The sequence below is a fragment of the Nostoc sp. UIC 10890 genome, assembly GCF_054786515.1.
In genome coordinates this window covers 1-57671 of the sequence record NZ_JBSGKF010000007.1, presented here as the reverse complement: position 1 = coordinate 57671, position 57671 = coordinate 1, and the positions used below count along the sequence as shown (strand labels likewise).

General features: G+C 42.1%; 62 protein-coding genes (1 of these 62 running past the window's edge). 15 read left to right on the top strand and 47 right to left on the bottom strand.

Annotated features, from left to right (window positions below):
• Positions 1-1840, top strand: partial view of a heavy metal translocating P-type ATPase gene (locus tag ACWATR_RS35430; RefSeq protein ID WP_460343568.1) — the 3' portion only. 371 nt of this gene lie to the left of the window's left edge; the window shows 1840 of its 2211 coding nt (coding positions 372-2211); its start codon lies beyond the left edge, outside the window; the stop codon is at positions 1838-1840.
• 306 nt (positions 1841-2146) lie between these two features.
• Here ACWATR_RS35430 and ACWATR_RS35425 read toward each other — a convergent pair whose 3' ends face one another.
• The 3 genes from ACWATR_RS35425 to ACWATR_RS35415 all read right to left on the bottom strand — a co-directional run bounded on the left by ACWATR_RS35425 (position 2147) and on the right by ACWATR_RS35415 (position 4562).
• Positions 2147-2554, bottom strand: coding sequence for a hypothetical protein (locus ACWATR_RS35425; RefSeq protein WP_460343565.1), 408 nt, complete (start codon positions 2552-2554; stop codon positions 2147-2149).
• A gap of 83 nt (positions 2555-2637) precedes the next feature.
• Positions 2638-3795, bottom strand: a complete 1158-nt coding sequence (locus ACWATR_RS35420; RefSeq protein ID WP_460343657.1) for a ParB/RepB/Spo0J family partition protein — start codon at positions 3793-3795, stop codon at positions 2638-2640.
• Positions 3792-4562, bottom strand: a complete 771-nt coding sequence (locus tag ACWATR_RS35415) for a ParA family protein (RefSeq protein ID WP_460343654.1) — start codon at positions 4560-4562, stop codon at positions 3792-3794. The genes ACWATR_RS35420 and ACWATR_RS35415 overlap by 4 nt, the downstream gene beginning before the upstream one ends.
• A gap of 323 nt (positions 4563-4885) precedes the next feature.
• On the opposite strand from ACWATR_RS35415, the gene ACWATR_RS35410 reads away from it, so the two are divergent.
• Complete coding sequence (locus ACWATR_RS35410) at positions 4886-5155, top strand: hypothetical protein (protein ID WP_460343651.1); 270 nt, start codon at positions 4886-4888, stop codon at positions 5153-5155.
• A 158-nt stretch (positions 5156-5313) separates the two neighbouring features.
• A complete protein-coding gene (locus ACWATR_RS35405) occupies positions 5314-5982 on the top strand; it encodes a hypothetical protein (RefSeq protein ID WP_460343648.1) in 669 nt (222 codons plus the stop codon).
• Positions 5983-6140: 158 nt separating this feature from the next.
• Here ACWATR_RS35405 and ACWATR_RS35400 read toward each other — a convergent pair whose 3' ends face one another.
• The 4 genes from ACWATR_RS35400 to ACWATR_RS35385 form a co-directional block, all read right to left on the bottom strand.
• On the bottom strand, positions 6141-7151 hold the full coding sequence (locus ACWATR_RS35400) for a ComEC/Rec2 family competence protein (RefSeq protein WP_460343645.1): 1011 nt from the start codon (positions 7149-7151) through the stop codon (positions 6141-6143).
• Entirely contained in the window at positions 7135-7836 is a 702-nt protein-coding gene (locus ACWATR_RS35395) for a hypothetical protein (protein WP_460343642.1), read from the bottom strand. The genes ACWATR_RS35400 and ACWATR_RS35395 overlap by 17 nt, the downstream gene beginning before the upstream one ends.
• Before the next feature lie 5 nt (positions 7837-7841).
• Positions 7842-9893 carry an ATP-binding protein gene (locus tag ACWATR_RS35390; protein WP_460343639.1) on the bottom strand — a complete coding sequence of 684 codons (2052 nt, stop codon included), beginning with the start codon at positions 9891-9893 and terminating at the stop codon, positions 7842-7844.
• Positions 9894-10168: 275 nt separating this feature from the next.
• Positions 10169-10738, bottom strand: coding sequence for a tyrosine-type recombinase/integrase (locus tag ACWATR_RS35385; protein ID WP_190900135.1), 570 nt, complete (start codon positions 10736-10738; stop codon positions 10169-10171).
• Between the two features lie 334 nt (positions 10739-11072).
• Here ACWATR_RS35385 and ACWATR_RS35380 point away from each other — a divergent pair, with 334 nt between their 5' ends.
• A complete protein-coding gene (locus tag ACWATR_RS35380; protein WP_460343635.1) occupies positions 11073-11261 on the top strand; it encodes a hypothetical protein in 189 nt (62 codons plus the stop codon).
• 56 nt (positions 11262-11317) lie between these two features.
• Here the strand turns inward: ACWATR_RS35380 and ACWATR_RS35375 are convergent, their stop codons facing one another.
• The 12 genes from ACWATR_RS35375 to ACWATR_RS35320 form a co-directional block, all read right to left on the bottom strand.
• Positions 11318-11503, bottom strand: a complete 186-nt coding sequence (locus tag ACWATR_RS35375; RefSeq protein ID WP_460343632.1) for a hypothetical protein — start codon at positions 11501-11503, stop codon at positions 11318-11320.
• 1 nt (position 11504) lies between these two features.
• Positions 11505-12083 carry a hypothetical protein gene (locus ACWATR_RS35370; protein ID WP_460343629.1) on the bottom strand — a complete coding sequence of 193 codons (579 nt, stop codon included), beginning with the start codon at positions 12081-12083 and terminating at the stop codon, positions 11505-11507.
• Positions 12084-12472: 389 nt separating this feature from the next.
• Complete coding sequence (locus ACWATR_RS35365) at positions 12473-12694, bottom strand: hypothetical protein (RefSeq protein ID WP_460343626.1); 222 nt, start codon at positions 12692-12694, stop codon at positions 12473-12475.
• Between the two features lie 648 nt (positions 12695-13342).
• Positions 13343-15235 (bottom strand): COX20 family protein, encoded by a 1893-nt coding sequence (locus ACWATR_RS35360; RefSeq protein WP_460343623.1) that lies wholly within the window; start codon positions 15233-15235, stop codon positions 13343-13345.
• On the bottom strand, positions 15232-15780 hold the full coding sequence (locus ACWATR_RS35355) for a hypothetical protein (RefSeq protein WP_460343620.1): 549 nt from the start codon (positions 15778-15780) through the stop codon (positions 15232-15234). Before ACWATR_RS35355 ends, ACWATR_RS35360 begins: the two co-directional genes overlap by 4 nt.
• A 21-nt stretch (positions 15781-15801) precedes the next feature.
• Positions 15802-16518 (bottom strand): hypothetical protein, encoded by a 717-nt coding sequence (locus ACWATR_RS35350; protein ID WP_460343617.1) that lies wholly within the window; start codon positions 16516-16518, stop codon positions 15802-15804.
• 11 nt (positions 16519-16529) lie between these two features.
• Positions 16530-17072, bottom strand: coding sequence for a hypothetical protein (locus tag ACWATR_RS35345; protein WP_460343614.1), 543 nt, complete (start codon positions 17070-17072; stop codon positions 16530-16532).
• Positions 17072-17266: a hypothetical protein gene (locus ACWATR_RS35340; protein ID WP_460343611.1), complete on the bottom strand. Its 195-nt coding sequence runs from the start codon at positions 17264-17266 to the stop codon at positions 17072-17074. The genes ACWATR_RS35345 and ACWATR_RS35340 overlap by 1 nt, the downstream gene beginning before the upstream one ends.
• An 8-nt stretch (positions 17267-17274) precedes the next feature.
• Positions 17275-17511 (bottom strand): hypothetical protein, encoded by a 237-nt coding sequence (locus tag ACWATR_RS35335; RefSeq protein ID WP_460343608.1) that lies wholly within the window; start codon positions 17509-17511, stop codon positions 17275-17277.
• Positions 17508-17753, bottom strand: coding sequence for a hypothetical protein (locus ACWATR_RS35330; protein WP_460343605.1), 246 nt, complete (start codon positions 17751-17753; stop codon positions 17508-17510). Before ACWATR_RS35330 ends, ACWATR_RS35335 begins: the two co-directional genes overlap by 4 nt.
• Entirely contained in the window at positions 17750-17983 is a 234-nt protein-coding gene (locus ACWATR_RS35325) for a hypothetical protein (RefSeq protein ID WP_190898990.1), read from the bottom strand. Before ACWATR_RS35325 ends, ACWATR_RS35330 begins: the two co-directional genes overlap by 4 nt.
• A gap of 3 nt (positions 17984-17986) precedes the next feature.
• Positions 17987-19102, bottom strand: coding sequence for a ParM/StbA family protein (locus ACWATR_RS35320; RefSeq protein ID WP_460343601.1), 1116 nt, complete (start codon positions 19100-19102; stop codon positions 17987-17989).
• Between the two features lie 305 nt (positions 19103-19407).
• On the opposite strand from ACWATR_RS35320, the gene ACWATR_RS35315 reads away from it, so the two are divergent.
• The 3 genes from ACWATR_RS35315 (at position 19408) to ACWATR_RS35305 (ending at position 23995) form a co-directional block, all read left to right on the top strand.
• On the top strand, positions 19408-19578 hold the full coding sequence (locus ACWATR_RS35315; RefSeq protein ID WP_100903772.1) for a ribbon-helix-helix domain-containing protein: 171 nt from the start codon (positions 19408-19410) through the stop codon (positions 19576-19578).
• A gap of 532 nt (positions 19579-20110) precedes the next feature.
• On the top strand, positions 20111-23047 hold the full coding sequence (locus tag ACWATR_RS35310) for a plasmid replication protein, CyRepA1 family (RefSeq protein WP_460343598.1): 2937 nt from the start codon (positions 20111-20113) through the stop codon (positions 23045-23047).
• Positions 23048-23683: 636 nt separating this feature from the next.
• Positions 23684-23995 (top strand): hypothetical protein, encoded by a 312-nt coding sequence (locus ACWATR_RS35305; RefSeq protein WP_460343595.1) that lies wholly within the window; start codon positions 23684-23686, stop codon positions 23993-23995.
• Positions 23996-24001: 6 nt separating this feature from the next.
• Here ACWATR_RS35305 and ACWATR_RS35300 read toward each other — a convergent pair whose 3' ends face one another.
• Together ACWATR_RS35300 and ACWATR_RS35295 are read right to left on the bottom strand one after the other, a co-directional pair.
• Complete coding sequence (locus tag ACWATR_RS35300) at positions 24002-24991, bottom strand: protein rep (protein ID WP_460343592.1); 990 nt, start codon at positions 24989-24991, stop codon at positions 24002-24004.
• 199 nt (positions 24992-25190) lie between these two features.
• Entirely contained in the window at positions 25191-25655 is a 465-nt protein-coding gene (locus tag ACWATR_RS35295; RefSeq protein ID WP_460343589.1) for a hypothetical protein, read from the bottom strand.
• A 1159-nt stretch (positions 25656-26814) separates the two neighbouring features.
• Here ACWATR_RS35295 and bchD point away from each other — a divergent pair.
• Positions 26815-28839, top strand: coding sequence for a magnesium chelatase ATPase subunit D (gene bchD, locus ACWATR_RS35290; RefSeq protein WP_460343586.1), 2025 nt, complete (start codon positions 26815-26817; stop codon positions 28837-28839).
• Positions 28840-29155: 316 nt separating this feature from the next.
• Here bchD and ACWATR_RS35285 read toward each other — a convergent pair whose 3' ends face one another.
• The 3 genes from ACWATR_RS35285 to ACWATR_RS35275 all read right to left on the bottom strand — a co-directional run bounded on the left by ACWATR_RS35285 (position 29156) and on the right by ACWATR_RS35275 (position 30447).
• Positions 29156-29524 (bottom strand): DsrE family protein, encoded by a 369-nt coding sequence (locus tag ACWATR_RS35285; protein ID WP_460343583.1) that lies wholly within the window; start codon positions 29522-29524, stop codon positions 29156-29158.
• Positions 29525-29780: 256 nt separating this feature from the next.
• Positions 29781-30035: a hypothetical protein gene (locus tag ACWATR_RS35280; RefSeq protein ID WP_460343580.1), complete on the bottom strand. Its 255-nt coding sequence runs from the start codon at positions 30033-30035 to the stop codon at positions 29781-29783.
• Between the two features lie 283 nt (positions 30036-30318).
• Positions 30319-30447, bottom strand: coding sequence for a hypothetical protein (locus ACWATR_RS35275; RefSeq protein WP_460343660.1), 129 nt, complete (start codon positions 30445-30447; stop codon positions 30319-30321).
• Between ACWATR_RS35275 and ACWATR_RS35270 the strand changes: the two genes are divergently transcribed.
• A complete protein-coding gene (locus tag ACWATR_RS35270) occupies positions 30447-30569 on the top strand; it encodes a nucleotide-binding protein (protein ID WP_460343577.1) in 123 nt (40 codons plus the stop codon). The genes ACWATR_RS35275 and ACWATR_RS35270 overlap by 1 nt on opposite strands.
• A 262-nt stretch (positions 30570-30831) precedes the next feature.
• Here the strand turns inward: ACWATR_RS35270 and ACWATR_RS35265 are convergent, their stop codons facing one another.
• Positions 30832-31431, bottom strand: a complete 600-nt coding sequence (locus ACWATR_RS35265; RefSeq protein ID WP_460343574.1) for a hypothetical protein — start codon at positions 31429-31431, stop codon at positions 30832-30834.
• A 45-nt stretch (positions 31432-31476) separates the two neighbouring features.
• Positions 31477-31743, bottom strand: a complete 267-nt coding sequence (locus ACWATR_RS35260; RefSeq protein ID WP_460343571.1) for a hypothetical protein — start codon at positions 31741-31743, stop codon at positions 31477-31479.
• Positions 31744-32274: 531 nt separating this feature from the next.
• On the opposite strand from ACWATR_RS35260, the gene ACWATR_RS35255 reads away from it, so the two are divergent.
• Positions 32275-34485: a heavy metal translocating P-type ATPase gene (locus ACWATR_RS35255; protein ID WP_460343568.1), complete on the top strand. Its 2211-nt coding sequence runs from the start codon at positions 32275-32277 to the stop codon at positions 34483-34485.
• Positions 34486-34791: 306 nt separating this feature from the next.
• Here ACWATR_RS35255 and ACWATR_RS35250 read toward each other — a convergent pair whose 3' ends face one another.
• The 7 genes from ACWATR_RS35250 to ACWATR_RS35225 form a co-directional block, all read right to left on the bottom strand.
• Entirely contained in the window at positions 34792-35199 is a 408-nt protein-coding gene (locus tag ACWATR_RS35250) for a hypothetical protein (protein WP_460343565.1), read from the bottom strand.
• Positions 35200-35282: 83 nt separating this feature from the next.
• Positions 35283-36440, bottom strand: coding sequence for a ParB/RepB/Spo0J family partition protein (locus ACWATR_RS35245; RefSeq protein WP_460343562.1), 1158 nt, complete (start codon positions 36438-36440; stop codon positions 35283-35285).
• On the bottom strand, positions 36437-37207 hold the full coding sequence (locus ACWATR_RS35240; protein ID WP_460343559.1) for a ParA family protein: 771 nt from the start codon (positions 37205-37207) through the stop codon (positions 36437-36439). The genes ACWATR_RS35245 and ACWATR_RS35240 overlap by 4 nt, the downstream gene beginning before the upstream one ends.
• 270 nt (positions 37208-37477) lie before the next feature.
• On the bottom strand, positions 37478-40819 hold the full coding sequence (locus ACWATR_RS35235) for a PAS domain S-box protein (RefSeq protein WP_460343556.1): 3342 nt from the start codon (positions 40817-40819) through the stop codon (positions 37478-37480).
• An 804-nt stretch (positions 40820-41623) separates the two neighbouring features.
• On the bottom strand, positions 41624-42193 hold the full coding sequence (locus ACWATR_RS35230; RefSeq protein ID WP_460343553.1) for a tyrosine-type recombinase/integrase: 570 nt from the start codon (positions 42191-42193) through the stop codon (positions 41624-41626).
• Positions 42190-42312, bottom strand: coding sequence for a PIN domain-containing protein (locus tag ACWATR_RS40430; protein WP_465249746.1), 123 nt, complete (start codon positions 42310-42312; stop codon positions 42190-42192). The genes ACWATR_RS35230 and ACWATR_RS40430 overlap by 4 nt, the downstream gene beginning before the upstream one ends.
• Before the next feature lie 162 nt (positions 42313-42474).
• A complete protein-coding gene (locus ACWATR_RS35225) occupies positions 42475-42747 on the bottom strand; it encodes a site-specific integrase (protein ID WP_460343550.1) in 273 nt (90 codons plus the stop codon).
• A gap of 424 nt (positions 42748-43171) precedes the next feature.
• Between ACWATR_RS35225 and ACWATR_RS35220 the strand changes: the two genes are divergently transcribed.
• From ACWATR_RS35220 to ACWATR_RS35210, 3 genes are all read left to right on the top strand, one after another.
• Entirely contained in the window at positions 43172-43546 is a 375-nt protein-coding gene (locus tag ACWATR_RS35220; RefSeq protein WP_460343547.1) for a type II toxin-antitoxin system RelE/ParE family toxin, read from the top strand.
• Positions 43543-43869 carry a helix-turn-helix domain-containing protein gene (locus ACWATR_RS35215; RefSeq protein WP_460343544.1) on the top strand — a complete coding sequence of 109 codons (327 nt, stop codon included), beginning with the start codon at positions 43543-43545 and terminating at the stop codon, positions 43867-43869. Before ACWATR_RS35220 ends, ACWATR_RS35215 begins: the two co-directional genes overlap by 4 nt.
• Before the next feature lie 813 nt (positions 43870-44682).
• Complete coding sequence (locus tag ACWATR_RS35210; RefSeq protein WP_460343541.1) at positions 44683-44817, top strand: hypothetical protein; 135 nt, start codon at positions 44683-44685, stop codon at positions 44815-44817.
• A gap of 54 nt (positions 44818-44871) precedes the next feature.
• Here ACWATR_RS35210 and ACWATR_RS35205 read toward each other — a convergent pair whose 3' ends face one another.
• The gene (locus ACWATR_RS35205; RefSeq protein ID WP_104902469.1) at positions 44872-45123 is read right to left on the bottom strand and encodes a UPF0175 family protein; all 252 of its coding nucleotides are present in this window, start codon (positions 45121-45123) and stop codon (positions 44872-44874) included.
• 163 nt (positions 45124-45286) lie between these two features.
• Here ACWATR_RS35205 and ACWATR_RS35200 point away from each other — a divergent pair, with 163 nt between their 5' ends.
• The gene (locus tag ACWATR_RS35200; RefSeq protein WP_460343537.1) at positions 45287-46609 is read left to right on the top strand and encodes a DUF4236 domain-containing protein; all 1323 of its coding nucleotides are present in this window, start codon (positions 45287-45289) and stop codon (positions 46607-46609) included.
• 13 nt (positions 46610-46622) lie between these two features.
• Here ACWATR_RS35200 and ACWATR_RS35195 read toward each other — a convergent pair whose 3' ends face one another.
• The 13 genes from ACWATR_RS35195 to ACWATR_RS35135 all read right to left on the bottom strand — a co-directional run bounded on the left by ACWATR_RS35195 (position 46623) and on the right by ACWATR_RS35135 (position 57099).
• On the bottom strand, positions 46623-47309 hold the full coding sequence (locus ACWATR_RS35195; RefSeq protein ID WP_460343534.1) for a tetratricopeptide repeat protein: 687 nt from the start codon (positions 47307-47309) through the stop codon (positions 46623-46625).
• A 313-nt stretch (positions 47310-47622) separates the two neighbouring features.
• Positions 47623-48000, bottom strand: coding sequence for a DUF6009 family protein (locus ACWATR_RS35190; protein ID WP_229557267.1), 378 nt, complete (start codon positions 47998-48000; stop codon positions 47623-47625).
• 247 nt (positions 48001-48247) lie between these two features.
• On the bottom strand, positions 48248-48919 hold the full coding sequence (locus ACWATR_RS35185; protein WP_460343530.1) for a response regulator transcription factor: 672 nt from the start codon (positions 48917-48919) through the stop codon (positions 48248-48250).
• A 208-nt stretch (positions 48920-49127) separates the two neighbouring features.
• Positions 49128-51026, bottom strand: coding sequence for a type IV secretory system conjugative DNA transfer family protein (locus ACWATR_RS35180; RefSeq protein ID WP_460343527.1), 1899 nt, complete (start codon positions 51024-51026; stop codon positions 49128-49130).
• The gene (locus ACWATR_RS35175) at positions 51023-51568 is read right to left on the bottom strand and encodes a hypothetical protein (protein WP_460343524.1); all 546 of its coding nucleotides are present in this window, start codon (positions 51566-51568) and stop codon (positions 51023-51025) included. The genes ACWATR_RS35180 and ACWATR_RS35175 overlap by 4 nt, the downstream gene beginning before the upstream one ends.
• 22 nt (positions 51569-51590) lie before the next feature.
• Positions 51591-51761, bottom strand: a complete 171-nt coding sequence (locus tag ACWATR_RS35170; protein ID WP_460343521.1) for a hypothetical protein — start codon at positions 51759-51761, stop codon at positions 51591-51593.
• Positions 51762-51776: 15 nt separating this feature from the next.
• Entirely contained in the window at positions 51777-53357 is a 1581-nt protein-coding gene (locus ACWATR_RS35165) for a group II intron reverse transcriptase/maturase (protein WP_460343518.1), read from the bottom strand.
• 535 nt (positions 53358-53892) lie between these two features.
• On the bottom strand, positions 53893-54528 hold the full coding sequence (locus tag ACWATR_RS35160) for a hypothetical protein (protein ID WP_460343515.1): 636 nt from the start codon (positions 54526-54528) through the stop codon (positions 53893-53895).
• A gap of 12 nt (positions 54529-54540) precedes the next feature.
• The gene (locus ACWATR_RS35155) at positions 54541-54984 is read right to left on the bottom strand and encodes a hypothetical protein (RefSeq protein WP_460343512.1); all 444 of its coding nucleotides are present in this window, start codon (positions 54982-54984) and stop codon (positions 54541-54543) included.
• Between the two features lie 248 nt (positions 54985-55232).
• Positions 55233-55508 carry a hypothetical protein gene (locus tag ACWATR_RS35150; RefSeq protein ID WP_460343509.1) on the bottom strand — a complete coding sequence of 92 codons (276 nt, stop codon included), beginning with the start codon at positions 55506-55508 and terminating at the stop codon, positions 55233-55235.
• Positions 55505-55750 carry a hypothetical protein gene (locus ACWATR_RS35145; protein ID WP_460343506.1) on the bottom strand — a complete coding sequence of 82 codons (246 nt, stop codon included), beginning with the start codon at positions 55748-55750 and terminating at the stop codon, positions 55505-55507. Before ACWATR_RS35145 ends, ACWATR_RS35150 begins: the two co-directional genes overlap by 4 nt.
• Positions 55747-55980: a hypothetical protein gene (locus ACWATR_RS35140; protein WP_392477120.1), complete on the bottom strand. Its 234-nt coding sequence runs from the start codon at positions 55978-55980 to the stop codon at positions 55747-55749. Before ACWATR_RS35140 ends, ACWATR_RS35145 begins: the two co-directional genes overlap by 4 nt.
• A 3-nt stretch (positions 55981-55983) precedes the next feature.
• Complete coding sequence (locus ACWATR_RS35135; RefSeq protein WP_460343501.1) at positions 55984-57099, bottom strand: ParM/StbA family protein; 1116 nt, start codon at positions 57097-57099, stop codon at positions 55984-55986.
• A 257-nt stretch (positions 57100-57356) separates the two neighbouring features.
• Between ACWATR_RS35135 and ACWATR_RS35130 the strand changes: the two genes are divergently transcribed.
• A complete protein-coding gene (locus ACWATR_RS35130; protein WP_190900111.1) occupies positions 57357-57521 on the top strand; it encodes a plasmid partition protein ParG in 165 nt (54 codons plus the stop codon).
• The last annotated feature ends 150 nt before the right edge of the window (positions 57522-57671 follow it).

The following is a 57671-nucleotide window of genomic DNA, read 5'->3' as shown; positions in this document are numbered from 1 at the left end:
TGCTACAGTTTTAGCTTTACTTGGGTTAGGGTTTCCCATTCCGAGGGCAATGATTGCGGCAACTGTGGCAATAGCCGCTTTACCTATTGCTCAACGTGCTTATGCCAGCATTACTCAAAAACGAAAATTCAATATAGATTGCCTAGATTTTATAGCGATCACCTTAACTTTTGCCCAAGGAAATCTGTTAACACCAGCTTTGATGATGACACTGCATGAAATTGGCGATATGATCCGTGATCGTACCGCACGAGTTACCGAAAATCACGCCGCTGATTTACTTGATTCTTTGGGACATTTCGCCTGGGTGGAACAACCAGATGGACAGAAAAAACGCATTCTTGCCACCCAAGTGCAGCCAAAGGACACAGTAATAGTCTATCCAGGTGAGCAAATCCCTGTGGATGGGCAAATTCTGCGCGGCAAAGCTTTAATTGACCAGCAAAAACTAACTGGCGAATCAATGCCAGTTTTGCGTCATGTAGGGCAAGCAGTTTATGCTTCTACCCTAGTACGAGAAGGAGAAATTTACATTCAAGCTGAACGTGTAGGTGCTTCCACTCGCGCTGGTGCAAGTATCGAGTTAGTGCAACAAGCCCCGGTTCACGATACACGCATGGGTAACTATGCCGCCAACATTGCCGACAAAGCCGTATTACCAGCCTTGATTTTTGCTGGCTTGGTGTTAGCAGCAACCCGCAACCCAGCTAGGGCAGCATCTATCCTTACCCTTGATTTTGTTACCGGGATTCGTGTTTCCCTACCGACAACTTTCTTAGCAGCCTTGCACCACGCTACTAGACACGGTGTTCTCATCCGCAGTGGTCATGCTTTGGAAAAATTGGCAGAGGTGGACATCTTGGTATTTGATAAAACAGGCACTTTGACCAAAGGTGAAATCGAAGTTGTAGAAGTGGAAACCGTAGCTGGGAGAATGTCTAGTCAAAGGCTGGTAACTCTAGCCGCCGCCGCCGAACAACGCCTAACTCACCCAGTCGCCGAAGCCGTAGTCCACTACGCTGAGAAACAAGGTATTGAGATTCTCCCCCGCCAAGAATTTCTCTATGAAATTGGTCTAGGAGTACGAGCGGAAATTGACGGTGAACAAGTTATTGTGGGGAGTGATCGCTTTTTACGTCAGTGTGGTGTTCCCCTCGATTGTCTTTATGAACAACATCGCTGCAACGATGCAGATTGCCCTTCTCATCTAAATTGCCGCATTTCTGCCCATGATTCTTTGTTGTATGTGGCAGTTAATCAAGAATTTCAAGGAGTAATTTATTATACAGACCCCCTACGTCTAGAAAGTGCAGTGGTAATTGAAAAACTGCAAACTGAATACGGTATGGAAATACATCTGTTAACAGGTGATAATCAGTACAGAGCTATAGCTGTTGCCCAAGAACTGCATCTTCCCCTGTCGCAAGTCCATGCTGAGGCATTTCCTGAACAAAAAGCCGAAATTATCCAAAAATTACACAAATCTGGGAAAACTGTAGCGTTTACTGGCGACGGCTTAAATGATTCCATTGCCCTAGCTTATGCTGATGTGGCGATTTCTTTTAGTGGTGGTTCCGAGGTAGCCAGAGAAACAGCTGATGTTGTCTTGATGGATGATAACCTTAGCAGTTTTTTAGAAGCAATTGCGATCGCCCGCCAAACCCAAGCAGTAATAAAACAAAATATCGCTTTAGCTGTCGTTCCCAACCTCGCAGCTTTAGGACTAGCCACAACGACAGGGCTGCATCCCTTAGCAGCCACAGTTATCCACAATGGTTCCGCAATTGCAGCTGGGTTAAATGGGTTGCGTCCCCTCATGCACCGAGATTCACCGATGTAGGGGATGAAGGAAAAGACATCTCGGCTTTATGCAAGCAAATTGGGGTTTTTTGCATTAACCCCCGAAAAGGGGGATTCTAGAATTTGTTGTTGAATGGTACTTCACTCTTTTGATTAGTACGCGATCGGTGAAAGCTAGTCAGGGTGAAGAGTATCACTATTTCTTAGACGATCTAAGAATGGTATTTTGAGACATGTAAAGAGACATAATTCAGACAAGTCTCAAATTGTACACTTTCTGATACGGGGTTTAGCCAAGAATCTTATCTGGCAAGAGTTATAGGGTGATAGCGTCAAAACTCACTTTTCATAATCCCCCTTTTCGAGGGTTTATCCCAAAAACCCCAAACTCATATTCAGTTAAATTCCATCCGCTACTGCGATAATTGCCCTCGAATATTGGAGAAATGTTGATAGTGAACAACGGGCGAAATTGACGGCGATTCGATTCAACTACATAAAGCTGCGGAAAAGCTACAGCGATTGATGGTAATTTTGTTTGCTCAAAGTTCTTTGCACTTTTAAACGGTTGCTTTATGTTTTTAAATAAAGACTCGTCTATTAATAATTTATCGCCTACCAGATTTACGAGAGAGTCCCAGATGTTCGGTTGAGCAGAGTCGTCAGGTTCTACTTTGGCATTACTCAAATTTTCAACATGGATGTAATCTAACCAAGCTTTGAGTAATGCTCGAATCTGTGAATCTGATGCCATCTCTGTTTCTCCCCTCGCACCCAATAATGAATCAAAGGTAAAAAGACTCTAAAAGTAGAGATTACCTGACAATTCACCCCAAGTCACTCATCCCCTAGTAAGGCTTCGAGCTTGTTCAAAAGGTTTACTAGCTGCTTTTGCTTTCTAGGTTCTTTCCAAAGCTGACGCTTTTTAATGCGCTGGGTGATATTTTGGAGGCGGTCTGGTATTTGGTTAGTTGCTTTAGATGAGGATGCTTGTTCATCATCCGTCCAAGCTGTGATTTTTTCTTTGATTTGACTTAAAGACCAATCCGAGGCTATCGCTTCGGACAAAAGTTTTTTTCGGATTTCATTATTTCTTACCCGCGCCAAGACTTGTGCTTTGGTGTATTCCAGTTGACCAGAACGCAGTGCTATTAAAATTTCTTCGGGCAGATTGAGCAAAGGTAAGCGTGTGGTAATGAACGATAGCCAATTCATGAGTCCCAGGCTCTCAAACACCTGTTGTACCGTGTTTGATTGTTCTTCATCTAGGTTAGGAGAAACGTTTTTACTAGATTCAGTTTCATCGGCTAAATGGTCAGAAACGTTGTCCTCAGTTTGTGGATTATCGGGGTTAGGAAAAACGTTTTTACTAGATTCATTTTTATCGGCTAAATGCTCAGAAATGTTGTCCTCAGTTTGTGGATTATCTGAGTTAGGAAAAACGTTTTTACTAGATTCATTTAATGAGGATTTTGACGGCTGTTCCCCCTTACTGTGAGCGTTTTTCATTCGATACAGCAAGGATTTCACGGCTTCTACATCGCAATGCAGCCGGATTGCCAACAGGTGCAAGATCCCTTCAGTTTCTTCAACAGGGTTCAGGTCTTCTCGTTGCAGGTTTTCAATCAAAGCCAACTGAAACGCTTGGTCATCAGATAGCTCACGCACAACCACAGGCGCGACTTCAAGTTTTGCTTCTTGTCCTGCCCGATAACGTCTTTCTCCTGCTACTAGTTCGTATTTTCCCCCACCTAGTGGACGCACCAACAAAGGTTGGAGGATGCCATACTGTTTGACTGATTCAGTTAATTCTTTTAATGCTTGTGGGTCGAAGTATCGTCGGGGCTGGTGTTGGGGCAGAACTATATCTGAAAGTTTGATAGTAGTTTCAGTTGCGGCTGGCGACTCGGCATCTGGGGAAGATAACCAAGGTGCAGGTGGTGGAGTTGTAATTTGACCCCCAAAGGGTTTGTCTGTTTGTTTGCGTCGGATCATAAAGCCTCCAAAGCCTTAGCGATTTCTTCAAGAATAGCGACTACAGGATGTTTAGGGTCAAATACTGCTAGAGGCGCACGTTCTTCTGACGCATCGACAAAAGCGGTGGCTCTGGGTATGGGTGGGAAGATCCGACCCCAAGCTGAAAGTTGAGATTGGATAGCTGCCAATGCGCGTTTATCGGCTGAGTTCTGGTTGGCATACCGTGTAGGAACAAACCCGGCTATAGTGATTTTGCGGTTGGCTTTATTTTTTACGTGGGTAATAGTTTGTAAAAGTTCGTCTGTTCCCTCAAAGGCTTTGAGATGGGTTTCAACGGGAACGAGGACGTGTGTGGCTGCGACTAAGGCGATATAGGAAAGCAATCCTAAGCTGGGGGGACAATCTATAAGAATGAAGTCGTATTCCTCTAAAACGAATTCAACGGCTTCCTTAAGGCGCAACTCGCGCATCGCAGCACTGACTAACTGCATTTCGGCTCCACTCAGCACTCGGCTTGCTGGAACCAAGTCCATGCCGTGAATGCCCTCATGAATCGGTAAGGGCTGCTCGTCGATAATGGCATCAGCAACGGTTTTTTGTAACTGAGATGGCACTAACCCCATGAATTTAGTCAAGCTTGCTTGGGGGTCTATGTCGATGAGGAGAACACGATGTTTTCGTCGCGCTAGGTGGTATCCCAGGTTTTGGGTTAGTGTCGATTTGGCGACACCACCCGCCTGGTTAAACAGGGCAATAATGCGGCATGGCTGGTCAGAAGCTGACACGGGCTTTGGTTCCTAGAAGATACGTTGAGGTTTGGTCAACCGACTTGGTTTTAGTTTCCAGTTTACGTGTATCAGATGAAAAAAGTTTTATTTTAGATAGAAATTGCCGTTCTAGTTTATATAACTTTGCCTTTATTTGAGCAACATGTTTGTAAGAAATTGTCGTGGTTGCTTCCCCGAACTTTCTATTTTCGCCGGCTCACAAGTTCTTCATATTCTTTAGCTACAAGTTAAATGAAGCTTATGGGGATTATGATTGCACTCTTTTCTCACAGTCCCTTGAGTGATCCTGACATATAAATAATAGTTTGGAGAAAGAAGTAATGAGTAATACCGACGTTTTTATCAAATGTCCAAAATGCGGTTTCAGTTCCGATTATGATGTTCCATCAAATGAAACTATTGTTTCCCATAAAATATTAAATGCTGAGAAGCGGTTGATACAGTGTAAGAATCCAAAAGGATGTTCAGAAGCATTAGTTATTTGGGTAGAGCGTGAACCTGACGACTATTATTACGATCCTCCTCAAGCTCCTTGGGTAGAGCGTGAACCTGGCGACTATGATTACGATCCTCCTCAAGCTCCTAGGTAGCAGTTAGGTCGAGGGGGAGTATTATCTCCCGCTCGACCTGACTGATACCCTCCTTCACATAATAGTTTAAGGTAAAAAAATCTCGCAAAAAAGTGTGCGAAGCATTGCAAGTGTAATGTGTTACGACAGCGGGAGGTTGGTTTTTAAACACCATAAGTTTGGTACTGACTAAATTTTTTCTCATACTACAATGCATTCAATCTTCCGCTTTTTCAGTAATATTTTCTGTTGCAGGCGAGGGTACAGACAAAAATAGAATTATAGATTTATTGCAAGAAAAAGGAAGCGATACAGAGATGGCAACTGATAATGAACCTTCTGATTCACATCAAAAAAAGGAAATAAAAGCACTATTGGCAAGCAAAGCTGATTTGAATTGGAGTAATCTATTTTGGGAACAAATCAAAACAACAATTACTCGAATTGAAGAGGGTGCCAAACAAATTATTTCGATTGCAACATTTTCTCAAACTATTTATTTTGCTGCAATTTCATTTACTACAGTCAAACAAGGTCTCCATTTATTGCCTCCTTTCCAACAAAGGCTGTTTATACTTTTATTTTTATTGCCTTTGATATGTTGGTGTGCGAGTTTATTAGGAGCAACCCTTGTTTTAATCCCCCGGCATTTTCCCAAATATAAAGCTCATCCAGATTATCCTGATCAAGTAGAAAGAAGATTTTGGGTTATTGTGAATTACAAATTTTACTGGTTAAAAATTGCTCAAATTATTTTGTGGGTTGGCTTCTTTCTGTTAATTGTTAGCGCATTCATCTACTTTGCGTTTATTCCACTACCCCCAACACCTGCTACAAACTCCCTATAGCTGTAGCGAACTGCAAACATAAACGCTTCAAACCGCAAACAAGGCGATTTTGAAACCACATTAAGGTTCTTGGCCACTTTTGGTGATGATGAAAGGTTACGCGCTTTAAGGCAGAAGGCAGTAGGGTTCTTATTCAAAGACTAATTAAAATAGAATAACTATACTGGTAAAACTGTAGATAAAAACTTTCGGCACATTGGGCTAGTTACTTGATTCATAATAAAATCTTTATGTAAAGCCATCTCAGCATAAGTTGCCCTGTTACCATCTATTTTGATAGTAATAGTTCCTCCACAACAGCTATTACTATTAAGCCCCCTGGCAGGAAGTGTATTTAAATGTGTAGGCTTTGAACTAGGAAGACTAGTAGTACATTGTTGGGATAATTGAGTGCATAAAATATGAGCATCTGGAACTGAAGAAATAATACCCTCTACTATTTCTGTGCGGGGATTATTAAAACGATTCCTATCAATTGAGAATATTATTAACTTTGGTTGGATAAAAGTACAAAATTGCTGGGCAAATATTTTAGGATCTGCACTCCCTGGTTTTCCACCATGATGAGGAAAAACAAGTATGTCAGCACTCAAACTCTTTTGATCTTGAATCAAATTGTCAAAGCCTACATTATCAATATCTGCTGCTAGTATAGCGACTCTGTGAGAATCGTGAACTATACCGATAACGGCTGATATTGAGTTAGAAGTTAATCGCCTTCCTTGTAAATCTGTTCCTCCAGCACCACCTAAATTTAATTCAGGTGTTGGTGCCAGAATTTCTATATTAACTGAACCAATGTTCAAACTTCCTGTTTTTGTTGTTGTCAATTCTGATGAAACGTTAGTTCCAAAACGTTGGCGTGCGTCTTTTAAAGCAATACGGAAATCTAACCAAATTGCACTTTTCTTAATTGCATCAGGGTTTATATGTACGTTGTGAATTTTGATATATTCATTTGAGAGTAAGTCAATCATACCTCCAATATGATCTGCATCAGAATGGGAAATGAGGATATGTAAAATCTCTTTAATAGATAGATACTCAAGAGTTTCTGCCAACGTACCCCCAGGTGGACAGTCAATAACGATTACATCATTTGCATCTCTGATTAACGCACAATTTCCATGTCCAACATCTAAAATAATCAGTTCAGGCGAGTCCATCATCTTCATCTGGTTCAGGTGCTAATTCAAATTTTTCAAAATACAGGTCATCAGATTTTTCTGCTCCTGTGTTTACGTGAGCAAATAAACGGATATTTGGTTTTAATACAACTCTAATATTTTCTGGAATCAGAGAAGCTGGAAAACGAACAGCCTTATGGGGATTCCAACCTGGAACAAATGCATCTACAACAGGTTCATGAGATTCTTCATCAATATTAGTAATCCTAACTATCGTTCTACGAGGTTTTCTAGTACTCGGTATTTTACCAGAAAGTTCTAAGGTACAATCTTCTATTCCCTTAGCAATGCTTGAAGCGTCGGCTTCTTCTCGACTTAGTAGTACAGGTATTTTATGTCTCCATTTTCTAATCGAAAAAGATGTATCCATTTCTGTATACTGAGTTATTAACAATGATGGAAATTTCAAATCGTATAGATTTGCAACTAATTCTGCTCCATAAAAGTTAGCAAATCCAGAATTCATCAATCGATGATCGCACACAGCACCTTGAGTATTTTCTCTAATCAAAGATACTAAATCATTGACTTTAAGAAAGTGTCTATTGTCTAATAAAAATGGTTCATATCCTGCTTCTTCTACTTCCCAAGCTGTTAATTCTGCTAAGTTTTTATCATCATCAATAATAGCTATTTTTCTATCATTAAAAACTGGTGTCATGATCATAAAAATTATTCTCTAATAAGTGTTAGTTCTACAATAAATTCTGCTCCACCTAATTCCCCTTTTGGAATCGCATCTACCGAGCCTCCCAGATCAGTTACAGAATCTCTCACAATCGTCAATCCTAAACCTGTACCACCTTCCCTAGTGGTTTTACCAGGTAGCCAAATTTCGTCTATTTTGATATTATTAATTCCTAAAGCGTTATCTAAAAATTTAATTTTTAAATTACTTTCTTCAATTTCAGTTCTAATAACTACTTTACGTTCTTCTATGCGTCCACCTTCAACATTAAAAGCATTTATAGTATTTGTTAAAAGATTTGTAATAATTGCTTCTAGCAAAGCATTGCTTCCATAAATACAAGGGGTACCATCAACTTTTTCTTTGATAACTTGAATTTTACCTTCATCAAAAAAACTTTCAAAAAGTGCAACAATATCATCAATAACACTATGGACATTTACAACACCTGCACGACGTTTTTCTCGTTTCAACAGATGCAGGGGAAAATTAGAAAAGCGTAGCAATGACTTACTTACTTGATAAAGCTTTGTAACTGGTTCTCCTAAATAGTGTTCATATTTTTCTCCCAGAATTTTTTTACCCATTTTTTCTATTCTGTTAGCTATTTTTTCAATCGAAGTCACTGGTTTGCCAGATTCATGAGCGAAAACTGCTGCGGTTGTTCCGGCTGTAGCCAGACTACGATAAAGCTGAAGGTCTTCACGTAATACCTTGGCTTCACGTTCTGTTACAGTTTCGTATTGCTGAACAGCTTCTAGGACTTTAGGACGAGATTCTTGAGGAACTTCTTCTTCAATAACTTCTTCAATCCTGGCTTTAGCTTGTGTAATATCACGAGGAACTTGTTTCTTAACCCTTTGTCTTTGCGTTTCAGTGACTTTAAGCCTTTCTTTCGCCATCCATTCCAACACATCAATTGCGAAGCGTTTTAACTCTAAAAAAGCTTCATTTTCAATAAAACCAAGCCGATCAGTTTTCTGAAGTAACATATCGTCTGGGTCATTAACAATTACTCTACCAATAACTGTTTTTGTTGAAGGACGAACCTCTGGATTTCTTGCTCGTGCATAATTTAAATTCAACCAATCATCGTCCGGATCTCCATAGGGTTTTACCCGCAAACCTCGATGGTAGAGACGAACATTTCCTACTTGAGCAAGCCATTCTCTAACTTGTGTGACAGAAATAGAAGTTTTTCTAGCTGAGAAACTTTGAGGATTTAGCAGGAATACCCACAGTTCAAATTTTGTTGGAGGTGTTTTGTAAAGCTCTTGAGAAATATCACTATGTTTTGCCTGAAAAATTACGTTATTCTGCCAATCCAGCAAATTTGCTTCAGCAATTCCAAGTTCATTTATACTAGCTTCCAAATGATATTCAGCATCATCAAAGTAAGCATTGTTTACTTGCTTTTCAACTTCCGAAAATTCTGGAGCAATAAGTTTCAGGCGAAAACCTGCATGATTATCAAATGGATCTGCTAGGAGTAAAAGTTCCCTAGCTAGTCTTTGAATATCACGTTTATTAAATATATTTTTAAGATTGCTGACGATAATATCAGTTCCATGCCGTTGATTAGTACTACTTTTTTGGACATCAAAAGGAACATCTTCTACTACATCAGCTTCCTGAAAATCATCCCAAGTAATCGTTAAAGAATATTCAAAACCTGGTTCATCTTTAGGTCTAGTTTTCAAAAGTACTTGAGAACCCATCTGTAAAGCGGCTAACCTACCTAATCCTTTATTACCTACAGGTAAGCGACCTAATTGAGTAACTTCACGGATAGCTTTTTTCGAGCGGCCTAGCACTAGCCATCCCTCGCTAATGGCATCTTTATCCATACCAACACCGTTATCTGAAATAATAATCAAGCCACCTATGGCGCTAGTTTTGATAAGTTCTACTGTGCATTCAGTAGCATCAGCATCATAAGAGTTCTTAACCAATTCGATGATTCCTTGGTCTGGATTCGGAACGAGTTCTTCTCCCAGCCTTTGCAGAATTTTTGGTGAAAACTTAAAATGCATCATTATTTAGCTATAATCTCAATAATTTGTACTTGATTAATTTAATTCGCTGTTATTTACCGATAAACTCTAGTCCTATCTAAGTCCATTAGTCAGCAAGGATAAAGAGTTGACATAGTGGAGTAAGGCATAAAGACTATTTAGCCTTGATTATCTACCTAAATTTTAAATCTTCCGCTTTAGCCTAGCAAACAAGACCCTATCTTTAAGCGATCGCTAATATTCGGCTGCTTCCTTCTTAACAAAAATGTCGAGATAAATCCATTTCCCTACATTATTCAAAAATCCAAAGCAGAGATAGCGTTCTGCTTCTGCTTCTCAGTTACCCCCAGGTAACGCTCCAAAGCTGCCAAAGTCCGATGCCCCGATATCTCCTGAATGTGGCGCAACGGTATCCCGGCATCGCTCATCCGGGTTAACGCAGTTCTCCGAAAGCTGTGGGTACTAACGCCCTCAATGCCCAGCCGCACACAGGTATCTCTAAGGATTTTGTCAGCGCTGACCTTGTGAATATGTAAGAGTCCATGCCTGCCGGGGAACAAGAACTCCTTGCGGCGATTGGGGTTGTACTCTTCCAAATACTGCTTAAGCTTGGGATGCACTTGGATTTCCCTGGTGTCCCGCTTGCCTTTGGTGTTGACGCTGCGTAGTACTAACACGCCCCTGACACCGTTGCTGCCAAACACATCTTTCACCGCTAAAGTACAAGCTTCGTTGATTCGGCAAGCAGCATAAAGGCACACGCCGAACAATGCCCGATCGCGTGGGTTGACAAAGCCCTCGGTAAATAGGACATTAATTTGGTCAGGGGTAAGGATTTCTGCCCTGCCGAACCGGTTGATTTTCATAGGGTCTAGCTTACATGGTCTAAGTGCAAATTAACAATGTAAGCGACCAAAAAGCCTATTCTATCGTGAGCGATGACACCCGATTAACCCAGACTTATCAATCAGCCCGAAAGCATGAACGCTACAACCCGCATTCCGTCGTTGGCTGATTAAATTTGCTTATGCTTATAGCGCGATTACCACTTGCAGGTATAATATTCTCCAATGAATGCGGTTATCAAGCGCTCATTCCAGTCCACAATAAAAGCCCCGGATTCATAGATATCTTTAGGGGGCATTGATATCAATCCTGATATCATCAGTTCTGATCCGAATATAGCGATCGCTGCTAACAGTGGCGTGGTGGCGAGGTCAGTTTGGGGCGTGTGGTACGGGTCTAGCCATTAGCAAGAGAATTGAACGTTTAGCGAGTTTGACGACATTTCTCCAAAAGGCACTAAGAGAAAGCAACCATCTACAGATTAGCTATCAAGCCCAAGCCTTAGATCAGGGGTCATTGGAACGAGTCATAAAACGCCGCTAAACAAAACCCTTCCAAGGATTAGTAGGAAGGGTTTTGCTCTTTCTATACGGTAAAGATTATCCTTGATTGTTTTCTGAAAACAAGTGAGATACCCCTAGTTTTCCACCAACTTCGGGATTTTTGAAAAGATTTTCCCAGTCTTTGTAAGTCCTCACCTTACCAGTACCAGCTTTTACTTGCTCTGGAGTTAATGAGTGTCGGATTATTGTCGGAGTAATCCGACGATTAGCGTAAGTAATCAATCTAGCTTGTCGTGGTGTCGATAACTGTCGGGCTACCCCAAATTTTCTCATGGAGTTGGGAATATTCAATTGCGGCAATGCGTGTAAACTCAAACGCATGAACTTTTTCTCCCGCTCCTAAGTCTACTGTACTAGTGTACTTCATTCTAATCTTTTTGTCGTAATAATCAAAAGCTCCAGCCTTTGAAAATAGAAAGACAAGTTTTTCAACTCCTGAACAATGCTGTAAACCTACATTGACACAATACCAGATTAGCCACTTTCCTACAGGCTCTATCAATCTATTAGCATTTTTACCACGACTGATTGGATTAGCTTCTAGACTGTCAATTGCTACAAACTGGTGATTATTTTTAGGGTAAAGTCCATATTGAACTAATCCCCAGACTTGGTTTTCAACAGAAATCTTGATGATAGCTTGACCTTCTGTCCTACTAGACCTCCATATATCCACCCAAGGAAAAGTCCAGTCTTTAGGCATATCAGAAGCTTGAGCAGGTGCTAAAATAGCTTTTTGATTTATTGTTTTTTGAGTTCTAACTGAAACACAGTATGTCCCAATATTAGGTATTAAGTTCATAATATAAAATATCCTGCCAAAGTGCGATCACACCCTCAACAAAAATTAAGTAACTTAAAAAAATGCTTGTGGAATCAAAGCTTTGTACCACAAGCATTGCAGATCACTAGTCCTGTTAAGCCTAGTAGTACGCCAAGAAAACTTTGCATGGTGGCTAGCTCCAAGGGCAGAGGGGCAGAGGGGAAAGAACTTGATATTTGAACTCTCCTCTGCACCCTTGCACCCCTGCTCCTCTGCCTGCCCCCACCTAACATTTTTGGGTTGGCAGACTACTAGTTGTTCGGTCATACTCACCAATTTCTGGATGTCCAGAAATTTTAGTTAGGCATCGACCGACAACCATCGATCACTCAAAAAGTCACTTTTTAGGGCGACCCAGTATCAAGCAGTTATTGATGATCTATTAGCTTCTTTACCATTTCGATCACTGAAGTTGATGCTGGCTTCGACTTGAACTGAAACACTGGGGTTGTGACTTCAATATTCAGGCTTCCCCAACAGTTCAGCAGCAAGCTGATCGCAATCAATTGCGCTTTATGGTTAGGTTGCAGCAGCTTATTTTTTGGTTTTAATAAGCTAGAATAGAGTTGTAGATTAATTTGATTTTTCATGTAATATCCTCTTTGGACGTAAAAGAAGGGTTTTGCAGGAAAAACATTCACAAAATACTGTATGCACCAGGTGGCACTGGTACATCGCATATTTTGATAACAGCGCGAGTACTTGAGTCCTCGCGCTTGTTTGTTGTAAAATTTATTTCTCTTTCACAAGATAACACAAAATTTTAAATTTGAGGATGGATATGGTACAAAAAACTGAGCCACTTTTCAAAAAATTGTTAGATGATTCATTTTTATTTTAATTTCTCCAAATCCTTATCCAATAACCACTTGACAGTTATTTATTAATATTAAAAAATAACCACTTGACAGTTATTTTTAATTCAGTCTAGGTAAGGGTTTGGAGTTTTATTAATAATAATCAACCTACTAGAGTGATAATAATAAACTTAATATTATTAACTTAAAGATTTTACTTTTTACCCTTTGGAGTCAAAGATTAATACTTTTTCGATATCAAAATTGATTTATTGATACTAAGCAAGTATTAATCTAGCTATGGAACTGGTTTTCGATTCCTGAGAGGGCTATTCGCGGTAGACTTTCGGTAAAAAGAATAATTAGCGGCAAGTCTGTCTACTGTCTTAACTCTGTCTAGATGTCTGTCTGCCTCTGCCTCCTGCTGTATAAGGATTCTGTCTACTTCTGTCTGTCCTGTCCGTCTGTCCGATTTTCAGTGATTTCGATGGTCGTAGCATCCAGCCAGACGGCCAGACTGTTCTCAACCAGTTCGTTAAACAGTCGCTTCAATTCCTCCGAACTGAACCGTTGACCCTTGACTTTAAAGTTGGGCTGTATCTCCTGTATGACTGCCGATGTTCTCCCGGTGCGTTGGAGGTATTGCAGCAGGGATTGGGCAACAGGTGTTAGGGATGGGGTAGGGCTAGAGCCAGATGAAGGCTTATCTAAATTAAATTCCAGTTGCCAGATGCGCTCGGCTGTTTCTCTTTCGCTTGAAAGTTTTGGGTCTACCTTTTTGGTATTGCTTTGAGCATCGCTTATCACAGATTCATCAAGCCTAAAATCAATTCGCTTGTGGTCAAGTTTAGGCAGTTCAATATCAATCCATTGACCATGCCCAGGTAGCTTAATCTTGCCCTGACCGCTAGCTTTTGCCTCTGTCGTGATTGGGTCAATAGTTGCAATTAGTTCTACTTCTAACAGTGCTGCATCTCGAAGTTTTGATAATCCTTTGGCTTTGGCTAAAATCTCCATTGTGCGGTCATGGGCGACAAACAAAGGAATCATTAATTGTTTGCGAGATTCAGTCATGGCACAGCGAAACCACCTGCCAACAAAATCAGGGTCGGGCTTCCATTTTTCATCCTCACAATCGTCTGGCATTGGCTCAATTATGTTATCCGTCCAAGTGGTAAATTCTTCACAGATAACTGATAGCATCTTGCCGCTATTTCTTAACTGTTCTGTCCACTGTTCTTCTGTCAATCCACTCTTGCGGTAATCTTCATAGCGCTGGCGCATTTCATCCATGTACCATTGCATGAATTCGGCTATTTCTTTGTAGCCGGTAATCAGCCGCACACCTCGCCATTCGACCTGTGTGCCGTGCGGGTCAAGCGCTACGATATTCCACCCAGCTTGTACTTTTTTCCAAATAATTTCTCTGGTAGTCCAGGACTTACCTGCACCCATGCCACCAAATATCAAAGTGGGGTAGCCGATGGTGTTGTTAATCCAGCGATATTTGTCAGTGGGAGCGATCACCGGCTGTTCTCCCCCAGTAACCTTGTCGTTCGGGTCAATCGTCCCTTGCAATGTCTGACTACCTTGTAGATAAGGCGTTTTCATCTCACGAAGCTGCTTAATGTACTCTGCCTTCTGTTGCTCGGTCATCCCAGCCGTTTGCGCCTCAAAAATAGCGTCAGTTGCCTCCATCTGGGTCACTTCAATTTCCGTGTGGGCGTAAATCTCGGCTTTTTGGATATCAACGGTGCGATCATTGGCCACTAGATCCAGGTCAGCTTGCAGTTGAACTTCTGCGATCGCAACATCTCGGTAACTGTCTAACAACTCGGAACGTGCAGCCATCTCTGCTTTTGCAGCATCCCGTTTTTGGGCGATGTCTTCAAATACTGCCCTCTGCTTCTCCTCATTTTGACAATGGCGAAGCATCCACCCAGCTAGCGCAAACCCCAGGAATCCACCAAACGCCCAAAACGCTTTATATGGGTTAGTTGCTTTGACTAAGCCGTTTACCCCCATAGCTGGGTTACGCACTATTTGGCGCGGCATTCCATCACTCTTCCACTGTGACCAATAAAATGGGGTCATCCTGAAAGGTCGTCCATTTTTATCCTCACAGGTCAATGTTTTTGAAGGGGTTTTGACACAAAAGTAGATCCGATCACTGCTGGTTCCTTTCCAAGCCATCGCAGCCGAGCTAATACCCACAGTTAAACTCAGCCCAATGGCAACAGCTTTCTTGTCCATTGGTAGGCGACCAAACCACAACATTAAACCCGATTGTTGCGACTCAGATAACTGTTTATGTTTGTCTGTTAAATAATTCATTTACTCTTACCACCACGAAATAGAAAAATCATTAGTATCGCTAGAAATATGCCCACTCCTGCACCATCCATCCAACTTGAAGATTCAGCAGTTTTTGGCTTATAAACCGACTCAATAGAAGTCTTAACTGTACTAGTAGAAATTCTCGATTCGTTCCACTCGCTTAACGGTTCATTGAGCGCACACAATAACGCTAATGACGCACTGCAACCAGTCATTAGATTAGTGACGAAATTATTAAACCCCTCACCTGTTGCAGTGGCAGTAAAGTACAGGTGTGCAGTACCAACAGCAAGGAACATTCCAACTGGGTGAACTTGCAACAGATGAAAGGTGAAAATAACTGCACTATTTAGACAACTGCCAGCGACAATCTCACAGGCATTACCAGCACGTCTAAATGTCCGACCTCGGTTATTTTCTGGTAATGGTTGTGGCTGTTCTGGTTGTTGATGCTGATGTTGTTGTTGTGATTTCTGTGCCAGCCCTTCATGCAAAAAAGGGCTGACGCTATGAGGATCTTCATTTCGTTTCCTTACTAGCATCAGCCTGACCTAATTAATTGATTATCTGTCGCCTAGTTTCTGCCACAAGTTACCTAACATCGCACCCCAACCGCGAACTGTTCCTGTTGCAGAAACACTAGACGCAGGTGCATGATTTTGGCTAGTAACTGGTATTACTTCTTGGGGTGTTTGGTTCGGCTCCAGCGCCCTTGAGCCGTACCGCGCACGGGCTAAAAGTTGTTGGCGTTTCTCTCTCAAACCCGTAGTAATTGCTTGCCTTTCGGCTTGTACAATCTGCCTATTTTCTATGCCGCTAATCTTGTTTTCATGCCGCCAAAGTTCAGCTTGTAAATCTTGATGTAATTGGGCTGCAACTTCGGTTAAGGCGTGTTTGCGCTTTTGGTCAATCCGCAACAAGTCGGCTCTATCTTGGGCATCAATTTTACTCATTTCTGAATCAAATTCCGAATTGAGTTTGCGAATCTTGGCAATAGCACCTGCAACATGAGAGCCATATTGTTTACGAAGTTCTGTCCAGGTCACTTGCCCTTTTGTTAACTTCTCCATCGCCTCAAAGACGACCTTGGCATTGTCCAGAAAAGGTTCTAATCGGTCACTCAACTCTTGGGCATTATTCGCATAATCCGCAAACTGTTCGAGCTTATTTATATCAGAGAGATACCCCAAAATATCAGACTCAAACCCTCCCCATGCTTGTGCTTTTTCATCAATGTGGCTTGCATGACCAACTACCGGATTACGTATTGCAAAGTCCATTACTGAACCTCCTAATAAGGGATGTAGTCATAGTCGATATTCCTGGATGATTGGGGCAGCTTATCCCAATACCCCATGTCTTCAAATCGGCTATAAATTCTCGCTGCTAGTTGCCTTACGGGGTCGTCAAAATCTTCAGAAATTAAATCAAATCTCTTCTCACCAAATGCCAGAATATTTGCAATATCCGGGTCAATCCCGTTGCCCAAGAATTGACCAAATGCAGCAGAGTATGGATGGTCATCAATGGTTTCATGAGTTGCTAGAAATTCCGTCCCGGTGAAGGGTGGGTAATCTTCACTCTCGAATATTGGTGTGGAAAGTGCCTCAATATCTGCCTCAATCCTTGCTGCCCATTGTTCAGGACTCTCGGCTTTGAACTGCTCTAATCTCAGGGCGCAGTCAGTCAGAGGTGAACGTCCCCAATCGTTGGGATTTTTGTAATCAAGTGCCATGCTGTTAAAATCCTTTTGTACTTTCGTTTTTGCGGCGAGAGATACATACCAGAGTGAGGCGATTGCAATGATTGGTCGTCGGTGCAATCGCTTCATCATCAGTTTTCACAAAACTCAACAAGTTCAAAAACCTCCCTCTGCACTTGGTAAAGACTTAATTCTTTGCGCCTGCCTTTCGAGTCATTGAAAACGAAAGGTGCATTGACTCGACAATTAGACCGATGGCTGTAGCGCAATTGTTGACCGCGAAATTGGTAGAGGTGGTTACGCTGTAAGGCTGTCGTTTCTAACATTTGCTCCCTCAAACCTGGGAATAGAACTCGATATTTAGAATCGCTTCGTGAATCTCCATTAAGGCTTGCACTGCATCGCCTATTTTTAGGTCATTCGATGTACTGAACCTTTCGGACGCTTCGATTTGTTGATAATTTGGGGATGCTTGGACGAACCTTAAAATCTGTTCGCAACCGAGGATAATGGTCATGATTTCGGTTGTTGTTAGGCTTGGTTGTGTCTTTTGGGTGTCGTGGTCGCTCATGACTTTTTCCCTTTTCTTTGAGCTTTTATCGGTGTGGGTTGGGGTTCTGGCTGATTACTTGGGGATTGTGGCTGGTTCGGCTTTTGAAGTACATAGCTGATTACCCCTCCACCTCCGACAGCTGCGGCAATGGTGAACATATTGTTTCTGCCAAGCTGCTGCACTCCAAAGTAGCCAACGGCTAACGCTGCTGCTGTTGCTCCAATGCCTAAAACCGTGTTTCTAAATGTGGTTCTGTTCATGCTGCCCCTTTGAAATTAGTGACCATTGCGCTAAGTGCCGATTTATTGGGCTGTGTAGATGTTGCTGTTTCAACTTTGGGTGATGTTTGGACATTACCGTGTTGAAAAATCAGCTTCTCTACACCTGCTGATAATGCTTGTGTTGGCGCATCTTGGGGTAAATCAAACATCTTGCACAATTCAATTACTGCTAAGTAGGAGATGGTTATACGCCGAGATTCGTAATTCATTAATTAAGCTCCCAAAGAGATTTGAGTTAATAGTTTCAACCCCAAAGCATTGATGAATTGGGGATTGTTCAAAATCACAAAGCCAAAACCGGCTAGGTTCTGATCCACCACTGGCAGAGAAACACCCCCACCCCAGGCGACAAGGTATTTAGCACGGTCTAGATAATTGCCAGCAGTTACGAAATTGGCGAATTTCTCAATTCTGGTACTCCACCATTCATCTAGACATTGGCTGTACTCGGTTTCAAACTTTTTACCTGTGAGGTGGTTGCCGCCGTATGTGAAAGTCCCTTCTACAATTCCCTGGTTAACGAGACTGGGCGAGTGTTTCACATCCTTGGACAGCAGACTTACTCGGTCGTTCCGCTTGTCTAGTGCCTCTGCAATCATGCTGTGCAGTTCACCGGCTCCACCTTCAATCAGGTGTCTGTCGATCACTGCACCACTGCCGTTAAAGACAGTTACTAGCCAAGTTGATGAACCGATATCGAGTGCGATCGCTAATTCTGAGGGGTCAAGTATTAGGGATGCTTCACCGAATAAGCAGTGAGCAATGCTTCCAAATCCTTCAGGGTAAATGCCTGTAACAACAATTTCAACTGTCTTGGTGACAATGGAACGAGTTACAGGGTGCAGATGTTCAAAGGTGTGAGTCCCTTCAACCCTGCGTTTAATCTCAGTTGCCCAGCGTTCTGGGTTATGGTTGCTCAAACTAATTGAAAGCTTGACTACATCGGGAATATTCAGAACTGCTAAGTCAGCAAGGATGCTTTCTAATGCCAGTTCTGCTTTTTTCGCCTTATCTTCGTGTAGCAGGGTGTGGTCACTTTGCGCTAGAGCCGCACTGCCCCAGAAAAATTGAACATCTTTTAAGTCCAAGCGCGTTCCTTCTACATACCGCACCCAGCAGCCATCTTTTGAGATGGTTTCGTGGTGCATGATGTTTCGGTTGCGAACAAGTGAGTATGCGGCAGGCATCATGATCGAAAAATCACCGATGATTGCTTTGCCATACCCTGCACCTGAGTCTTTTCCGGCAATGAGGTCAGTTAGCCCTGATTTGGCTAACAAGTCTGCTTGAACTAGCCAGTTTTTGGCATTGGAATATAAGGTTGTCATGGTTCAGATGATTGTTAAAGTCTTGATTTTTCTGGCTTTGGAGAATTTAGAGGCTGAATCGCCTTAAATCCACACATCCAGTTAGGGGTTAGCCATAGCATCACTTTCTGGCTTCTATTGCCTTTGTTTTGTGTCGTTTTTTGGCTGACAAAACTATTATAGCATCTATTTCGATGCACTATGATGGTATTTACCTGCACATAAAGTTTAAAATAGATGTAGTTAACAGCAATACCGCAGCAGTTTAAACTTAAATAGGAATCACAGCGTATGATTTAGGAGGCAATTTGAAGCGAAAATGATGCATGAGCAAGCGTTTTAGTGTAACGCTACCTGATACTGTATTTGATCAGCTTGAAGCACTAGCTGAGAACCAAGGGCGAACTACTGCCAATCTAGCGGCATACCTGATAGAAGTAGGAGTACGCAATATCAAGGTAGAACCGTTGCCAACTGAAAGAGAGAAGAACAAATAACCGACTCAGCACAAGTGCAGTGCAAAGCCTCATTTCTTGAATAATCATCAACTCTTGTTGAGTAATTTCAAGTAAAAAATCCCAGTCTTGTTAGATATAAGACAGCCAAAAGTTCTGTACAATCAGCAAGTACTCAAATGAAGCGTAAAACGGAGGTGAATATACAAAAGACACAAAAATTAAAAGGACAAAGAGCCACTCAGTAGTGAACGCTTTGCCCGACAGAGAAAATTAAATATTTCAAATATTGGGAAGCGGGGTTTATCTCTAGAGAACCAAAAAAGTGGATTGTAGTTGGAAGCTCGAACCACAGATTGGCGAAAGAGATTAGTCCGCGCTGCTTACTCATATTATATGAGTTACTGTGGAAATTTCTATATTTTCACTGCGAAATTTTGCATATAAATTTATCAAATTTTTTGATAAGTAAAAATTTTCAACAAGCAAAACAGTAAATCTCGTAGATATAAGGTGTAGCAGCGCAATAACCCCCTCCAGATACTAAAAACCAATGTATTTGAGGGAAAAAGCTGTGAAAAATAGTAATTGTGGACTTCAAAAAATTGAAGTTACACAGAGGTACGAGATCATATCCCGTCCCTCTGACATAGAAGCGCACCATTGGAATGAATGGTTAGCCAGTGCTGTTGACCCTGGAATTATTGCGCTAAACGTGATTTCCGTATCGGGTACTGCCGCCTACGATTACCTGTTTTATGGTCAAAACGTCCCCCGCCGTAACGATGGACGACTCAGAGACGGGGTACTCAAGAATTATCGCCACATCGAAGGACTGAACTGGTGGTGCAGTGGCGTTGACCCGCTTAACGATTATAGCCCCATGATGTGGGGCGGCATGAAACCCGACCACCCCAGGCGCGACCTGAACAAAGTTCTTAAATTCATCAAGTATGAACATCCCCTAAGAGTGCCAACACGGGCATTCTTCCTGGCAGTACCAGATTACATTTGGGAGAGTGTAGCCGCCCGATATGACTTGCCCATCAGCGATGAAGATAGGGCATTAGGCTTCTGGCATTGGGTATGGAAGTACAACATCTCAGTTGTGATTTGTGAGGGTGCTAAAAAAGCAGGGGCATTACTCACTATGGGCTATGCAGCGATCGCCCTTCCTGGGATAAACAGTGGCTACCGCAATCCCAAAGATGAATTTAGACAGCCCACAGGTAATTTACACCTAATTCCAGAGTTGCAACACTTCGCCACCCTTGGACGTAAATTCATCATTTGTTTTGACCACGACACCAAGCCAGAAACAGTTCAACGGGTGAATATTGCCATTAGCCAAACCGCGAAACTGTTAACGAAGTGTGGCTGTCAAGTCTTAGTAACACAGTGGAGTTACCCTGAAAAAGGCATTGATGACTTAATTGCCGCTAGGGGGCCAGCTGTTACTGATGAAATCATAAAACTAGCACTGACAAAAGAAAAATGGCAGGTCAAAGAGTACAGCCGACTCTCAATTGAGGCGGCACTCGTCCTCAATCAGCGTTACCTGGGAGCATTGACCATCCCGGAAACCGCTAAACTGATTTTACTCAAATCCGTTAAAGGTTCTGGTAAAACCGAGTCATTTGCCGCGATCGTTGCTGAGGCGATCGCTAACGGTCAACCCGTTATCCTCTTATCGCACAGAGTACAGTTAGCCCAAGCGATCGCTGACAGGGTAGGCATCCCCTACATCACCGAAGTCAGAAACAGCGAAACAGGAGTTTTACTCGGTTTTGCGCTGTGTGTAGACAGTTTACACCCCAACGGTCAAGCCAGATTTAACGCTGCCCACTGGAAAGAACCCTTAGTAATCATTGACGAATCTGAACAGGTAATCTGGCACTTGCTCTCTGCCAACACTGAAGTTAAGAAGCATCGAGTGGAAGTCCTCAACCAACTTTCCCAGTTATTCAAAAATGCCTTCGCCCCTGGACGGGGTAAAGTTATCCTGGCTGATGCTGACTTATCTGATTTATCACCAGAAATGGTTATGGGTCTAGCAGAAACCAACGTTACCCCTTGGGTGGTGGTCAACAACTGGAAGGGTCAACCCTGGAACATCTACCACTACAAACAAACTACCCCGGTTAATTGGTTAGCTGCTCTGGAAGCCCACATCAAAACCGGGGGTAAGCCCTTTATTGCCGTTGATTGCCAAAAAGCTAAATCCAAATGGGGAACCAAAGTCTTAGAAGCGAGGTTCAAGAAACAATTTCCCCATCGCAAAATACTTCGTATTGACTCCGAAACGATTGCCGATCCGCAACACGAAGCTTACAACTGCATCTCAAGATTAAACAAAGTGCTGCTGGAATATGACATTGTGCTGGCCTCCCCATCCATCGGCACGGGAGTCAGCATTGACATTTGGGGGCATTTTACCAGCGTTTGGGGGTGCTTCCGGGGAGTAGCACCAGAAAATGCCACTCGCCAAGCCTTAGCCCGTGTCCGAGAGGCGATACCGCGTCATCTCTGGGTAGCCCCTCATGGACTTGGGAAAATCGGCAACGGAGCAATTAACCTCAAATCCCTGTTAGCCTGTGAGCATAAACGCTTTCAAGCTAACTTGAAGCTGCTACAAAATGCTTCATTGATCATTGACGGCGATGAAATCAACATTAACCGTACTGCCTTAAACGTTTTTGGCAAAATGGCTTGTCGCATCAATGCGGGTATGGTTCATTACCGCGACACAGTGCTAGAGGAATTAGGCAACGAAGGCCATAACATTGTCGATGTCCATGACAACAAAATTCGCAAAAAGTTAAACAACGAAATCACTGCCCAAACAAATGAAGTTTACAACGGCGAATGTCAGGATATAACTGCTGCCGATACAACTGCGATGACTGCTGCCAAATATTCGGCGCTACAACAACAACGGGCTAAAACCACTACTGAACGCCACATTGAGCGCAAATATAAGCTAGAGCAACGTTACGGTGTGGATGTTACCTCAGAACTCGTCAAAAAAGACGATCAAGGTTATTACCCACAACTGAGATTGCATTTTTACCTGGGCTTAGGCAGAGCCAAAGTTGCTGACCGCGATCGCAAACTGGGTGAAAAGATGCTTGCCTGCAAGAGTGCTTGGCTACCAGACTTTAACGGCGGTCAACTTGGGCTAGTGATTCATGCCTTGGAACTGTTCAACATCCCCCAATTCATCGCCGGCGATCGCGAATTCCGGGGAACTGATGCCGACCTCGTGCAGATGGCTAACAATGCCTTAAGTGTGAAGTGGCAGGTGAAAACCGTTCTGGATATTACCCTCAATGATAATGACAGCCCCATCGTTATTTTAAGGCGATTGCTCAAGAAGATAGGGCTAAAACTCAAATACATCTGTCGTGATGGCACGGGCGATCGCCAGCGAGTTTATCGTGTGGTTGACGCTGACGATGGACGTGATGAAATCTTCCAAAACTGGCTGTCTAGGGATGCAGCCCAGGCTTAACAACAATTCGCAACTCTAAACCTAACTAAATAGCTGTGCCAGTTGTAGCTTATAGACTACAGCCTAGTTTTCTCATGGCTTGGTTACGTCTTTTGCACGTTTTTAGAACACTGGTGAACTTAACAACGTAGCAGTTGACCAACTATAGCCTCTTTCATGCCAGTTTTTCGTCACGTCCACTAACGGTAATTAAATAGATATACAGGTTTACTGGACAAGTAAAGTAATACAGTCCAATGGTCATAAACCCTCAAACCCCCAATCTTTTATATACACTGTTGCGGCGACTTCCTGGCACGGCTGACCTTTGCGCTGTTAGCGGAAAGTGCTAGCAACCCTTTACCAGAGTAAAAGTAACTCAAAGATGAAAGTTAGCTTTTAAAAGTAAACCTATGAGTCTTGCTCTTTTTATTAATTGAATATCGAAGCTATTTTTCAGTTTCAAGAGAAGGTAATTAATATCCTCGCAATCCCAGTCATCCACTCGTTGTTTGTCTGGGATTTCCCGTTTTGCTCCCTAGACCGGCTAACGCCTAGGGAATGTGAAGAATAAATCTTTTTGCCTTCCCCTGAAGGTTATTTTTTTGTTCTTTTCGGGTTGATTAAAAGTGATTTATCAATTAAATGAGGTTAAAAATGCCTGAGTTCTTAATTAATATTCGTGTAATTCCTGGTGTTCCTGTTGGACGTATCTTTGTTCCAAATTCTTTCTTAACTAAACCAGAATTTCTACGTTGGTATGATTCTATAGTGATTTATCATATTACTCACTATGCTAGTGGGAAAGTGATTTGGTTTTTTGCTCCTATTTCTGAGTATTGTCGTCTTGCTTCTTCTTATCCACATCACCAATATTCTGCTTATACTCAATATCTGCTAGATTCGGCATCTACATTCTTTAGATGCCTGAAACCGCCATATATTACTGATGATGAGTATTTTAACTAACCTTAGTTATCCCTCATAATTGTACTTATGTAATTTGTGATCCCATCTGAAAGACACTGTTCTCTGATTCGCCTTATCCATCTCTTCACCGCAGTTAATGAGGTCTTGGTTCTTCTCCTCTAACTCCCGCATATAATGTCTGAGTACACCCCCTGTAGCAATCGCTCTGGTTTTATGCAACTGGCGGGTTAACTCTAAAAACCATTCCCTATCAGCTATTAAGTCTGATTCCTTTACCTGATACTTGAGAATTTCGGGAATTAGTATTGTAGGGTCATGTTGTTTTGCGATCGCGCTAATATGAACAACTGGCTCGTAATCAATATGCAAGCACTGCTGCCATAATGTTACCCATTTGGCTTGAGACAAGTAGCCATGACTAAAATACGAAGGCTGTACTATTGCTAAAATATGTAAATGTGGATGTGCAGATATTCCATCCCTACCCTTAGTTACTTCTATCGATTTAACCCAACCCTTTGCTGGCCATGCTTTCAATTCAGTTAATCCTTTAAAAGCCTTGTTCATTGCATCCAAGGTTGTTCTTAGTTCCGAAATCTGGCAATTCTTTACTGTCAATGTCAGAAACAACCAACGGTACTTGGGGTAATCTGTAACAACCTGTGGCAAGATTTTGTAAGCTTTGGCTTTCCACATGAGTGATCGCCGCCATTGACAAACAGGACAGTGACGAACCCTGCAAAATCTAGTATGTAATAACTTGAGTTTTAAAATTCCACCCGCTTCTTCTGGTGATAGTTGAAACTCTAAACACTTGGAACAGATTTTTATTCGCCAAGCGTAATTATTTAACTCATGATCATCTGCTGTAGCGTAATAATTAGAAACCAGTTCAGCATTAGCTCTATGTTTATCCCAAGTTTTCCCTATATTAGTAATGTCGCTTAATTTCAGTGAATTTTGATGTTTTATAAACTGGTTTAGCGATAATAAGTTAAAGTCAACAATATTTCTATCTGAAGCTTGACCAGACACAAAGATTCTGTGATTTGTTTGGTTAATAAATTCCAAACTAACATCAATTAAAACATCGAGCCTCAGTGGTAATACACGACAATTCCATCCCGTCAAGTACAATTAGCCAATCCCTCTCCCAATATTGCCAGAGGTTGTCCGTCAGGACAGGGTGAGGGTATACCTCATATACTTAAAATTCGATGTAATTTAATTCGCCTTATGTGTTTGATTCAGCCTGTTGCTGCTGCGCTACTGGCTCTTTACTTTGTCTCTTGCCCTTTGCACTATTTACTGTTGATTTATCCGGCTCACTACTAGCTTGAACTGACGCAGTATTTACCACTAATGGCTCAGTTTCAGTAGCCGGATTTGATGACCGATTTTTGTCGTCGCTTAAAGATGTGTTTTTCTGGCGACGGTTGCTTTTCTTCAACTCACCTACTAAATATTTGATTCTGCTGCCAGCTAAATTAATCCCCAGACCCTTCAGCATTTCTGAAACTTCGTCGTAAGTGTAGCCGTACTTGTCAGAAGTCAGTTTCTCGATGTATCTCCTCATCTTACGAACAGCTTCCCTGTCCGATACATCTTCTCGCTCTTTCGGCTTCTGCTCCTTCAGTAGCTTAATGGCCTTATCAATCTTGCCCTTCGTAATTACTTCTGAATTCTGATGTTCACTCATGGTTACTCATGAATCTTGATTAACTGATAATTATCGGCTATTTGATATAATTTGCACCAATTGGTTTTCAAAATCCTACAAAAATCGGCTATCGCGGCTACGCCGAATTACCTTTTCATATTGTGGCTACGCCCAACTAGTTTTTAGTATGGCAGCTTCGCTGGTCTTCTTATTCAAGCTAATGCTAAAAATCTGACTATTACAGCTACGCTGAATCTAGACTTTTACTTAAAACAGCTACGCTGAATTATTTTTTAGTATTGTGGCTACGCCGGACTATTATATTGTGTGACAGCTACGCTGAATCAGAGAATTTTCATATAGCGGCTACGCCGTTTTTATCTCCTCTATGGTGGCTACGCCGAACCAGAATTTACCGACTGCTTGATTTGATTCAAATTCCGGCTACGCCGTTGCTATCCTCCCTTGTAAGTTGTAGGATGATCAGCAGCACGGCTACGCCGTTGTACTCCCGCCTTCAGCCCCCTGCTGTCCCCTCCGTACACAGGTAGCCGACGACACTTCCCTACCCCGAAAATGGGCTAGGAGCCAGCCATGCCTTAAAGCTTACGCTTTACCTCGCTCCGCTCGGACGGCAAAGCTGGTTTAGTGGGGTTTCACCCCCCTAAAAACCCCCCTCGCGTGATGTCCTCATTCCCCCTAAGTTATGGCGAATCGCAAGCAGTCAAAAGCTCTAGTCCAAAAGCATATTTTCCTAGTTCGCTTAAGCGACATCGAACTGGACTTACTGCGAATAAAATCACTTGATACGGGGATGTCAGCGAGTGAACTAATGAGGCGCAATGCGTTGATGCGTCCATTGCCAATCAAAAATTGATAAACGCTTGTGATTTTATAACCATTCTAAGTAATTCCACAGTTACATCTTTGTTACTTCCACGCTAAGAAGAAGCGAGATAATTAAACTCAAATAATAAAGTGCTGTCTAAAGAGTGAGTTTTATCTGTTCCTGTGAGAGCTAAAGTATAGCTATCAAAATAGACAACACAAAAATGTTTTGATTTGGACTAACCTAGCAATATTAGCTGTAGAAAATAGCTGGTTCAATCATCCAGAACAGATAAATGTTTATGTCTGATCAAACAAGAATACCATCTAAAATTGCCAATTTACAGCAAATATTCAATGCTATCACCCCATGAATTTATCGAGTTACTCATCTGTAATTCCCACCTTTCCCTTGATAGCTATAGTTGGTCATCAGGCGATTAAATTAGCGTTATTAATCGTAGCAGTAGACCCTGATTTGGGAGGGGTGGTTATTTCCGGTCGTCGTGGTACAGCTAAATCAGTTATGGCTCGCGCTCTCCATGCGTTGCTTCCCCCTATCGAAGTAGTCCAGGGTTCTTGCTGCAACTGTGACCCCGATAAACCAGATGAGTGGGATGATGAAACAGTTAGAAGAAGCAGGAAGCAGAAGGATGGACAAACTAATTTCTCCCTACTGCCAACAGAAGTAATTCCCGTTCCTTTTGTGCAAGTTCCCCTGGGTGTGACTGAAGATAGATTGTTGGGGTCGGTGGATGTGAGTCAGTCAATCAAGCAGGGAGAGACGGTATTTCAACCAGGATTGCTAGCACAGGCACACCGGGGAATTTTGTATGTGGATGAGATTAATTTGCTGGAGGAACATATTGCTAATCCGCTCTTGGCTATTTTAGCTGAGGGGCGTAACCAAATTGAGCGGGAGGGCATTAGTTTTCAACATCCCTGCAAACCGTTATTTATTGCCACCTATAACCCAGAAGAAGGTAAACTGCGAGAACATTTATTAGATAGAATTGCGATCGCGCTTTCTGCTGATGAGGTGTTAAGTATAGATGAACGTGTCAAAGCTGTGGAGCAAGTTGTCAGTTACGCAGAATCTCCGCCAAAATTTCTCCAGCAATATGCCGAAGACATCATAGACCTAAAAACCCAAATTATTCTAGCGCGAGCATTACTAAAAGATGTGCAAATTAAACGCGAACAAATTGCCTATTTAGTCAACGAAGCTATTCGCGGTCAGGTGCAGGGACATCGCGCCGAATTGTTTGCAATGCGAGTTGCGAAAGCTAGCGCGGCTTTGAATGGGCGGTTAGAAGTGAATGCTGAAGATTTGCGCCATGCAGTGGAGTTAGTGATTGTACCAAGAGCAACAGTAATTGAGGTGACAAGAGAACAGCCACCACCGCCAGCACCACCCCAACCGCAACCAGAACAACCGGAGCAAACAGACACCGAAACTCAAGAGGAAACCGAACAGGAAACACGGAGTATCCCTGAAGAATTTGTCTTTACCCCAGAAGGAGTTATCCTTGACCCGGCGGTACTTTACTTTGCTAAAATCGCCCACGGCAGACGGGGTAAAGCAGGGGGACGTGGGCTGATTTTTTCCCAAGACCGAGGACGCTATGTCAAGCCGATGTTTCCCAAAGGAAAAATTCAACGGATTGCTATAGATGCCACCTTGCGAGCTGCTGCTCCCCACCAAAAGATACGTCACCAACGTCAGCCAGGTCGTCGGGTGATTATTGAAGATGACGATATCCGGGTGAAGCGATTAGCCCGCAAAGCCGGAGCATTGGTTATTTTTGTCGTTGATGCTTCTGGCTCAATGGCCTTGAATCGAATGCAATCAGCCAAAGGTGCAGCTTTACAATTACTAGCGCAAGCATACCGCAGCCGCGACCAAATTGCCTTAATTCCCGTCCGGGGTGAGCGTGCAGAGGTGTTATTGCCTCCTACGCGCTCAATTACCACATCTCATAAACGTCTAGACCGCCTACCCTGTGGTGGAGGTACACCCCTGGCTCACGGTCTGGCTCAGGCAGTGCGAGTCGGTTTAAATGCCATGCAATCCAAAGATATTGGTCAAGTTGTCATTGTACTGATTACCGATGGTGGGGCGAATATTCCCCTGTCGCGCTCCCTTGGTCAACCGTTTTTGGACGAAGAGAAACCAGATATTAAAGGGGAAGTGCTAGATATTGCTGTCAAAATTCGGACATTAGGAATACAGATATTGGTAATTGATACAGGAAATAAGTTTATTTCTAGTGGGTTGCCCAAGGAGATAGCACAACGGGCAGGAGGTAAATATTATCACTTACCTAAAACAACAGAGCGAATAATTGCAGCGATGACACAGAACGCAATAGCAGATATCAAAGCTGGTTTTTAGCGGTATGCAAAATATATGATTTGCTAACAAGTTGCTCAAATTTTTAGTCACACCAAAAATCCAATCAATACCTTTAATTATTGGTGCAGTTGAACGCCCTACAATGATGATAATATTTAATTTGACATAGGTTTTTCTAGTATTTATTAACTTTTAGGGTGACGCTCAAAAGCGTCGCTAATGGCAGTGCGGTCATGATTATCCATGACCGCACTGCCTCACCAACTCAATCACGATACGCTTGCGTAAAATAATTTTATCGATGAAAGTTACATCATTTTTTATCTTTTTGAGATGAATCAAACAGGCACTTTAATTAATAGTCTAAAGACAAAATGCGTCCTTGAGTGAAATTAAAGAAAGCTTCTTTTTCAGCTAGTTGTACACCCTCAATCAAATCTTCTGGTTGGTGGTTAGCGGCTTTTAAACACATGGGACAAACGCATATCGATACACCTTTTTTAATCAGTTTGGGTAAGAGGGTTTGTGCTGATTCAAACTCCCTAAATTCAATCGTTTTCCCTTTCTTAAGAGGAACTTCTACACTTTGGATATCAAAGAATACTAGGACATCTTTATCCTCGGCCATTTTCTCAGCTAGGGTCAATGCCATCAATACCCTGTGGGGATCTTCTGCTCCTCGACTAATGTGAATGAAGACTCCATCCTTTACTGTAGTTTCCATTTTTTCTCCGGCGAGCTTAAATATTTTGAGTGTTAATTAAAATTTTTGAATCTTGTCCAAAAATTTCGACAGTTTTATTCCTAACCACTCCTGCAATACTGTTTTTAAGGGCGAACAGCCGTTCGCCCCGATGACTGAGGTCTATTTACCTGATAATTGTAGTTAGTTTACAACGACGCGATCGCCTTTTTTGAGTAGATTCGTTTTTGCCTTCGACCTTTTGAAAAAGCTTGACTGAGGCTTCTCCAAAACATCTTTAGAAATCACCAAGCCTAATATGTTCTGAGAGAAGTTTCTTTAACTCCACTATGTTTTGTTTCTCTTGTTCCTTAACCTTGCTCCAAAAGGCTTGTACTGAATCAAACCCCTCAGCATTAACAATATATTGATCGTAACGCCATAGGGCATCCAGTCTTCGACTCAGATCGTGAACCATATCATGGTCGTGGTCTTTAACACCCTGCGATTCTCCCAGGTGTTCTACTTCCTTCTGGTAAGTTTCTAAACTCATTTTTCATTCCTCTGGGACTCGAAAAAATGGACTTAACCGATTTCTGGCTGCAAACCCAGTCTCTGTAGCTATTGGGCTTGTAGTCTCAGTGATTACAATCACTTTCATTCGGTTGTGGTTATAGTTTGAAATACGCCCTAGCCCTAGATTACTCAAGTCTGAGAAATCTTTGCTATTCCTTTTTGCAGATACATCATTTATCAAAAGACAGAATTAGTCATCTCCACCCGAAAGAGCGTAAACTAATATGATTGTTGGGTTTTACTTTGTTACACATAGCCTACTATCGCTGAAATTCATCAAAGTAATCAGCACCAGAACCATACTTCCAAGCATCTATCAAGCGATGCCAATAATATTGCTGCGAATTTGGTTGATTTTTAATCCAATGAAAAATATTAGGCAGAATCAATGTTGATTGGTATTTTCAACAGAAAGGGTGGTTGTGGAAAATCAACAACAGCAGTCCATCTTGCATACTGGTTAGTCCGTTCTAAGTCATTATTAGTTCGGGGAAAATCTTCAATTTCGTAACAATGTAAAAGTCCAGACCAGTAGTTATGGGTGGTTTTTATAAAGTTATCAATTGCGGTATTGAGTGTACCAGCTTTCTGCAATTGAGAGGATATTTCTGTTAATACTTCTTGATAACTTTGTTTAACTCCAGCAGCATCAAGACCTATTTTATTATTGAGAATGTTACTAGCTTTATCAACCCACCGATATGCAACTATAACAGGTGAAAATAAAGATGCAGTCGCAGCTAATCCCTTTGCTAGGAGGTGTTTTAGGTTAACTAAAGGTGGTGGTAAAGCACTTTTTTTTCTATCCGTTCTAAGCTTTGCTCTATCAATGTCAAATTTTCTTGTAACTTTAATCCAGATGCTTCTAACGGTGGATGACCATCATTGGTTATAGAACTACGTACTGCCGAACAATAATCTTCAATAATTGTCGCCAAATCCTTATCTTCATTGGCAACACTACGTTCAATATCTCGTAATCCTCTAACTTTTTTCTTTAATTCCTTTTTTGCATGTCTATCCGCCTCATATATGGGTTTAATTGCTTCCTTCACGTAATGATAATGACATAAACCATGAGCAATACTAGGTAATGCTACCCTAACAGCTTTGCGAATTGATTGTTGTCCATCACTAACAACGCCATCAAATGGTACATTTAGGGTATTAGTTACTTTTAATAATAACGCCACTAAATCTTCATTTCTTGATGATAATAAGGTTTTAGCTAGTATTATTTTTCCTGATAAGCAATCTCGAATTACCCATAATACCTCATGTCCAATTTCTGGCTGCATCCCATCAATAGCTAATATCACCCGTCCTTGATTTTTAAATATTGCTTTTAACCTTTTATGGTCTTTTAGCCACAAAGAATTTTCTCATCATATCTGTCAATGAGGTGCGTGACCGAACGCTTACCTTATACATATACCCTTTAATTCAAGGTGAGTGTGTATTTCGGGAACACTTCTATGTTCCTGGTAGCGTAATGCTCCTACATAAGCAATCACATCCAAACCAAATTCGTTTTGTGGTAGAGCGAGTGACCCTTCTTGCTCTGGTCGATATGCTTTTTTATACCGCAGACATGACTTATTTTGACATCGACGAATTTTTAGCTGTAGTTCTACTACCCCATAAAACGTTCTTATATGTCGAGGATTATTGTATTCATTCCACATTGCTTGACCGCACGAGGGGCATTTTTTTTGAACACAATCGAGTACTTCAAACGATGTTGCCTCTGGTTTTAACCCATAATCCTGATTGGAGTCAGGAATTAGAAGCTCATCTCAGGGAGGAGCAGCAAAAGCTCTTACAGCAAGACCGTGGTTTTAGCCTGTGATCCACGCTGTGCAGACCGAACTTGTTGCTGAAGAAGGCTCGACTCATACGGTCTTCGGGACGGGCAGAATGATTACTGGTTGGGCCGACAAGTTCAAAAAACTAGCTAAATTCTTTCTTAAGAAGATGAATCTATAAAAAAATGTAAAAAAAATTACTACATAATTAATTGTTACAGTTTGTGAATTAACCTAATCTTTAAAAATAATTGCGTTAGCTAGAAATTAATCAGCAAAAGTATTAAATAGACTTATGTTCACAGTTAGTTTTTCCGTAAGGGTTTGACATAACTATTTCGTGGGATGTTGAAATCTCTATTAGATGAATTCCCACCCATCACATCGCCACACCATTATGAGGGGGAAATCATGACGATCTCCACCAAGCCAGAAATCAGTACGCAAGTGGCTCAACAATCAAAAATTATCACAGGAATTGAGTATTATATAGTACATAAAATTTCCGGTAGAATTAGACTTCGTGTTCCTCTGTTAAACCAAGAACCTGATTACGCTCAACGTCTACAAGAGTTATTAACATCTGATAGCCGTATTTCACAAATTCGCGTTAATTCTTCTTGCAATTCTATTGCAATTGAATATCAATTATCAAATAATAACGATGAGTTAATGCAAGCGTATCTGGTACGTTTGCTTAATGAAGCAATAACAAGTCAAAATTCAAAAGTTAAAAGCCAAAAACTAGCAAAAACTGATGATGGCGTGAAGTTGCCAGCTTTTGCTACAGTTTTAGCTTTACTTGGGTTAGGGTTTCCCATTCCGAGGGCAATGATTGCGGCAACTGTGGCAATAGCCGCTTTACCTATTGCTCAACGTGCTTATGCCAGCATTACTCAAAAACGAAAATTCAATATAGATTGCCTAGATTTTATAGCGATCACCTTAACTTTTGCCCAAGGAAATCTGTTAACACCAGCTTTGATGATGACACTGCATGAAATTGGCGATATGATCCGTGATCGTACCGCACGAGTTACCGAAAATCACGCCGCTGATTTACTTGATTCTTTGGGACATTTCGCCTGGGTGGAACAACCAGATGGACAGAAAAAACGCATTCTTGCCACCCAAGTGCAGCCAAAGGACACAGTAATAGTCTATCCAGGTGAGCAAATCCCTGTGGATGGGCAAATTCTGCGCGGCAAAGCTTTAATTGACCAGCAAAAACTAACTGGCGAATCAATGCCAGTTTTGCGTCATGTAGGGCAAGCAGTTTATGCTTCTACCCTAGTACGAGAAGGAGAAATTTACATTCAAGCTGAACGTGTAGGTGCTTCCACTCGCGCTGGTGCAAGTATCGAGTTAGTGCAACAAGCCCCGGTTCACGATACACGCATGGGTAACTATGCCGCCAACATTGCCGACAAAGCCGTATTACCAGCCTTGATTTTTGCTGGCTTGGTGTTAGCAGCAACCCGCAACCCAGCTAGGGCAGCATCTATCCTTACCCTTGATTTTGTTACCGGGATTCGTGTTTCCCTACCGACAACTTTCTTAGCAGCCTTGCACCACGCTACTAGACACGGTGTTCTCATCCGCAGTGGTCATGCTTTGGAAAAATTGGCAGAGGTGGACATCTTGGTATTTGATAAAACAGGCACTTTGACCAAAGGTGAAATCGAAGTTGTAGAAGTGGAAACCGTAGCTGGGAGAATGTCTAGTCAAAGGCTGGTAACTCTAGCCGCCGCCGCCGAACAACGCCTAACTCACCCAGTCGCCGAAGCCGTAGTCCACTACGCTGAGAAACAAGGTATTGAGATTCTCCCCCGCCAAGAATTTCTCTATGAAATTGGTCTAGGAGTACGAGCGGAAATTGACGGTGAACAAGTTATTGTGGGGAGTGATCGCTTTTTACGTCAGTGTGGTGTTCCCCTCGATTGTCTTTATGAACAACATCGCTGCAACGATGCAGATTGCCCTTCTCATCTAAATTGCCGCATTTCTGCCCATGATTCTTTGTTGTATGTGGCAGTTAATCAAGAATTTCAAGGAGTAATTTATTATACAGACCCCCTACGTCTAGAAAGTGCAGTGGTAATTGAAAAACTGCAAACTGAATACGGTATGGAAATACATCTGTTAACAGGTGATAATCAGTACAGAGCTATAGCTGTTGCCCAAGAACTGCATCTTCCCCTGTCGCAAGTCCATGCTGAGGCATTTCCTGAACAAAAAGCCGAAATTATCCAAAAATTACACAAATCTGGGAAAACTGTAGCGTTTACTGGCGACGGCTTAAATGATTCCATTGCCCTAGCTTATGCTGATGTGGCGATTTCTTTTAGTGGTGGTTCCGAGGTAGCCAGAGAAACAGCTGATGTTGTCTTGATGGATGATAACCTTAGCAGTTTTTTAGAAGCAATTGCGATCGCCCGCCAAACCCAAGCAGTAATAAAACAAAATATCGCTTTAGCTGTCGTTCCCAACCTCGCAGCTTTAGGACTAGCCACAACGACAGGGCTGCATCCCTTAGCAGCCACAGTTATCCACAATGGTTCCGCAATTGCAGCTGGGTTAAATGGGTTGCGTCCCCTCATGCACCGAGATTCACCGATGTAGGGGATGAAGGAAAAGACATCTCGGCTTTATGCAAGCAAATTGGGGTTTTTTGCATTAACCCCCGAAAAGGGGGATTCTAGAATTTGTTGTTGAATGGTACTTCACTCTTTTGATTAGTACGCGATCGGTGAAAGCTAGTCAGGGTGAAGAGTATCACTATTTCTTAGACGATCTAAGAATGGTATTTTGAGACATGTAAAGAGACATAATTCAGACAAGTCTCAAATTGTACACTTTCTGATACGGGGTTTAGCCAAGAATCTTATCTGGCAAGAGTTATAGGGTGATAGCGTCAAAACTCACTTTTCATAATCCCCCTTTTCGAGGGTTTATCCCAAAAACCCCAAACTCATATTCAGTTAAATTCCATCCGCTACTGCGATAATTGCCCTCGAATATTGGAGAAATGTTGATAGTGAACAACGGGCGAAATTGACGGCGATTCGATTCAACTACATAAAGCTGCGGAAAAGCTACAGCGATTGATGGTAATTTTGTTTGCTCAAAGTTCTTTGCACTTTTAAACGGTTGCTTTATGTTTTTAAATAAAGACTCGTCTATTAATAATTTATCGCCTACCAGATTTACGAGAGAGTCCCAGATGTTCGGTTGAGCAGAGTCGTCAGGTTCTACTTTGGCATTACTCAAATTTTCAACATGGATGTAATCTAACCAAGCTTTGAGTAATGCTCGAATCTGTGAATCTGATGCCATCTCTGTTTCTCCCCTCGCACCCAATAATGAATCAAAGGTAAAAAGACTCTAAAAGTAGAGATTACCTGACAATTCACCCCAAGTCACTCATCCCCTAGTAAGGCTTCGAGCTTGTTCAAAAGGTTTACTAGCTGCTTTTGCTTTCTAGGTTCTTTCCAAAGCTGACGCTTTTTAATGCGCTGGGTGATATTTTGGAGGCGGTCTGGTATTTGGTTAGTTGCTTTAGATGAGGATGCTTGTTCATCATCCGTCCAAGCTGTGATTTTTTCTTTGATTTGACTTAAAGACCAATCCGAGGCTATCGCTTCGGACAAAAGTTTTTTTCGGATTTCATTATTTCTTACCCGCGCCAAGACTTGTGCTTTGGTGTATTCCAGTTGACCAGAACGCAGTGCTATTAAAATTTCTTCGGGCAGATTGAGCAAAGGTAAGCGTGTGGTAATGAACGATAGCCAATTCATGAGTCCCAGGCTCTCAAACACCTGTTGTACCGTGTTTGATTGTTCTTCATCTAGGTTAGGAGAAACGTTTTTACTAGATTCAGTTTCATCGGCTAAATGGTCAGAAACGTTGTCCTCAGTTTGTGGATTATCGGGGTTAGGAAAAACGTTTTTACTAGATTCATTTTTATCGGCTAAATGCTCAGAAATGTTGTCCTCAGTTTGTGGATTATCTGAGTTAGGAAAAACGTTTTTACTAGATTCATTTAATGAGGATTTTGACGGCTGTTCCCCCTTACTGTGAGCGTTTTTCATTCGATACAGCAAGGATTTCACGGCTTCTACATCGCAATGCAGCCGGATTGCCAACAGGTGCAAGATCCCTTCAGTTTCTTCAACAGGGTTCAGGTCTTCTCGTTGCAGGTTTTCAATCAAAGCCAACTGAAACGCTTGGTCATCAGATAGCTCACGCACAACCACAGGCGCAACTTCAAGTTCTGCTGACTGCCCTGCCCGATAACGTCGCTCTCCTGCTACTAATTCATATTTCCCTCCACCAATTGGACGCACCAACAGAGGTTGGAGGATGCCATGCTGTTTGACTGACGAGACTAATTCAAGTAATGCTTGTGGGTCGAAGTATCGTCTAGGTTGCTGTTGGGGCAGAACTATATCTGAGAGTTTGATAGTAGTTTCAGTAGCGGCTGGCGTTTCTGCATCTGGGGAGGATAACCAAGGTGCAGGGGGTGGAGTTGTAATTTGACCCCCAAAGGGTTTGTCTGTTTGTTTGCGTCGGATCATAAAGCCTCCAAAGCCTTGGCGATTTCTTCAAGAATACTGACTACAGGATGTTTCGGGTCAAATACTGCTAGAGGCGCACGTTCTTCTGACGCATCGACAAAAGCGGTGGCTCTGGGTATGGGTGGGAAAATACGACCCCAAGCTGAAAGTTGTTCTTGGATGGCTGCCAATGCGCGTTTATCGGCTGAGTTCTGTTGAGCATACCGCGTGGGAATAAACCCGGCTATTTGGATTTTGCGGTTGGCTTTATTTTTTACGTGGGTGATAGTTTGTAAAAGCTCGTCAGTTCCCTCGAAAGCTTTGAGATGGGTTTCCACGGGAACGAGTACGTGTGTGGCCGCGACTAAGGCAATATACGAAAGCAATCCTAAGCTGGGGGGACAATCTATAAGAATGAAGTCGTATTCATTTAGAACAGATTCAACGGCTTCCTTAAGGCGCAACTCGCGCATCGCAGCACTGACTAACTGCATTTCGGCTCCACTTAAGACTCGGCTTGCTGGAACCAAGTCCATACCGTGAATGCCCTCATGAATCGGTAAGGGCTGCTCGTCGATAATGGCATCAGCAATGGTTTTTTGTAACTGAGATGGCACTAACCCCATGAATTTGGTCAAGCTTGCTTGGGGGTCTATGTCGATGAGGAGGACGCGGTGTTTTCGTCGCGCTAGGTGGTATCCCAAATTTTGGGTCAGTGTCGATTTGGCGACACCACCCGCTTGGTTAAACAGGGCAATAATGCGGCATTGATTGTCAGAAGTTGACACTGGCTTTCGTTCCTAGAAGATACGATGATCTTTGGTCAACCGGCTCGGTTTTAGTTTCCAGTGTAAGTGGTGAAGGTGAAAAAAGTTGATTTTTTAGATAGAAATTCCAGCAGTTTTTATATAACTTCACCGTATGTAGATTGAACACGGACACTATCATCTGGACTGTATATTTTAAGATAAATGCTATGACAACCAATTTGGGGTAGATATTACGCTATATCTACGCCTAAATCTAAGACATTTTACAAATAAGCAATGTTCTACTATTTAATCCCCGATTACATCCGATAGAGTAGTTAATAAATCTTTGGCTGTGTAGGGCTTATACAGAAATTTATCTGCACCAGCCTCAATAGCCTTCTGCTCGTAAGTGGGTAAGCCACTGCTGGCAATAATCTTGACGTTAGGGTTCATAGTTCGCAGGGTTCGGATGGCTGTTAATCCGTCCATGTTAGGCATGAGCATATCTAGTAATACGACACTAATTTGTTGCTTATATTGGACATAGAGAGCAATAGCCTCAATGCCATCGTTAGCTACAAAGGTTTTGTAATTATAATCTGCCAAGGTTTGCTGTGTGATTTGCTGTATAACTGCTTCATCATCTACCACTAAAATTAACTCGCCCTTACCTCTTGGCAACTTTGCCTCTATTGTAATTTCGCTTGCTGTTCCTTCTGCTTTAGGTAAAAATATCTGAAATTTTGTGCCTTTACCTACCCTAGTTGCTACTTCTATAAAACCGCCGTGGTTCTTAACAATACCTGAAACAGTTGATAATCCTAGTCCTGTCCCTTTACCGACCTCTTTAGTGGTAAAAAATGGCTCAAATATGCGCTCCTCAATTTCTGGAGGAATACCTGTTCCTGTATCTGAAATGGTGACAACGATGTAGCTTCCTGCTTGAGCCTCAAGGTGCATTCGGGCATAGGTAGAATCAATTATTCGATTTTTGGCAGTAATAGTTAGAGTACCACCATTGGGCATAGCATCACGGGCATTGACTGCCAAGTTCATGAACACCTGTTCTAGTTGGGTGGGATCGGCTTGCACCATCCACAAAGTGTTTGTCGGAATATTGGCAACAATTTCAATTGATTGAAGAAATGTCTGTTTGATGACTTTGACTAATTCTTTAAGCAAATGTCCAGGTTGCAGGAGGATGCGTTTTCCTTCTGTGCCACGGGCAAAGGTGAGAATTTGTTTAATTAAGTCAGCTCCACGCTTTGAGCTGGTTTCTAAAATTTTGAACAGTTCTTGAGTCTGTGTATCCACATTTTTGCATCTGAGGGGTAACACTTGTGAAATCATTATTATGGGAGTAAAGACATTGTTGAGGTCGTGAGCAATACCACTGGCAAGAGTTCCTATACTCTCCAGGCGTTGAGCGCGGTAAAATTGTTGCTCTATTTGCTTTTTCTCGGTAATGTCGGTGGAAATACCACAAATAGCGTAGGGTTGACCATCACTGTGGCACAAGGGAAACTTGACACTCAAGTAAGTATGTAAGCCGTCATCAAATTGAAGGATTTCCTCAGACTGCAAAGGTATAACAGAAGTGAGAACTTGTTGATCGTTTTTGCTCAAGCCTTGAGCAATGTCAGCAGAAAAGATTTCATAGTCAGTTTTATTTTTGACTTTCTCTCGCGTCAGGTGGGTAAGTCTTTCAAATTCAGAATTTACTAGAATATGCTGCCCTTGCATATCCTTAACATAGATGACTGCTGGGGAATTATCTATAATCGCCTGGAGTCGTTGCTCACTATCGATAAATGCTGCTTCCGATTGTTTGCGAGCAGTAATATCAATCACGATTCCCGTCATCTGAAGGGGTTGAGCAACTTCATTGTAAAAAACTCTGCCAATGCCCTCTGCCCAGCGAATCGTACCATCAGGTTTTACTAACCGAAACTCAACCCTATATTGAAATATATGTGCATTAATCGCTTGCTGAACTGCATTTGTAACTAATTTGCGGTCTTCAGGATGAACACAATTTAAAAATGATTCAAATTTGCCATTAAATGTCTCTCTAGTTAGACCGAATAAATCAAACACACTCTCAGACCAAATAACTTCATCATTGGGAATATTCCAGTTCCAAGTACCAGCATGAGCCGCCAAGAGTGCTAGTTGTAGTTGTTCCTCGCTTTCTTTGAAAGCGTCTTCCGCCTGTTTACATTCACGCAGTGCGGTTTGGCGATCACTTACATCTCGCAATATTGAAAGATGGCGATGCGGTATATAGTTGGCAACTGCTGCAAATTCCGTTTCTCGCACTGTGCCGTCCTGACGATGTAATCTAAACTCCCCAGACATTTGCCCTTGTTCACGGAACTGTTGCCAAGCTTGGGTGAAATCAAATCCAGGTTCGGCAAAATCTGCAATTGTAGAACCTAAAAGTTCTTCTTTCGATAAACCAAACAGGTTACAGGCAGCCGGATTAACATTTACATACCGTCCTTCGTCATCTGCAATGGCGATCGCATCAAGAGCATGATCAAACAGGGCTTGCCACTCATGTTCACGCTGCTGGAGCAAGGCTTGTGCTTTTTTGTGATCCTCGATTTCCTTTTGCAGACGTGCATTTGTTAGTTCCAGTTCGGCTGTACGCTCTGCCACCCGCAACTCTAATTTTTGTTGTTCTTGACGAAGTGATTCCTCAACTTGGCGGCGTTGTTTGACTTCCTGTTCTAACTGCTGGTTAGTTTGTCTGAGTTGAAGGGTTTGTTGGGCAACTTTTTCTTGTAAGACTTGGATAACCTTGACTGTTTCTAGGGGTTCAAGCACTTGCAGGAGATTGGTTTGTGTCACCAGTCCTTGCAGTTGGCCTTGTTCACCCACGACGGCTAACCGCCTCACCCCTCGCTCTTGCATCAACTGGTGAACAGTCCACAAAGATTCAGTGGGACTGATACTTAATACAGGGGTACTCATCACAGCTTGCGCCTGGGTTTGAGTTATATCTAATCCTTGCAACTGAACTTTGATAATATCTTTCTCAGTGATCATCCCCACCGGGATCAGTGCTGTCTTCTGTTGAGCAATAATGACGACACAACTAATCCGATGCTCACTCATTATCTGTGATAATTCCAGCACGGATGTAGTTGGTAGAGCATGAATAACTTGGGTTACCATCACCTCTTTCACACATCGCAGTTTTAGCAAGTGCGCTGGCTGGAGAACTTGACGAATTCTATCTTGGGTAATCAAGCCTACCAATTGCCCAAGATCATCTACTACAGGCAGATAACAAATGCGATGCTGGCGCATAAAAGATAAGGCTGTGAAGGCATTTTGCTCTTGAGTCAACGTCAGGCTAATAACTGGCTGCGTCATCATCTCTGAAATTAGAACCCTAGATAAATCTACCCTTGCTCCAGTCAGCCTAGCTATATCCCTGAGTGTGAATATACCTACTAATTTTTTTTCTTCAACTACTAAAACACAACTACTAAAATTAGTCGCAGATTCTACTGTATCGCAGCTTACCGGATTCATAAGCGTAATTACATCAGTAAGTGGCGTATTTGGTAATACAGTTAAAGGGAAAAATTCAATTACCTGCTCTAAACTTGGTAAATCCGCAGTATAAAGTGATGTCATTATTTCCGCTTTTCAACTAAAGTAAAAAAAAGTTTTTCAAAAATTCGGTTGCTGAAAAACTCCTTTTAAAGATTAATTTTTCAGCTAAATAACCAAACTTAAGCTTTTTCTTAAATCAAAGCTTTGATATTAATTTTTACTAAGGTTCTGAGATGATATCTAATGATATTAAGAACTTTGGATTGATGAAGAAAATGGACTAGATAGATTATACAACTATTTCCAAAACGAATAGCTAGCTGACTTTGAAGTACCTATATTTAGCCATTATTCATAAATATTCAGCAATTTAATTCTCTCTTTACCCAAAATATTGGTCAAATTAACAAAATAGACAAACATACCCTTTTTTTCTTTTAAAACCTTTAATTATACTTCTATGTTTTCCCTGTATGAACTACTCACACTCATCGCTTTGAGCTTGGAGTAGTTTAAATAGCTTAGATAATTACCAAAAGTCTACTAAAAAATGTTGAATTAGCAATAATGCTAATCATTTTGTAGACATAAACAAAAAATAGTTAGTCAAGCTACCTACATAGGCATCAGATAAAGCCAAAAAGCTGAGAAAATCTGCTCAGACAGTCCGACCAGCCACAGATATAATTTCTTTGCTCACAGAGGTGTTGTTATACGACTATTTCCCGTCTCCTGAGCGAGCCAACACTAAAACCCAATCACAGAAACAGCCTTTCGCTTCTGCTCTGGCGTGACCTCCAGATAACGCTGTTCACCTTTTTTGCTCGGTCGCGGCTAACTCATATATTTTTAACAAGATAAATTCATTTCCTTACATTACATTATTCAAAAATCCAAAGCAGAGATCGCGTTTTGCTTCTGCTTCTCAGTTACACCCAGATAGCGCTCCAAAGCTGCCAAAGTCCGATGCCCCGATATCTCCTGTATGTGGCGTAAGGGGATACCAGCATCGCTCATCCTGGTTAACGCCGTCCTCCTGAAACTGTGGGTACTCACCCCCTCAATGCCCAGGCGCACACAGGTATCTCTGAGGATTTTGTCAGCGCTGACCTTGTGAATGTGCCCCAACCCATGCCGCCCCGGAAACAAGAATTCTTTGCGGCGGTTGGGGTTGTACTCTTCTAAATACTGCCTGAGCTTCGGATGCACTTGAATTTCCCTTGTGTCTCGCTTGCCTTTGGTGTTGACACTGCGTAATACTAACACGCCTCTGACACCGTTACTGCCAAACACATCTTTTACTGCCAGAGTGCAAGCTTCGTTGATCCGGCAGGCAGCATAAAGGCACACGCCAAACAAAGCGCGATCACGTGGGTTGACAAAGCCCTCGTTAAATAGGAGATTGATTTGGTCGGGTGTGAGAATTTCTGCCCTGCCGAATCGGTTTATTTTCATGGGTAAAAACTGGACGTACAGCAGGAATTACCCCTTTTTGGGGTAAGAACGATGCCTAGTGTCCCCCGTACAGGAATTCCTAAAGTTGCAGCACAACGACGGGCCGCTAAATCATCCAGAACTGCTAAGGTGATTATTTAATTTTTCCTACAATACCATGAGTCGAGGTCAAACTTATTTCTATAATCTGCATTATCAGTATTATGTTGCTGTTAACAAGCTGCTGTTAACAAGCTGCTTTAAAATCTTTTTTTCTAGGAGATAGGATACATTATTTTATTTCATAAGACCAATAGCTTGGGATGCACTTGAATTTCCCTGGTGTCCCGCTTCCCCTTGGTGTTGACACTGCGTAATACCAACACCCCTCTCACTCCGTTGCTGCCAAATACGTCTTTTACCGCCAAAGTGCAAGCTTCGTTGATCCGGCAGGCTGCGTAAAGGCACACGCCAAATAAAGCTTTATCTCTTGGGTTGACAAAGCCCTCAGTAAATAGGACATTAATTTGGTCAGGGGTAAGGATTTCTGCCCTGCCGAATCGGTTTATTTTCATAGGGTCTAGCCTACATTGTCTAACCGCAATTACACAATGTAAGTCACCAAAAACCCTATTCTCTCGTGAGCGATTGCACCCGATTAACCCAGACTTATCAATCAGTCCGAAAGCGCGACCGCTACAACCCGCATGACTTCGTTGGCTGATAAAACCTGCTTATAGTTGCAATGTTATTACCAAGTACAGGTATGATCCGCACGCCATAGATTTGCTCATGTTGCGGCTTGCTCAACTGTCTATACTGCTTCTATACCCCTGGTTGATCCATCGTTGCTATCAAAACCGATATCAATTTTCTCTCCACCAGCGTCTACACGGCAGTCTAGAAGGAAACCAACTGTAAATAAAATTTAGCTCTCTAGTGGTGCGGGGGACATTTCATGCTATTCTCTGACTGATTTTATAGGAAATTTCATATAATATGGAAGATGATGAGGATATTATAGAAATTCCTTTACGACCTCTTGTTTGGATGGGAGACTCTCTCAAAAATATCCGCTCATTTCCAGAAGAGGTACGTGCATCAGTAGGCTATGCACTGCAATTGGTGCAAGCAGGGGAAACACCAATGGATGCCAAGCCTTTTAAGGGGGTTGGGAGTGGGGTGTATGAAATCGTCAAACGCTACGATACCGATACTTACAGGGCTGTCTATGCGGTAAAGATTGCAGAGAGAATTTATGTCCTGCACGCTTTTCAAAAGAAATCAAAGCAGGGGATTAAAACCCCACAGGCTGATGTTGACCTCATTAAACAACGCTATAAGGATGCGGTAGCAAGGGAGAAACACCAATGACACAGGAACCCGTTTTTGAAGAAAGCAGTGGCAACGTATTCGCTGACCTTGGTTTAGAGGATGCAGATGAACTTTTTACACGGGGCAAGATAGGGATTCAGGTACTGCGCGTTTTGAAACAACGCAACCTGAAACAGCGTGAAATCAGCGAACTTCTTGGCATTCCGCAGCCAGAAGTATCTCATCTAATGAAAGGAGAGTTTCAACGGTTCAGCGAGGGCAAACTGCTCATTTTCCTCAAGCGACTTGATACGGAAATCACCTTACATCTTCGGCCTCGTCACGCTCCGGGCGAATCTACTGAAACTGTGATATCGCTATAGGAAAGGATGGAAGCCTGAAAATTTCTTAATTCTTACGGTACATAAAATGGCTTTTTCCAATACCACACACCATTATGCAGCTGTCGGGGGTTAGACATCACACATTTATGCAGAAGGTTGAAAACCATCCATTGCAAAAACCCCCAATGATGAGTTGGGGGTTTTTTGCTACTTAGTAATAACTTCTACACAGTTTTGTAGAAGCTGAATAAAAACTGGGTCTTGTATATCTTTGTATAAAAGATAACCATTATGCAAAATGACTAGCACAACACTGACCAGCTTGAGCCTTATGAGAGTTTTGTTTTTCATAGTTTGAGAGGATGTTTTAGTACATCAACCCAAACAGCAAACTATTAATGTTTAACTTTGCTTTTTAATAGCTATCTCTATTGGCTTCTCCTGGCTTTCAAACGGCTTTCTAATAGCCTGACTAGCCAACTTGCCTAAACTCTTAGCTTTACGTAGCTTTCTCTAACTTTTCAGATGTTGCTGTTAGAGTTGTTACATACATTATAGCACAACATAAAAATGTGGTGAAGTCAAGATGGGTTACTTATTTGACTAGGAACAACTCTCATAAGAGCTTTCTGTCCCAACTCCTGACAATACCAGAGGGCGATTGCTCTCCGTCAATGCCATCCCAGATAGCTCACGCATTAGGCAAGCTAAATGCAACAAAATAATACTTGTGTCGCACTGGCGATTTTAGTGAATTCCACTTTGCTAACTAGATCCCTAGATGTAGCAAGTTTGACCTGCTAGGTTAGACTGGAAACGCTTAAAGTCTTAGTTGTTTGTTTTCGGTGCATTATGAGTCCCAAATATCGTAAAGGGCAAAAGGTACAAGTTTACAGCCCAGGACAGCAAATAATTCGTGTAATCGCCGAGGTTCGGCCAACAGCATTAGGAACAATAACCGATGAACTAATTACCTGTAATAAATAGAGAAACCCGCCTTTAGTCAAAAAAATCAATGGGGATGTGTTGATAACAGGCGGTTCAGCCACGGTTCAACTCGCTCTGCAAATCATCAAAATCAACAGCGAAGACATCCACTTGTTCACGGGCTAGGACAGCTAGAAAGTCTCGGCGGTTTAGCCCAGCAACAGAGGCGGCTTTCTCCATCGAGATTTCCTGCTTCTGATACCAGTAGATAGCAGCAGCGAGGCGCATATCGCGCACAAACTCTTCTGGAGAAAGGCGACGGGCGCTAAAAACTTCTTCTGGCAGGTTAATCGTGACATTAGACATAATTTATGTCCTAAATTCCTGCATTCATAATATCAACCATTTCTTTTTAAAAGCGATCGCTGCTAAGGCAGTGCGCTTGTTGTGCTACCTGCAACCCCGATTGAGATAACACGCGCTAGTTGTCTGGGTAAGCTAAAAATATACTGTTCTAGATGATGTTCGTATGGCATTCAGATTTAGAAAATCAGTGAAAATAGCGCCAGGAATCAAGCTTAATTTAAGCAAGAGTGGCGGGAGCTTATCAATCGGCGGTCGGGGAGCGACTGTTAACATAAGCAGCAGAGGAGTTCGCTCTACATATAGCATTCCTGGTACAGGGCTGAGTTATGTTACTCAAACCTCATCAAACAGAAGTCAAAAATATAACAATAAAAATCTAAGTAACAGATCAGCATACAAAGAATTGCTGAGGCAACAAAAAGAGCAAGAGAAACAAAAGTTACTCCAAGAAGCAGAGGAAAGTTACTCTGCTTTTCAAGCTAAAATCGAATCATTAGCAAATATTTTAAGAGAGCGAGAAAAACAAACTTTTAATTGGGAAGAATTAACTGCTCGAAGAGAAGAATATGAACCTGTAATTTATACTTATCCAAAATTTATAGAACCCGATAAAAATTTCTCTGAAGTGACAATAAAACGAGAAATAAAGAGTAAAAATTCTAGATTATACATCACGTATTTTCTTTCTGGCTTAGGCTTTGTTATTTTTTTTAAAAACGTTTGGATTTCATTTTTATTATTTGCTTTGGCAGTAGCAAGCTATATTATTGAACGAAATCGTTTAGTGAAATTATACAATCAAAGCTTACCAATTAGAATTCAAGAAGAAACTGAAAAATATAATCAGAGCAAGCAGAAAGCTCATGAAGAGTATTTGAAGAGGGTTGGCTTAGAGGAAGCAGAACATATAAAGATCGAAGAAGAGAATAAAAAGACGTGGGATGAAGAAGAACGAGGTCGAGAGCGATTGAAAAATGCTGTGAAATTGGAAGATCCAGAGCCGTTAGCTGAATTACTTGAAATTGAGCTTTCTAACGAAGAATTGCCAGTTCCTCTCGTTTTCGATATCGAATTCATTGATGTGAACACAGTCAACATTTTCATGGAACTTCCAGATTTAGATGTGGTTCCAGAAGAAAAGATGAGTTTAACTAAGACTGGTAAGTTGTCTACTAGGAAAATGGCTCAGAAGGATAGATTTAAGCTCTACTCAGATATTTGTACTGGTTTAACTTTACGTCTTATTTATGAAACATTTAGGGTAATTTATTCTGTCAATACTGTTGAATTTTATGGTTTAACTGAGAAGGTAAACCCAGCCAATGGAACTGCTGAAAATATCACATCTCTATATATAAAAATTTCCAAGAAATTTTTTGAAAAGCTAAATTTAGATGCCTTAGATCCAACGTTAGCTTTCACAAGTTTGAATGGAGAATTCGCTTGTAGTAAGAAAGGTGAATTATTTCCTATTAAAGGTTCATAGTCCGCACCTTATTTTATTCTCTTCTTGGTACAAAATACCATTTCCCTTGCCACTGAAAATATACTTCTGCTTCTATGTCATTTTGTTCTGAAGGACTAGCATTCTGAATTTGATTTATAATAACTGGTTCAAAGGAGAAATTAATCATATTTACAGCCATGAGCCACTCTCGTCCCGATTCATTTTCATCAGGAACATACTCTGTATCTTCATATTCGTAACCCAGTGAACTAATTACTTCATACAGCCTGTAGCGGATCTTTCTGTATAACAGCATATCGCCGTCTGATAGTACAATGTTAGCGGCTGTCTCTAAGTCATTTATACCTTTTTCGTATTCTTTGATATGTAAATATGCTTCTCCTCGATTGTAGTAAGCAATGTAGTCTTCTGGACAAATTTCTAAAGCTTTCTCATAATTTTCTATAGCTTCTTCCCATTGCTCAAACTGAGTATAAGTTAATCCTCTTTCTACATAGGCTGGAAAATCAAAAGGATTTATTTCTAAAGTTTTAGTGAAATCTTCTAAAGCACCTTTGAAATCCTGATTAAAAAACCTACTTTTTCCTCTATCAAAATATATTCTGTCATCTTTAGGATTTAGTTCTATAGCCTGAGTATATAGTTGAATTGCCTTAGCATAATCTTCTGCTTCAGCACTTGAATGAGCGGCATCATAGTATTTTTGGGCATCATCCATTGCTTTTACCAACTTTCTTGCTTAACTACACATTTAGGATTCCCCTTTTAACTTACTTATTAACCAACACTTGTAAAGAACTGCCTACGTTGTGATTGCTTGTGGTAGATCCAGTTGGGATATCAGCATACTATTGTAGGAATTTTGCACTTGAAGACTTTCCGTAATTTCACCAAAAAACACGAAATCTAAGCGTTTTAGTTTCTGGCGTATGAAAAGAGATTAAATTTATCACTTTTAATTTTAGCGAAGGGAAAACACGCCCAATTTGGGGAGATGAGCGTGTTTTATAATCAGGGTTATTTATTTTGGTTTAGTCAAGATTTGGTGGTAATGTCCCTCCCCAAGCTCTTTCCGTTACCCGTCCTAAGACTTTAGTAGAAACAGTTAATGGATCTATAGCTTCACTTGGGCATCCTTGCTTGTAAGCGCCATCTGGTTTATAAAAACGATCTTCTTTTGAAAGCCAAAATATTCTTCTGGAATATTTTCCTGGGTATGTTTTAGGAGCATTTTTTTCTAGCTCTGCATAGCCTACAATCTCATGTCCTTGATATTTAACCAATCCTTCACGCTTATTACATTCTGTATCGAAATGTTCTCTTACATAAGGAATATCCTTAATGTCCCGTAACCATTTGATATTCGACTCAAACTCAATATCCGAACGAACTGTGGCTTTTCGGCTCATACAGGCTTTTTTTTATGCCAAAAACATCTATTCGATTATAGTAAAATTAATTACAAACAGCCATAAGTACTCAACCAAACTGCGTCCAGGTTACTTAGGTGTATCCTTAGCACGTTTACAGCGTCTACAGATGTATACATTAGGCTTCCAAAAATTATTTAATTTCACTTCTGTTGCTAACAGAAGTGAATAAGAATCAAACCCCACCAATACCCGACTTAATACCTTCCGTCTCCTCACCAATACATCATTCATTCACAATCAAGTTATAGTCAATATAACCAAGCATCGCCCCTCTTTTTATCGCCTCATAACTGTTCTTGACGTGCCATTTACTGTACAAATCGCTGGCGTAATGTTTGACTGTACTAACAGAGAGAAACATTTCTTTGGCAATCTGTTCAAAACCTAAACCCTGAGCCAGTAAACGCAGAACTTGTATTTGTCGTTCGGTGGGAGAGTCAAGCAAGTTTTTGTCAACGGAGTTGGGGTCAATATATCTATTTTTATCAAGGTTTTTTAACAGTTTTTTAGCCAGCTTCGGGTCAAGCAGGCATTCATCAGAGTAAGCTCTTTTGATGGCTAGTTCAATCAATTCTATATCAGCACTCTTGAGCATATAAGAATCAGCCCCATGACGGAAAGCTGACTTAATAAAGTCGGAATGAGTCTGATTAGTAAAAATCACCACTTTACTATTAGTTTTCCTTTTGATTGAGCTAGTCAGTTCTAAACCACTCATGTCGGGTAAGAGTAAATCAACTAACACAACATCAGGGTTGGTCTGTTCAATTAACTGAAAACCTAGCTTTCCACTGGTAGCATCACCAGTTACTTCTATATCTGGAGATTGTTCAATAGCGCCTTTGATACCTAAGAGCGTGAATGTTTCTGGTTCAACAATTACTATTTTCAGCATGATTTTATTAATCCTCTAATAATAAATGGCTGTTTATTGGCGGACTTATTATTGATGCTTCTGCCGTGACTGTCCTTCTTGCCGTGAAGCTGCCGTAGGCTACGACCTATACAGGGCATGGATTGCCGTGATTTGCCGTGATGCCGTGTCCACCGAGAAAAGCCCGTAAAACATCCCTTATTATGACCACGGCATCACGGCAGGACTTTCACCAATCAGGCAGGGAATAGCTATCATTACCGTCAGAATTTATCTGATCAGTCTTAACTAATTCAGCTACTCCATCAATTAATTCTTGCTCTGAATAGCCGGATAACCTATCTGCCTTCTTCAAATCACGTAATGTTTTTGGCGTTTTCGACTTCACATTCTGGAAGTATTCATAAATCTTCTTAGCCACCTCAGATAATGGTTTGGGATGTACATTGTGAGCAGGATTTAAATTAAATTCCAGGTCAAATACTCTATCTAGATATTCCTGCTCCGAAGCAATCGGCTTGACTTGATTAGAGAAATTCGGCATTAATGCCACAACAAAACCACCAACGGAAGCAATCATAACTGGACGTAAGTTTTGATAAGAGACTGCTTTCACATTCAGATATTTAGATTTAATTTGCTCCCGTTCTTGTTTGCCAGGAATAATGTCACCTCTATTTAAAATCAACTCCAGTACCCCATAAGATTCTTGCTCCCTTCCATTCTTAATGTACTTGTTACCTAACAACAATAAATTGAGACACATTCTTGTTTGAGCATCCATCTTTTCAATGCCCAATGCCGCCAGATTAAAAGACTGTAGGGAAGCAATAAACTTAGTATTAAACTCTCGACCAATCAGTAAAATATCAAGTAATTTACTCCCATAATTCCAGTCGGAGTAATGCTTGCTCAATTGGTCAGCAATCACTAACCAATCATCCAGAATTAGAATCAATGGTGGCAAGGATTCGCGCTTTGATTCTGGTAGTTGCTTACGCTTTTTGTAGTCCGTGTAAAAGTTGTCAATTACCTCTTTGGCTAGGTCTGGGTTTTCCCCGTCAAAGACAATTACCCTTTCTTTCTCTCGTAAACCGCAGAAACTATCATTTTTAGCGCTAATTACCCAGATGTCCGCCCCTGGGGAATCAGCCAAAATCCGCCCAATTAAGTAATTGAGGGTGACTGATTTACCGCTTCCCGGTGCGGCAACTAAAGCAGTGGAACTATCGGCTCTGGCTAGAGCTTGCAAAGTATTTAGGGCAAGAGCTTCTGATGGGTGAAGGTAATCACCTGTTGGGGTTGCTCCCGGTGCGATTGCGCCCTGTTCTCCCCCAGTAACCTTATCGTTGGGGTCAATCGTCCCCTGTAGAGTCTGACTCCCTTGCAGATAAGGCGTTTTCATCTCACGTAATTGCTTGATGTACTCTGCTTTCTGTTGCTCGGTCATCCCCGCCGTTTGCGCCTCAAAGATAGCGTCGGATGCCTCCATCTGCGTAACTTCTATCTCAGTGTGGGCGTAAATCTCGGCTTTTTGGATATCCACAGTGCGATCATTGGCCACTAGATCCAGGTCAGCTTGTAGTTGAACTTCTGCGATCGCAACATCTCGGCAACTCTCTAGTAGCTCGGAACGTGCAGCCATCTCTGCTTTCGCTGCATCCCGTTTTTGGGCAATGTCTTCAAAAACTGCTCTCTGCTTCTCCTCATCTTGGCAATGGCGCAACATCCACCCAGCTAGGGCAAACCCCAGGAATCCCCCAAACGCCCAAAACGCCTTGTAAGGGTTCGTCGCTTTCACCAGCCCGTTTACCCCCATCGCTGGATCTCTCACTACTTGGCGCGGCATTCCTTCTAACTGCCACTGTGACCAATAAAAGGGGGTCATGCGAAATGGTCTGTTATCTTTGTCCTGGCATACCAATGTTTTCTTTGGGGTTTTAATGCAGAAGTAAACGCGATCGCTGCTAGTTCCCTGCCAAGCCATCGCAGCTGATCCAATGCCCACAGTTAAACTTAGCCCAATTGCAACAGCTTTTTTATCCATCGGTAACTGACCGAACCACTTCATTAAACCCGATTGTTGTGACTCGGATAACTGTTTATGTTTGTCGGTTAAATAATTCATTTACTTCTCCTACCACCAAATAGAAAAATCATTAATATCGCTAGAAATATGCCCACTCCTGCACCATCCATCCAACTTGAGGATTCAGCAGTTTTTGGCTTATAGACCGACTCAATTGAAGTATTAGCTGTTTGTGTGGAAGTCCGAGCTTCATTCCACTCACCCAACGGGTCGGAAAGCGCACACAATAACGCCAGTGATGCACTGCAACCAGTCATTAAATTAGTGACGAAATTATTGAACCCTTCACCTGTTGCAGTAGCAGTAAAATACAAGTGTGCAGTACCCACAGCTAAGAACATTCCAACTGGATGAACTTGTAGCAGATGAAAGGTAAAAATTACTGCACTGTTTAGACAACTGCCAGCGACAATTTCACAAGCGTTACCAGCACGTCTAAATGTTCTCCCTCTGTTATTTTCTGGTAATGGTTGCGGTTGTGATGGTTGCTCAATTTTCTGTTGTTGTGGAGTCGGTGCCAGCCCTTCAAATGAAAAAGGGCTGACGCTATGAGGATCTTCATTTCGTTTCCTTACTAGCATCAGCCTTACCTTTATTGATTACTTATCTATCGCCTAACTTCTGCCACAAGTTACTTAACATTGCGCCCCAGCCGCGAACTGTTCCCGTTGCTGAAACACTAGAAGATGGTGCATGATTTTGGTTAGAGTCGATGGGGAGTATTATCTCCCGCACCTCTCCTACAGAACCGTGCGTACCCGTTTCCGTGTACACGGCTCCCAGATATTCTTAGGGTTTGTATTCCCTTTTGCTCATGTGTAAATAGTCGTGACAGGATTCATGGATTGCTTGAAGGTTTTTTGGCTTCCAGTTATCATGATTACCATCTATGTGGTGTAAATGGACTCGCTCTTCACTTGTCAATTTCATCCCACATCGACCACATGAATGGTTTTGCTTTTGTAAGGCTTTAGAGGTTGCACCGTCGTATAGCTTACTGTTGCGTGAACTCCAGTAAGTTAAGTCTCCGTCAAAGGGGGATTTATTTCCTTTGACCATGACGTGGGCGGCTAGGGAGTAAGGAACCGATGGGAATGCTTTCTGCACAAGTTTTACACTTGATTCGCGGGTATTCTTCGTTTCCTTGTTGAATACCGTATGCGTTCTGTGATTTAGGAACCAAAGTGAGAACCTTGCCCCTGTCATATCACAGAATTTGTGATATTCTCTCCATCCTCTAACTATCGGAGCAAGCCTAATGGCTTTTTCCTTAGAACCATAATTCGAGCAGTTGACGATTTTCTTGACTTTCTCACGGAATTTCTTAAAGTTCTCCACTGAGGGAGTACAGCTATATTTCCCGTTGGTTTGCACTTTGAAATGCCATCCTAGAAAGTCGAATCCATCTGTCGCGGCGGTTATCTTGGTCTTTTTCTCACTTACTTTCATTCCCCTTGCAGCTAGGAATTTGTCAATTCTTCTGAGTATCTCATTTGCATCGTCTTTGGGTCTTAACACTATTACCATGTCGTCGGCGTAGCGAACGGACGGGGTTTTAATGTCTTTCTCTGGGGTTTTGTCGGTAATTCTCTTGAGAGGGTTATCGTGATATCTGTGGATATCTTCTACCCCATTTAAGGCGATGTTTGCTAATAAAGGGCTTACCACTCCACCTTGCGGCGTTCCTTGTTCTGGAAATTCGGGGTTTATTCCGGCTTTTAAGCATCTAAAAATCCCGATTTTTACCCCATTGGGGGCTATCAAGTTTTCCATGATGGTTGAGTGTGAAATCCTATCGAAGCATTTTTCAATATCGAGTTCTATAACTCGTTTATCTATTCCGTTACTACTTGAGCGTAGATTTATGAATAGGAATTGTTGGGCATCGTGTGCCGAACGTCCTGTCCTAAACCCGTAACTCCGAGCGTGGAAGGTTGCTTCGTGTGCTGGTTCTAAAGCATATTTGGCGAGGCATTGCCAGCACCTATCTGCGATAGTTGGAATTTTCAGCATTCTGGTAGTACCGTCCTTTTTAGGGATTGGTATCTCCCGTAGTCCAAGATGTTTCCAATTTCCCGCCTCATTCTTTAGAGTGGTTTCTAACTTGAAGCGCTCTTCAAACGTGAGGGATTTCTTACCATCAATACCTGCTGTTTTCTTACCAGCGTTTAGCTGTGATACTTGACGAATTGCCAAAAATCTGGCTGCTTTGGATTTCAGAATAAGCTTTTGCAAAGACCGCGCTTTCCGCTTGTCTCCTGCCTGAATTGCTTTAAACACTCTCTTTTGTAGGCGAAATAAGTCTTTCTGAAATTTCTTCCAGGGCAACGTCATCCAAGATTCACTAGTATTGCTACTGTGTCCAATCATGCTCTGCTCCATTAAGTGTTTTCTGAATACCTTGCAGCAATTACGCCGCATCCTACCCGATCTGAGAGAGTTCCGCGTCTCATCTCGCCTACTAGGGTTGGACTATCCCTAGACTCTCAAATCGTTTTTATTCGTTCCCTCAAATGATTGTTCGTTCCGTTAGGTGTAGCCACTTCAACCATCAGAAACCCTGGATTCTTGCAGCTATTCAATCCACAATGCTGCGGGTTTTTAACTCTGATGAAGTCAGAGGTTTTGGGTTATGCTCTGCTACCGATTAGGTTGCTTTTCTAGGCTCAGTTTCACCGTAGGAACTCCCTATTAGCGCCAGTGTCAACCCATAACAGTTGTCTGGTTGCGCCCTGTTACCAGCTTCACCCTCCAAGAATTGAGCTTGGTCAGTGTGGTCAGATAAGGAGTCACGCTAGAATCTCGCGGGTAGGACTTTCACCTACATCAGTCTGAGAGTTCAGTGCTTAACTTGCGTTAAGTTTCACTGGATTAGTTATGTGCGGGCTATTTATACCGTGATTCACTAATCAACGAATCGCACGGATTGAATTGGTATGACTTCCTGGGGTGTAAGATTAGGCTCTAGCGCCCTTGAGCCATACCGCGCACGGGCTAAAAGTTGTTGTCGTTTCTCTCTCAATCCTGTAGTGATAGCTTGCCTTTCAGCCTGCACAGTTTGTTTATTTTCGATGCCGCTAATCTTGTTTTCATGCCGCCAAAGTTCAGCTTGTAAATCTTGATGTAATTGGGCTGCAACTTCAGTTAAAGCGTGTTTCCGCTTCTGATCAATCCGCAACAAGTCGGCTCTATCTTGGGCATCAATTTTACTCATTTCTGAATCAAATTCCGAATTGAGTTTGCGAATTTTAGCGATAGCACCCGCTACATGAGAGCCGTATTGTTTGCGAAGTTCGACCCAGGTTACTTGTCCTTTGGTCAGCTTCTCCATCGCCTCAAAGACGACCTTGGCATTGTCCAAAAATGGTTCTAATCGGTCAGATAATTCTTGGGCATTATTCGCATAGTCGGCAAACTGTTCGAGCTTATTTATATCAGAGAGATAGCCCAGAATATCAGACTCAAACCCTCCCCAGGATTGCGCTTTCTCGTCAATGTGGCTTGCATGACCAAGTACCGGATTACGTATTGCAAAATCCATTGCGTTATTCTCCTAATAAGGGATGTAGTCATAGTCGATATTGCTGTCTGGTTGGGGCAACTTATCCCAATACCCCATGTCTTCAAATCGGCTATAAATTCTCGTTGCCAGTTGCCTTACGGGGTCATCCAAATCATCAGAGATTAAATCAAATCGCTTAGAGCCAAATGCCAAGATATTTGCAATGTCCGCGTCAATACCATTACCCAAGAATTGACCAAATGCAGCAGAGTATGGATGGTCATCGATGGTTGAATGAGTTGCTAGGAATTCTGTTCCTGTAAAGGGTGGGTAATCTTCACTCTCGAATATTGGCGTGGAAAGTGCCTCAATATCTGCTTCAATCCTTGCTGCCCATTCTTCAGGATTTTCTGCTTTGAATTGCTGCTTTCTTAGGGCGGAGTCAGTCAGGGGTGAACGTCCCCAATCGTTGGGATTTCTATAATCGAGTGTCATTTGTTAGAATCCAAAATGTGTGTAGTTTCGATGCACAGATGGGCGATTGCAGTGATTGGTCGTCGATGCAATCGCTTCATCATCAGTTTTCACAAAACTCATTCAATTCAAAAACCTCCCTCTGCACTTGGTTTTGGCTTAATTGTTTGCGCCTGCGTTTGGAGTCGTTGAATATGAAAGGGGCATTAACTCGACAATTAGAGCGGTGGCTGTAACGGAGTTGTTGACCACGGAATTCGTACAGGTGGTTACGTTGCAAGGCTGTCATTGAAAGCATAAGTTTGTCCCTCAACTTGGGAGTAGAATTCGATATTTAGGATTGCTTCGTGAATCTCCATCAAGGCTTGAACGGCATCACCTATTTTTAGGTCATTCGATGTACTGAACTTTTCAGAGGCTTCGATTTGTTGATAATTTGGGGATGCTTGTACAAATCTTAGAGTCTGTTCACAACCGAGGATGATGGTCATTATTTCGGTTGTTGTTAGGCTTGGTTGTGTCTTTTGGGTGTCTTGGTCGCTCATGACTTGTTTCTTCTCCTTTGGGTTTTCATCGGTGTGGGTTGGGGTTCTGGCTGATTACTTGGGGCTTGTGGCTGGTTCGGCTTTTGAAGTACATAGCTGATAGTCCCTGCACCCCCGACAGCTGCGGCGATGGTGAACATATTGTTACGACCGAAGTACTGCACTCCGAAATAGCCAAAGGCTAACGCTGCTGCTGTTGCACCAATGCCTAAAACCGTGTTTCTAAATCTGGATTTGGTCATGCTGCCCCTTTGAAATTAGTGACCATTGCGCTAAGTGCCGATTTATTGGGCTGTGTAGAAAGTGAAGTTTCAACTTTGGGTGATGCTTGCACATTGCCGTGTTGAAAAATCAGCTTCTCTACACCTGCTGAAAGTGCTTGTGTTGGTGCATCTTGGGGTAAATCAAAAATCTTGCACAATTCAATTACTGCTAAGTAGGAGATGGTTATACGCCGAGATTCGTAATTCATTGATTAGGCTCCTCCCGATATTTGAGTTAATAGTTTCAACCCCAAGGCATTGATGAATTGGGGATTATTCAAGACCACAAAGCCTAAACCGGCTAGGTTCTGATCCACCACTGGCAAGGAAACACCCCCACCCCAGGCGACAAGGTATTTCGCTCTATCCAGATAATTGCCAGCAGTCACAAAGTTGGCGAATTTCTCAATCCTGTTACTCCACCACTCGTCTAGACACTGGCTGTACTCTGCCTCGAACTTCTTGCCTGTCAGGTGGTTGCCGCCGTAGGTGAAAGTGCCTTCGATAATTCCTTGGTTAACGAGGCTGGGCGAGTGCTTCACATCCTTAGACAGCAGACTCACTCGGTCGTTTCGTTTGTCGAGAGATTCGGCAATCATCGAATGCAGTTCACCGGCTCCACCTTCAATCAGGTGACGGTCAATCACTGCGCCACTGCCATTAAAGACAGTCACCAACCAAGTTGATGAACCGATATCGAGTGCGATCGCTAATTCTGAAGGGTCAAGTATCAGGGATGCTTCACCGAATAAGCAGTGGGCAATGCTGCCAAATCCTTCAGGGTAAATGCCTGTAACAACAATTTCAACTGTCTTGCTGACAATGGAACGAGTCACAGGATGCAGATGTTCAAAGGTGTGAGTTCCTTCGACTCTGCGCTTAATCTCAGTTGCCCAGCGTTCGGGGTTGTGATTGCTCAAACTAATTTCTAGCTTGACTCCATCGGGAATATTCAGAACTGCCAAATCTGCAAGAATGCTTTCTAGTGCCAGTTCTGCTTTTTTGGCTTTGTCCTCGTGCAGCAAGGTGTGGTCACTTTGTGCTAAAGCTGCACTGCCCCAAAAGAATTGAACATCTTTTAAGTCCAGCCGCGTTCCTTCGACATAACGCACCCATGCCCCATCTTTTGAGATGGTTTCGTGGTGCATGATGTTGCGGTTGCGAACTAGTGAATATGCGGCAGGCATCATGATCGAAAAATCACCGATGATTGCCTTGCCATACCCTGCTCCTGAGTCTTTTCCGGCGATCAGGTCAGTTAGCCCGGAATTGGCTAACAAGTCTGCCTGAACTAGCCAATTTTTGGCATTGGAATATATAGCTGTCATGGTTCAGATGATTGTTAAATTCTTGATTTGCGAGGATTTACCAGGATTTTTAGCTAAATCAGCACGAATCCAGATATCCAGTTACAGGTTCGCCTTAACATCACTTTCTGGCTTCTTTTGCCTTTGTTTTGTGGCTGTTTTTGGCTAACTAATGCTATATTAACCTATATAGGTAAGTTAGTGCAACTTACCTATGTTACTTATTTGCTGTAACTTAACCTAATGGCATAATTGAGCCAAGTACAGCAATAGGTGAGATGGATAACTCTGAAGAAACAGGAGATAAAACAGTGAAACTTGTTGTTTTCTTATCGGACGATGAGCGAACACAGTTTAAAATAGCCTGCGCTCGTAATAAAACGTCCATGAGCCAACAAGCAAGAGAACTAATTCTCAATTGGATAAAGTCTGAAGAAAAATAGGAAGTACCAACTGCCAGCACTGGATAAAGAGTCTAATAAATAGCTATTGGTTCAAAAATGTAGTGTCAAGCATTAGTATCAGTAAAGAAAAAGCTAATTTCACATCATTATTTTTGATGTCCCCAATGTTAGCCGTGAAAGACCCACAAC

Coding starts and splice junctions, on each gene's coding strand:
- ACWATR_RS35425 (WP_460343565.1), bottom strand. CDS start 2,554: ATGGCATCAGATTCACAGATTCGAGCATTACTCAAAGCTTGGTTAGAT.
- ACWATR_RS35420 (WP_460343657.1), bottom strand. CDS start 3,795: ATGATCCGACGCAAACAAACAGACAAACCCTTTGGGGGTCAAATTACA.
- ACWATR_RS35410 (WP_460343651.1), top strand. CDS start 4,886: ATGAGTAATACCGACGTTTTTATCAAATGTCCAAAATGCGGTTTCAGT.
- ACWATR_RS35400 (WP_460343645.1), bottom strand. CDS start 7,151: ATGATGGACTCGCCTGAACTGATTATTTTAGATGTTGGACATGGAAAT.
- ACWATR_RS35395 (WP_460343642.1), bottom strand. CDS start 7,836: ATGATCATGACACCAGTTTTTAATGATAGAAAAATAGCTATTATTGAT.
- ACWATR_RS35390 (WP_460343639.1), bottom strand. CDS start 9,893: ATGATGCATTTTAAGTTTTCACCAAAAATTCTGCAAAGGCTGGGAGAA.
- ACWATR_RS35385 (WP_190900135.1), bottom strand. CDS start 10,738: ATGAAAATCAACCGGTTCGGCAGGGCAGAAATCCTTACCCCTGACCAA.
- ACWATR_RS35370 (WP_460343629.1), bottom strand. CDS start 12,083: ATGAACTTAATACCTAATATTGGGACATACTGTGTTTCAGTTAGAACT.
- ACWATR_RS35365 (WP_460343626.1), bottom strand. CDS start 12,694: ATGAAAAATCAAATTAATCTACAACTCTATTCTAGCTTATTAAAACCA.
- ACWATR_RS35360 (WP_460343623.1), bottom strand. CDS start 15,235: ATGAATTATTTAACAGACAAACATAAACAGTTATCTGAGTCGCAACAA.
- ACWATR_RS35355 (WP_460343620.1), bottom strand. CDS start 15,780: ATGCTAGTAAGGAAACGAAATGAAGATCCTCATAGCGTCAGCCCTTTT.
- ACWATR_RS35350 (WP_460343617.1), bottom strand. CDS start 16,518: ATGGACTTTGCAATACGTAATCCGGTAGTTGGTCATGCAAGCCACATT.
- ACWATR_RS35345 (WP_460343614.1), bottom strand. CDS start 17,072: ATGATGAAGCGATTGCACCGACGACCAATCATTGCAATCGCCTCACTC.
- ACWATR_RS35340 (WP_460343611.1), bottom strand. CDS start 17,266: ATGTTAGAAACGACAGCCTTACAGCGTAACCACCTCTACCAATTTCGC.
- ACWATR_RS35335 (WP_460343608.1), bottom strand. CDS start 17,511: ATGAGCGACCACGACACCCAAAAGACACAACCAAGCCTAACAACAACC.
- ACWATR_RS35330 (WP_460343605.1), bottom strand. CDS start 17,753: ATGAACAGAACCACATTTAGAAACACGGTTTTAGGCATTGGAGCAACA.
- ACWATR_RS35325 (WP_190898990.1), bottom strand. CDS start 17,983: ATGAATTACGAATCTCGGCGTATAACCATCTCCTACTTAGCAGTAATT.
- ACWATR_RS35320 (WP_460343601.1), bottom strand. CDS start 19,102: ATGACAACCTTATATTCCAATGCCAAAAACTGGCTAGTTCAAGCAGAC.
- ACWATR_RS35315 (WP_100903772.1), top strand. CDS start 19,408: ATGAGCAAGCGTTTTAGTGTAACGCTACCTGATACTGTATTTGATCAG.
- ACWATR_RS35305 (WP_460343595.1), top strand. CDS start 23,684: ATGCCTGAGTTCTTAATTAATATTCGTGTAATTCCTGGTGTTCCTGTT.
- ACWATR_RS35295 (WP_460343589.1), bottom strand. CDS start 25,655: ATGAGTGAACATCAGAATTCAGAAGTAATTACGAAGGGCAAGATTGAT.
- bchD (WP_460343586.1), top strand. CDS start 26,815: ATGAATTTATCGAGTTACTCATCTGTAATTCCCACCTTTCCCTTGATA.
- ACWATR_RS35285 (WP_460343583.1), bottom strand. CDS start 29,524: ATGGAAACTACAGTAAAGGATGGAGTCTTCATTCACATTAGTCGAGGA.
- ACWATR_RS35280 (WP_460343580.1), bottom strand. CDS start 30,035: ATGAGTTTAGAAACTTACCAGAAGGAAGTAGAACACCTGGGAGAATCG.
- ACWATR_RS35270 (WP_460343577.1), top strand. CDS start 30,447: ATGTTGATTGGTATTTTCAACAGAAAGGGTGGTTGTGGAAAATCAACA.
- ACWATR_RS35260 (WP_460343571.1), bottom strand. CDS start 31,743: ATGTGGAATGAATACAATAATCCTCGACATATAAGAACGTTTTATGGG.
- ACWATR_RS35255 (WP_460343568.1), top strand. CDS start 32,275: ATGACGATCTCCACCAAGCCAGAAATCAGTACGCAAGTGGCTCAACAA.
- ACWATR_RS35250 (WP_460343565.1), bottom strand. CDS start 35,199: ATGGCATCAGATTCACAGATTCGAGCATTACTCAAAGCTTGGTTAGAT.
- ACWATR_RS35245 (WP_460343562.1), bottom strand. CDS start 36,440: ATGATCCGACGCAAACAAACAGACAAACCCTTTGGGGGTCAAATTACA.
- ACWATR_RS35235 (WP_460343556.1), bottom strand. CDS start 40,819: ATGACATCACTTTATACTGCGGATTTACCAAGTTTAGAGCAGGTAATT.
- ACWATR_RS35230 (WP_460343553.1), bottom strand. CDS start 42,193: ATGAAAATAAACCGATTCGGCAGGGCAGAAATTCTCACACCCGACCAA.
- ACWATR_RS35225 (WP_460343550.1), bottom strand. CDS start 42,747: ATGAAAATAAACCGATTCGGCAGGGCAGAAATCCTTACCCCTGACCAA.
- ACWATR_RS35220 (WP_460343547.1), top strand. CDS start 43,172: ATGGAAGATGATGAGGATATTATAGAAATTCCTTTACGACCTCTTGTT.
- ACWATR_RS35215 (WP_460343544.1), top strand. CDS start 43,543: ATGACACAGGAACCCGTTTTTGAAGAAAGCAGTGGCAACGTATTCGCT.
- ACWATR_RS35210 (WP_460343541.1), top strand. CDS start 44,683: ATGAGTCCCAAATATCGTAAAGGGCAAAAGGTACAAGTTTACAGCCCA.
- ACWATR_RS35205 (WP_104902469.1), bottom strand. CDS start 45,123: ATGTCTAATGTCACGATTAACCTGCCAGAAGAAGTTTTTAGCGCCCGT.
- ACWATR_RS35200 (WP_460343537.1), top strand. CDS start 45,287: ATGGCATTCAGATTTAGAAAATCAGTGAAAATAGCGCCAGGAATCAAG.
- ACWATR_RS35195 (WP_460343534.1), bottom strand. CDS start 47,309: ATGGATGATGCCCAAAAATACTATGATGCCGCTCATTCAAGTGCTGAA.
- ACWATR_RS35190 (WP_229557267.1), bottom strand. CDS start 48,000: ATGAGCCGAAAAGCCACAGTTCGTTCGGATATTGAGTTTGAGTCGAAT.
- ACWATR_RS35185 (WP_460343530.1), bottom strand. CDS start 48,919: ATGCTGAAAATAGTAATTGTTGAACCAGAAACATTCACGCTCTTAGGT.
- ACWATR_RS35180 (WP_460343527.1), bottom strand. CDS start 51,026: ATGAATTATTTAACCGACAAACATAAACAGTTATCCGAGTCACAACAA.
- ACWATR_RS35175 (WP_460343524.1), bottom strand. CDS start 51,568: ATGCTAGTAAGGAAACGAAATGAAGATCCTCATAGCGTCAGCCCTTTT.
- ACWATR_RS35165 (WP_460343518.1), bottom strand. CDS start 53,357: ATGATTGGACACAGTAGCAATACTAGTGAATCTTGGATGACGTTGCCC.
- ACWATR_RS35160 (WP_460343515.1), bottom strand. CDS start 54,528: ATGGATTTTGCAATACGTAATCCGGTACTTGGTCATGCAAGCCACATT.
- ACWATR_RS35155 (WP_460343512.1), bottom strand. CDS start 54,984: ATGACACTCGATTATAGAAATCCCAACGATTGGGGACGTTCACCCCTG.
- ACWATR_RS35150 (WP_460343509.1), bottom strand. CDS start 55,508: ATGAGCGACCAAGACACCCAAAAGACACAACCAAGCCTAACAACAACC.
- ACWATR_RS35145 (WP_460343506.1), bottom strand. CDS start 55,750: ATGACCAAATCCAGATTTAGAAACACGGTTTTAGGCATTGGTGCAACA.
- ACWATR_RS35140 (WP_392477120.1), bottom strand. CDS start 55,980: ATGAATTACGAATCTCGGCGTATAACCATCTCCTACTTAGCAGTAATT.
- ACWATR_RS35135 (WP_460343501.1), bottom strand. CDS start 57,099: ATGACAGCTATATATTCCAATGCCAAAAATTGGCTAGTTCAGGCAGAC.
- ACWATR_RS35130 (WP_190900111.1), top strand. CDS start 57,357: ATGGATAACTCTGAAGAAACAGGAGATAAAACAGTGAAACTTGTTGTT.